A 57,671-nucleotide genomic window follows, 5' to 3' on the forward strand; every position below is an offset into this window, starting at 1 on the left:
GTGGACAGTCTCAGGCTCAGGAAACTCCACGACCGTGTACAGTCCGTGAAGGGAAACGAAGGAATTGAGGTGAAATATATGCAGCTGTGGGAAGAGAAAGCCATGGAACGGTTGGAAGGGCGCCAAGAAGGAGAAGACTACTTTGCGGCCCTGACGGAAAGACTGTTAAAAGATTCCAGAACTGAGGATCTGATCAAGGCAACAAGTGACAAAGGATTCCGGGAAGTGCTTTATAAGGAATATGGAATTAAAAACCAGATTTGATAAGATTTTCAGTGTCCTCCGTGTATAAAACGGAGGATTTTTTTCAATGTAAATATTATAATGACATCTCAATATGAGATGGGTTTCAAAAACCTTCCCTTTTTATAAATCTCCTTCCCTATAAAAATGCTGTATTTTTGTCTGTAACATTCCAATAGCACCGGCGCAAGAACATAAGGAGGATTTAGAATTAAAAATGCTTGCTTCACCGGATTCCTGGCAGTATGATAATCATATCTTAAAAAATCATAGGGCATTCGCCCGATCGGCATATCGCCGGGATTTTCCAAAGAAACCTTAACAAGGAAATCATTGTATGTTAAAATGAAGGGAGAAGGAAGTATGAAACAAAAGACAAGAAAGCCGCTGGGGGAACTGAACCTGCTGAACCGATTTCTGTTTGGCGAGGTGATGGAGGATTCCGAGACATACCAAAGTGTTTTGGAGATTATCCTGGGCCATGAGGTTAATTTACGGGATAACACCCAAAGCGAGAAGGAGATACGCACCCTGCCCACGTTCCGTGGGATCCGTCTGGATGTGTGGGGACAGGAGGAGGACGGAACGATCTACAATTCTGAGATGCAGGCATTCAACACAAAGAACCTGCCCAGACGCAGCAGATATTACCAGTCCGTACTGGACGCAGGGCTCCTGGAGCCGGGAACCATTGATTTTAACCATCTGGCCAATGTGTACCTGATAACCATAGCGCCCTTTGATCTGTTTGGGAAAAGACTCTGCCGATACACATTTAAAATGAGGTGCGAGGAGGATGATTCGTTGCGTCTGGAAGATGGGGCGGTGAGGATATTCCTGAATACCAGGGGAGAGGGGGATGACCGCATCTCCCCGGAGCTTATGGCGTTTTTACGGTATGTGGAACACTCTACAAAGGAGAATGCCGCGGCAGTGGACAGTCTCAGGCTCAGGAAACTCCACGACCGTGTACAGTCCGTGAAGGGAAACGAAGGAATTGAGGTGAAATATATGCAGCTGTGGGAAGAAAAAGCCATGGAACGGTTGGAAGGGCGAAAGGAAGGACGAAAGGAAGGACGCCAAGAAGGAGAGGAGTACTTTGCGGCCCTGACCGAAAGACTGTTAAAAGATTCCAGAACTGAGGATCTGATCAAGGCAACAAGTGACAAAGGATTCCGGGAAGTGCTTTATAAGGAATATGGAATTAAAAACCAGATTTGATAAGATTTTCAGTGTCCTCCGTGTATAAAACGGAGGATTTTTTTCAGGATAAATGCTATAATGGCGTCATATGGGCTGCGGGGCTGCCGGACGGACGAGGCAGTGCCGCACTGGAATACAGAGAACAAGGGAGCGGATACAATGGAAAAAACAATCTTATTGCTGGGAAATCCGGATTTATATCAGGTCTGTGAGGAAGTAAAACAGGAAGAACTGGAACAGATGAAATCCTTAAAAAAAGACTTAAGGGATACACTGCTAGGTTTCCGCACACGGTATGGAGCGGGACGTGCCATTGCCGCGCCCCAGATCGGAGTGAGAAAACGCGTTATATACAGACATTTGGATACAGAGATCCTTTTTATTAATCCATGGCTGGAGTTTCCCGATGAGGAGGAAATGGAAGTATTGGATGACTGTATGTCATTTCCTGATTTGCTGGTAAAGGTGAGAAGACGCAGGCGCTGCATTATCCATTACAGGGATGAACAGTGGAACGAATGTGCCATGAAGCTGGAGGGGGACATGTCGGAACTGCTCCAGCATGAGTACGACCACCTGGACGGAATACTGGCCACCATGAGGGCAGTGGATCAGCGGGCGTTTGTAATGAAAACACATTAAGCGCGCCAAACCAAACATAAGGAATATACCGGGCAGGATATGCTGGCGGAAGCGCATGGGTAGAAAGCATGGGCAGGAAACGCCTATAGATGCATCAGCAGAATGCGCCCGATTACATACAGATAGGAGAACTGGGGATTTTATGACCATTGACAGAGATTCATTTTTAAAAAAATTTAATATAGAACTGGAAGACTTCCAGGCGGCCGGCATGCCATGGGAGGAACTGGCAGCTATCTATGAGGACTATCAGGCAAACGAGGGTAAGCTTCGCAATATAGGTAAGGATTTTGTGTATGACTACCTCTATGATATTGAAAAGGCGGGAATCCATTCCTATCGCTACAGAACAAAGGATCCGGGACATCTTCTGGAGAAGATCATACGCAAAAGAAATGAACAGTTTGACCGGTTCGAGACGATCAACAGGGATAATTACTACAAATATGTGACGGACCTGATCGGCATCCGTGTGTTTTTCCTGTACCGGGAGGATTGGATCCATTTCCATAGTTATATTACAACTGTGTTTGAAAATGATCCGGACCTTTATGTGGTGGACCGGATCCACGATTTTGATGAGAATCCCAGACATTACTATATTGCGGAACGCCCTAAGGTTTACCGCAGGAATGGGGACACCAGGATCTATGATGATAATCTGATCGAAATAAAATCTGACGGGATTTACAGATCCCTCCACTATATCATCAAGTACAAGGGATATTATGTTGAGATCCAGGGAAGGACCCTGTTTGAGGAGGGCTGGAGCGAGATCGACCACGATATCGTGTACCCGTACTTTAAGGATGATGAGATGCTGAAGGATTTCTCCACGTTATTGAACCGCTTGTCCGGAATGGCGGATGAGATGAGTTCTTATTTCCGCAGGATGAAGAATGCCAAGGAGGCATGGGAGCGCAAACTGGAGGAAGACGGAAGGCCGGGGGAATGGGAGGATGGGGAATAGGGCAGAGGAAAATAGTGTAGTGGAAAATAGTGTAGTGGAAAATAGTGTGGAGGAAAATAGTGTGGAGGAAAATAGCACAGAGGGGAAATTGTCTTTGTTGTCTCTTGACGAACTGTGGGAACTTTTTCCCATTTTCCTCACAGAGCATAAAGATGAGTGGTCCGGCTGGTTTGAGGAAGAAAAGCTGGCGTTAGAGTGTGTACTTCCCATGGAACGCACTGCAAGGATCGCCCATGTGGGAAGTACGGCCATTAGGTCCATCTGGGCAAAACCGATCGTGGATATACTGGTGGAAATGACGCCGGAAGGAGGGATGGAGGAATTCAGATCCTCAATCTTACAGGCAGGCTATACCCTTATGTCTAAAAATGAGAGCAGGATGTCCTTTAACAAGGGGTATACCGGAGCGGGGTTTGCCGAGAGGGTATTTCATCTGCACCTGAGAAAAAGCGGGGATCACCACGAACTGTATTTCAGGGATTACATGAGGGAACATCCCGAGGCAGCCGGGGAATATGAGGCCTTAAAGCTGAAGCTGTGGAGACAGTATGAACACGACCGGGATGCCTATACGGAAAACAAGTCCGAGCTGGTGAACAAATATACTGCTATAGCCAGGACGGAATATAAGGGCAGATATGATGGGGAATAGGAGGGGGATATATGGTTTTTGAACCTGCTGTGATGAAAGAGACGGACAGGCTGAGGATAATTGCCAGGGAATCAGAGGCCCACTGGGGATATGATAAGGCATTTATGGATACATTTGACAGGACGTTTAACATTACCGGGGAATTTATAGCCAGGTACCCTGTTTTTTGTGTCAGGGAACATGGGGAGATCACAGCCTTCTGGGGCGGTATGCCTGAGGAGAATGTTTTTCATCTGGAGTATTTTTACATAGGCAGGCAGGTGATAAAACGGGGATATGGAAGACGCATGTGGGAGCATATGACTGCCTGGTGCAGGGGAGAGGGGATGGAGAGGGTCATCTTTGTCACCAGCTGGCAGGCGGTTGGATTTTATGAAAAAATGGGTGCGTTACAGGATGGGGTATCCCGGTCATTGATCGATGGCAGGGATATTCCTCGTTTTATATATTGCATAAAGCAGGGAACCTGTCTGGATCTAAAGTCCTGCCCATAATTTCAGCCTGGCAAAAAAAGTCGAGTGCCTTTTGGCAATAACCGGTACAATCATATACGAAAGGCGGTGAAGAGCAGATATGGAGGAACAGATCGAAGCCGTGCAGAGAATGCAGGATTATATCCAGGCACATTTGAATGAGAGCATCACTCAGGCGGATCTGGCCAGGGTATCCCTGTATTCCCCTTGGTATTCCTACCGGCTGTTTGTGCGGCATGTGGGGATGACGCCATCGGATTACATCCGCAGGTTCAGGCTGTCACGGTCCGCCATGCAGCTCAGAGATGGGAGGGCCAGGGTGACGGACACTGCATTTGAAATGGGGTTTGGCAGTGTGGACGGATACCAGCGGGCATTCTTTAAGGAGTTTGGCTGCAATCCGGGCAAGTATGCAGTGAACCCTGTTCCCATCAGCCTTTTTACACCGTATGGAGTCAAGTACCGGCATATCAGAAGGGAGAAAAACATGGAACAGGTAAAAAATGTGTTTATTCAGGTGATGGAGAAACCGGAGCGCAAGGCCCTGATCAAAAGGGGGATCAAAGCAGAGGAATATTTCTCCTATTGCCAGGAAGTGGGATGCGATGTATGGGGATTGCTTACCAGTATCCGATCCCTGTGCGGGGAGCCGGTATGTATGTGGCTGCCCAGGCGCTTCATAAAGCCGGGAACCTCACCCTATGTCCAGGGGGTTGAGGTCCCCGCGGACTATGAGGGCGAGATCCCGGAGGGATTTGACGTGATGGCGCTTCCCGCCTGCAGGTATCTTATGTTCCAGGGGGAGCCTTTTGCTGAGGAGGATTACTGTCAGGCAATTGAGCAGGTCCAGGAAGGGATTAAAAAATATGACCCATCGGTGATTGGTTATCAGTGGGATAAGGATAATCCGCGCATTCAGCTGGAGCCTGTGGGGACCAGGGGATACATTGAGCTTTTGCCTGTGAAGCCCGTTTAGGGGAATCACAGGTGTGCCAATGCTTTAAATTGGAAACAATGGTTAAAAAGCAGTTAATTTGCTTGCAATTGCTTTCTTATCATATATAATCGGTACTGTATTACTGAGATGTGTGAATGAGGATATAATAGTACGGGAAACCATACCCTCAGTGGACAAGGGGACGCACGGTTTTGCACCACAGATTTGTGATTCCGGGGCGTATGTGCCATTGTCCACTGAGGGTAGGACCGATAGATATCATAAGGAGGCGCGCATGAGAGGCGTAGAGACACGTATACAGGAAATCAGACACAGGATATTCACGGAAGTGGCGCGTATGGCTTACCATACGGAGTGGCCGGTGGACAAGAGGATTGAAGAACTTCCCTATAAGATCATACCGGGGGAGGTGGGAAAATTCCGCAATGATGTTTTTTTGGAGCGTGCCATTGTGGGGGAAAGGCTGAGGCTGGCCATGGGACTCCCCTACCGCAGCGCGGCCGAGTCTGCTCCGATATCGGATAATATCGGAGCGGCGGACCAGTCTGAGACATACTATACCCCGCCGCTGATCAATGTGATCAAGTTTGCCTGCAATGCCTGCCATGAGAAGCGGGTGGTTGTGACAGACGGCTGCCAGGGCTGCCTGGCCCACCCCTGCGTGGAGGTATGTCCAAAGGATGCGGTTAGTATTGACCGTTCCAATGGCCGTTCCCATATTGACCAGGATAAATGCATCAGGTGCGGCCGGTGCGCTGAGGTGTGCTCCTACCATGCCGTTATCGTGCAGGAACGGCCATGTGCGGCTGCCTGCGGAATGGACTGTATCCATTCAGATGAAAACGGTAAGGCGGACATTGATTATGATAAATGCGTATCCTGCGGTATGTGCCTTGTAAACTGCCCCTTTGGAGCCATTGCGGATAAGTCCCAGATATTCCAGGTGATCCGGGCCATCCAGTCGGGAGAGCGCGTGTATGCTGCGGTGGCGCCTGCATTTGTGGGACAGTTTGGCCCAAAGGTAACGCCGGGAAAGCTGCGTGCAGCCATGAAGGCCCTTGGGTTTGCGGACGTTTTTGAGGTGGCGGTGGGGGCTGACCTGTGTGCCACCCAGGAAGCCATTGATTTTATGCAGGAGGTACCGGAAAAGCTGCCATTTATGGCTACATCCTGCTGCCCTGCCTGGTCCATGATGGCAAAGAAGCTGTTCCCTGAACAGGCGGACTGTATTTCCATGGCGCTGACCCCCATGACCCTGACCGCGCGGCTGATCAAGCGCCACCACAAAAATGCAAAGGTGGTTTTTATTGGCCCGTGTGCGGCTAAAAAGCTGGAGGCCATGAGGACGGATATACGAAGCGATGTGGACTTTGTCCTGACATTTGAGGAAATGACAGGAATATTTGACGCTAAGCATTTGGAAGTGGAAAAAATGGAGGAGGATCCGGACGGCGTTAACGATGCGTCTATGGATGGACGTAACTTTGCCGTGTCCGGCGGTGTGGCCAGATCTGTGGTGGATGTGATCCATAAGCGTTTTCCGGACAGGGAGATCAAGATTGCCAACGCAGAGGGTTTAAAAGAGTGCAGGAAACTTCTGACCATGGCTAAGGCGGGGAAATACAACGGATACCTGCTGGAAGGCATGGCCTGTCCGGGCGGATGCGTGGCAGGGGCAGGAACCATGCAGCCCATTAAGAAATCCCAGGCAGCGGTCAATCTATACGCTTCCAAGGCAAAACACAAAAACTCCAATGAGACGGAGCATGTAAAAGAGCTGGATAAGCTGGTGGATTAAAACCCCTTAGCGGCGGGCGGGGCCGGGAGATACCAGATAGACGACCCACCACAGGGAAACTGCCAGCAGCCATCCGATGCCGGTGGCCAGGGCCACGGCGTTTAACCCGGCGGATCGGACAAACAGCCATGAAAGGATAACTCTCAGGGTGATGTGCATGGTGGCTCCGATGATGGGGACCGTGACCCGTCCGTTCCCCTCAAAGTATCCCACCAGGCCATTGCCTATAAAACAAAGGACATAAAAGCAGGAGATGACTTTTAAATAGCCGGTCCCCTCTGAGAACGCTGTTCCCTGACCCGTACCCAGCATAAAGGACATGGCCAAGGATGCGGTGAGATACATGATCAGGGAGCAGAGTACGCCCATGCCTGACAGCATGGAAACGCCGGTTAGAAATCCCTTTCTGGCCCTTCCTTTGTCCCTGTTCCCTATATTCTGGGCAATGAATACCGAGACAGAGGCAGAACCGCTGTCGCCAAAGGAATTGGCAAATCCCTCGATCCTTCCTGCGGCAGTATAGGCAGCGATCACATCAGTGCCCAGGGTATTGACAGAACCCTGTACCAGCATTTTTCCGATATAAACACTGGACTGGTGGATGGCCGTCACGGAGCAGTAGGCCCATGTCCGTTTGAGAAGTGACGGGTCCACGGCGGCATCCTCACGGCAGAACATCAGGCCCGGGGCTTTGCACTTTATATAGAGAAGGCAGAGGACCACGGAAATACCCTGGGACAGGATGGTGGCCCAGGCAGCACCGGGAATCCCTGTGCCAAGTACTGCCACAAACAGCAGATCCAGTGCCAGGTTGGAGCAGACTGCAATTGCCAGAAACAGGAGGGCGGCCTTGGTATCGCCTGCCGCGCGGAGCACCGCACTGCAGAAATTATAGAGAAATGTGGCGGCCAGCCCGCCGAATATGACCATCAGGTATGTACGGGCCAGCACGGCCACTTCGCCGGGAGTACGGATCATGCGGAGTATGGGGGAAAGAAGCAGGATGCCGGACAGGCTGAGGGCAGCTGTAAACGCTGCTCCGGATACAAGGGAGGTAAAATACTCCCTTCGGAAACTCCTCTGATCCCCGCATCCGTAAAACTGGGCAAGGATAATGGATATGCCGGTGCAGAATCCATTGATGACAAACACAAACAGATTCATCACGGTACCGGACACTCCGATGGCTGCAAAGGCAGCCGGACCCGCATATCGTCCCACTACCAGGGCATCAATGGTGTTGTAAAACTGCTGCAGGATATTTCCCATAATAAGGGGAAGCGCAAGTGAAACCAGCTGTCTTTGAATGTTACCTGAGGTCAGATTCTTCATGGAAATGATTCCTTTCACCAGTTATTTTCCTTTCTTTAAGGATAAAAGGAAAATGAATGATTGTAAAATGCCTAATTTGTGGTTAAAATATAAACAAGTATTTATATTTTAACCATAAACTAGGAGGTTGGGATGACAGAACTGGAGATCGAGGCTTTTTTAGCTATTGTAAGGACCGGAAGTATTTCGGCGGCAGCCCAGAAGCTCTATGTGACCCAGCCGGCCCTCAGCCGCCGCATCCATGCCCTGGAGCAGGAGCTGGGGTACAGTCTTATGGTCCGCAAAAAGGGAGTGAGGAGCATAGAACTTACATCCCAGGGAAAGGCGTTTATTTCCCTTGCTGAAAAATGGAAAACAGTTTGGAATGAAAGCAGGGAACTGGGCAATCCGGACCGGAGCAGGACCTTTCATATCGCATCCGTGGGAAGTGTGAGCACATACCTGCTTCCAAACGTGTTGGAGCGCTTTATGGAGCTGAGACCGGACTGCTCCCTGAATTTTCATCACTGTCATTCCCTGGAGAGTTACGGTTATGTGGAGAGCGGGGAGATGGATCTGGCCCTGATCTCCGATGATATGTTTTCACACACTGTGGAGACAGTGCCTGCATTTAAGGGAAAAATGGTGTTGGCAACCCGGCAGAGCTTTGAGCACAGTCCCGGTCCCCTAAGCCTTGATCCAAAAAAAGAGATACGGCTTCCCTGGGATCCTGAATATGACTTGTGGCATGATTACTGGTTTGGTCCCCGCGTGCGCCCCAGGGTGATGCTGGACCAGATGTCACTGATGGAGTATTTTCTCCGCGAAAAAGAATGCTGGGTCATTGTTCCGGAGTACATTGCCAGGATCCTGACGGATCAGGCAAAGGACAGAGGGGGGCTGAACCTGTATGAGATGGAAGACGGTCCGCCGGAGTCTGTGATCTATTATCTGATAAAAAAGGGCCGGAGCCCTGCCCATGCGGCGGGATTCCTGGAGGTGATGAGACAGGTGCTGGAGCATCAGGAGGGAGTCACGGTTCTGATGTAAAATAGGATGTGTATGGAGAAATCCGGATGGAATAAAGTGTAATATCCGAAAGTGGAGGATGCAGATTGAAGATACGGATCGTAGTGGATAATAACACGCTCATTGACCGCTATTATGTGGGGGAACCAGCTGTTTGCTATTATATTGAGATGAATGGGAAACGGATCCTGTTTGATACGGGATACTCGGATGTGTTCCTTGCAAACGCCAAAGCCATGGATATCGATCTGAGAAGCCTGACCCATATTGTGCTGTCCCATGGCCATAATGACCACACAGGCGGACTGGCTTATTTGTTGAAATCAGACCTTCCGCCCTGGGTACGGCTGGTGGCCCATCCGGGGTGCTTTGAGGCCAAGGCAGTGGAACATGAGCCGGTGGGTGCTCCCGTCTCCCTTGGGGATATTGAGAACAGGTTTCAATACATACCTGCCGTTCGGCCATGGGATCTGTCAGAAGGCGGCCAGGACTGCGTGTTCCTGGGACAGATACCCAGGAAGCTTGAATTTGAGGGCCGGGACGAGATCGGATTGCGCAGGTGCGCGAATGGATGGCAGGGGGACCGGCTGGAGGATGATTCGGCCCTGGTGTGCAGGCTGAAGGACGGGCTGTTTATTGTCACAGGGTGTTCCCACAGCGGGGTATGCAATATTGTTGATTACGCAAGGAACGTGTGCAGAGAATCCAGGATTGTGGGGATACTGGGCGGATTTCATCTCTTTGATGTGGATAACCGGCTGGATAAGACCATTGAATTCATGAAAAAGGCACGGGTGGGAACCGTGTATCCCTGCCACTGCGTGTCCCTAAAGGCAAAGGCCAGGATGATGGAGCGGCTTTTGGTGGAGGAAGTGGGGGTTGGAACGGAAATTTGTCTGGAAGAAATTACTGCTTGACCTTTTTGCCATGATCTGATATTATCTGTACCATAAAGAGTTTGAAAGCGAGGCGTTTTTTTGTTAATTGTGTCTGTTTGTGGAAGATAATGAATCTATGGTGTACAAAGCAGGCTACGGTCCCATTGTGGATACGGGCATTGTTTTTGTACCTTTATCCATGACAGATGACCATATAGAGTGGCGGCGTGTCTGACAGCAATGTTTGGACATGCCTTAGAACGTACCTATGTGACACAGCCTGTTGGTGGATGTCCATGGGTTTTTTATTTTCCATTTTTATTCTGTAATTGTTTAGGACATCTGATGTGAAAATAGGTGCAAAAACGGACTTATAAGCAAGCTTGGCGCCGCCTTTGCACTCATTTTTCCGCTGTCCTGAACTGTTACTTTATTCTCTTGAACCGTATAACTGAAAGAATAGAAGGGAAAGACAGATACAATGACAGCTGTAATCAATCAAACATTTGAAGCATTAGCATTCACAGAGATATTAAAACAATTGGAGGAATATGCCAACTCTCCCATGGCAAAGGAGCGCATAAGGGCTTTGAGCCCATACCTGGAGGAGGGGGAGCTTCGCAGACAGATGAGGGATACCACCCAGGCCAGACAGATGCTGGATCTGCTGGGAAATCCGCCCCTTCCCATGATGGAGCAGGCAGAACATTTACTGGAAAAGGCGGTTCTTGGCGAACTGCTGCTGGCAGAGGAGATGGAGGAGATCGGGCTGTTCCTCACCGCGGTGGGCAGAATGCAGTCATATCTGGAACGGGGCAGGGAGCACCGCATCCCGGCTGCCTATTACAGCGATAACCTGATGCCTTTGACGGAACTCAGGGAGGAGATCCAGAGATCCATCCGCGGCGGAAGGATTGACGACCATGCTTCAGGCACTCTCAGGGATATCCGCAGGGAACTGTCGGTCCTGGAGGAAAAGATAAAGGAAAAGGCAGAGTCCTTGCTGAAATCACAGAAAAAATACATGACGGAAGGGTTTGTGGTTACAAGAAACCACAGGCTGTGTCTGCCGGTAAAGCGGGAATATAAATCCATGATCCCGGGCAGCGTGGTGGACAGTTCCTCCACCGGTGCAACTGTGTTCATTGAGCCACAGGCCGTGGCCAGGCTCCAGGACGAATATGATACGCTGAAGATAGAGGAGGACTGTGAAGAGCGGAAAATCCTCTATACCCTCATGGACCTGATCGCAAATGAGGAGGAAGCCCTAAAAGGCAACCTGGACACCTTGGCTAAACTGGATTTTATCTTTGCAAAGGGCAAGCTCAGCGCGCAGATGGACGCCAGGGAACCGCTGGTCAACACAGAGGGGCGTATCTGCCTGAGGGACGCCAGGCATCCCCTTCTCCCGCCGGAAACCAACGTGCCCCTGCAGTTTGAGATGGGCGGGGAAAGCCGTGGAATGATCATAACCGGACCCAATACGGGGGGGAAGACGGTTGCCATTAAAACAGTAGGGCTTTTTACGCTGATGGCGGGGTGCGGCCTGCACCTGCCTTGTTCCTATGGGGATGTGGCCATGAGGAATCAGATCCTGTGTGACATTGGCGATGGGCAGAACATGGAGGACAATCTTTCCACGTTTTCGGCCCATATAACCAATGTGCTGGACATACTGCGCCGGGCCACCGGAGACAGCCTTGTGATCCTGGATGAACTGGGGTCCGGCACCGACCCGGCAGAGGGCATGGGGATTGCCATTGCCATATTGGAGGAACTGCGCCATCGGGGCTGCCTGTACCTGGTAACCACCCATTATCCCGAGGTGAAATCCTATGCCAGGAGACATGGGGAGATCATCAGCGCCAGGATGGCATTTGACAGGGAAAATCTGAAGCCGCTTTATGGGCTGGAGATGGGAAAATCGGGGGACAGCTGTGCTCTTTATATTGCAAAACGTCTTGGAATGCCGGCCCATATGCTGAAAGTGGCGGCGGGAGAGGCGTACGGCCAGGTAAAGGAGAGCCTGAACAAAGAATTGGACCTGGAACACCCGGGCGGGGAAGAACTGGAGAGGATCTATGTGCCCGGGATTACACCCATTAAAAGAAAGACGGAATCAAAGGATGTGTCCGGTGTTTTTTCACGGGGAGACAGCGTAAGCGTGGAATCCACCGGGGAACCGGGAATCGTGGTAAAGCCGGCAGATGTGATGGGAAATGTTCTGGTACAGGTCAAGGGAGAAAAGCGTATGGTGAACTATAAGCGTTTAAAACTCAGGGTAAAGGCTTCCCAGCTGTATCCTGAGGACTATGATTTCTCCATTATCTTTGACAGTGTTAAGACCAGGAAAGCCAGACATGATATGGACAGGAAGTACCAGAAGGATCTGGAGATACAGGTGGAGGATTATAAAACCGGTAAGCAGTGAGGGACAGCGGAGACGGGACTTCACTAAAGGAGGCTGGAAGTACGTATGATATGGATAGGGATTCTCATTGGGGTGCTGGCAGTGATCGGCGTGTATTTTTATGTTTATTTCAGGCGTATGATCGGCTGGCTGAGGAAAAAGAAAGGGGATACGGCCACACGACTGCTGTCAGGCTTCTGCGCAGGCGGGGCAGCGCTTCTAACCCTTAATATGCGCAGTATCTGGGCAATCGTGATGCTGCATTTGTTTGGTTTTGCCCTTTGCATGGAGCTGGTGCATGCTGTTATCCGATGGCTGACAGGCCGTCATATGGGAGAACGCAGGCCGGCGGGCCGTTATATGGGAGAACGCAGGCCGGCGGGCCGTCATAGGGGAAGACGCAGGACGGCAGACCGGCAGATGAGCGGCCGCCGGAAGACTGCCTTAGGGGAAGAAAACAGTCCGGACAGATGGGACGGTCTTTACCGCTGCGGGATTATTCCGATCCTGTGCACTGCCCTGACGGTGGGATACGGGTACTGGAATATGAACCATGTGATCCGGACCGATTACCGCATAAAAACAGAGAAAGACATCAGAGACCAGGGATATGTGATCGCCCTGGTTTCCGACCTGCATTACGGCACCACTATGGGAGCAAAAAAGCTTCGGGAGTATGCGGATATCATTCAGGACGCTTCAGCGGATATGGTGGTTCTGTGCGGGGATATGGTGGATGAGGGGACCACCAGGGAGCAGATGGAGGAAGCCATGGGAATCCTTGGTTCCATCCAAAGTCCCATGGGTACATTTTTTGTTCATGGAAACCATGACAAAACACGCTATGCAGGCAATCCGAATTTTACCGCAGAGCAGTTGGAGGACGCGGTCAGGAACGCCGGGATCCGGATCCTGGCCGACCAGAAGGCGGAACTTCCCGGCGGACTTCAGGTGGTTGGGCGGGATGACCGTTCATTCCCAAGGGGAGGGAGGAGAAAGAGCATAGAGGAACTGACAGAAGATATGAATCAGGACAAGTTCATCCTTTTGCTGGATCACCAGCCCTGTGAACTGGAGGCAGCAGACCGTGCCGGCTGCGACCTGATGCTGTCCGGCCATACCCATGCGGGGCAGATCTGGCCATCCGGCCTTATCAGCCAGGGGACGGGGATGGTGGAGTTGAACTATGGATACCGCATGATGAACCATCTGCAGGTAATCGTATCCTCGGGGATTGCTGGCTGGGCATATCCTGTGCGTACCAGCAAACACTGTGAGTATGTGATTGTCACGGTGGAAAGGGCTGAGTAACGAACACGCAGCATTTGGTGAAGATGTACAAAAACATACAAGGATTTTGTTGCACAATTCTCATTGACATTTTGATAGGATATTGTTTATACTAAATGCGCAATTAAAAAGAGAGCGTGTTACTGGTAATGCAGGCATTAACTATGAAAGAACATTGGAAGCAGTGTTCTTTATGGTTAATGCCTTTTTTGCATGTGCGGATCATGTGATGTGTATGGGTAATGCTTTGTGTGGTCAATACTGTACATATCGGGTGCCGCCCATACTGCCGGCAGCAGGAAGGTTATGGCTGATGCCTGTATGATCAGGACACGGAATAAAGAAAGAATGAAAAAAGACAGGAGAATGGAAAATGAAAGACAGGATATTTGGTGTACTTCAGCGGGTGGGCCGCAGCTTTATGCTTCCCATTGCAGTACTGCCCGTGGCCGGGCTGCTTTTGGGGATCGGCAGTTCTTTTACCAATGAGACAACCATTGCAACCTATGGACTGCAGGGAATCTTGGGAAGCGGAACCATGTTAAACGCTCTTTTGGTTATTATGAGCAAGGCCGGAAGCGTTATTTTTGACAACCTGCCCATTATCTTTGCGGTGGGAGTTGCCATTGGTATGGCAAAGGCGGAGAAAGAGGTGGCAGCCCTTTCAGCCATGATCGCATTTCTGGTTATGCACGTATCCATCAATGGGGTGCTTACCATCACGGGCAAGGTATTGCCGGACGGAAGTGTTGCGGCGGATGTGCTGGAGGGAACGGTTGCCAGCGTGTTTGGGATGCAGACGCTCCAGATGGGGGTGTTCGGAGGCATTATCGTGGGCCTGGGTGTGGCGGCGCTTCACAACAGGTATCACAAGATCGTGCTCCCAAATGCACTTTCCTTCTTTGGCGGTTCCAGGTTCATACCCATTATCTCCACCGTGGTATATGTGGGAGTGGGAATCCTTATGTATTTTATATGGCCGGCCGTACAGAACGGGATCTATGCCCTGGGAGGCCTGGTAACGGGGACCGGTTATCTGGGAACCCTGATCTTCGGAATCGTCAAGCGCTCCCTGATCCCCTTTGGACTGCACCATGTGTTCTATATGCCCTTCTGGCAGACCGCCGTGGGGGGTACCATGGTGGTGGACGGGAATCTGATCCAGGGCGGGCAGAATATATTCTTTGCCCAGCTGGCATCCCCGGATGTGGTACATTTCAGTGCGGACGCAACACGGTACTTTTCCGGTGAGTTTATTTTTATGATATTCGGCCTGCCGGGCGCTGCCCTTGCCATGTACAGATGCGCAAAGCCGGAGCGGAAAAAGGCAGCGGGCGGGCTTCTGCTCTCAGCGGCCCTGACCTGTATGCTCACCGGTATCACGGAGCCCATTGAATTTTCTTTCCTGTTTGTAGCGCCCATGCTGTTTGTAGTGCAGGTGATCCTGGCCGGAAGCGCGTATATGATCGCCCATATCCTGAACATCGCGGTGGGGCTGACATTTTCAGGAGGCTTCCTGGACCTGCTCATATTCGGCATCCTTCAGGGAAATGCAAAGACCAGCTGGATAAGGATCCTGCCTGTGGGCGTGATCTATTTCCTTTTATATTATTTTATCTTCAGTTTCCTGATCAAGAAGTTTGACCTGAAGACACCGGGCAGGGAGGAAGAAGATGAGGAGACAAAGCTGTACACCAAAGCGGACGTCAATGCCAGAAAGTCTGCAGGTGCAGGGGATGGCGGCGAAGCCGGAGAGGATGAGGACCAGGCCAGCGCAGCCATTGCAAGAGGTCTGGGAGGAGCCGGTAATATCACTTCTGTGGACTGCTGTGCCACCCGTCTGCGGTGCTCTGTGGATACCCCGGAGCTGGTGAATGAGAAGCTGTTAAAGGCCACCGGAGCGGTGGGAGTAATTAAAAAGGGCCAGGGCATACAGGTGATCTACGGGCCTAACGTGACGGTGATCAAAGCCAATCTGGAGCATTATCTGGAGCATGCGCCAAAGATAAAGGAGACGGCTCTTTACGGCGGCAGTGAAAACAATGGCGGTAAGGACAGCGTGAAGCATGACGGGGAAGGCGGCAGCCCGGACCGGACGCCGGATGCAGGCCCTGATCAGGACAACATTCCACACACAGGCCGCCGCATTCTTCTTTCTCCATTTAACGGAACAGCGGCCCCCATTACGGAGGCTCCGGATGAGGCATTTGCCAGCAGGGCCATGGGGGATGGATACATGGTCATTCCCTCGGACGGCCAGGTGGTAGCCCCCGAGGACTGTGAGGTGGTGTTTGTGTTCCCGTCCAAGCATGCCATTGGCCTTAGGAATGCCCAGGGCATGGAGTATCTGATCCATGTGGGCGTGGATACGGTAAAACTTGACGGCAAGGGATTTGAAACCTTTGTCACGGACGGACAAAAGGTGGAAAAGGGCCATAAGCTGATGGAGTTTGACCTGGAATTTATCAGGAAACACGCGGCTTCAGACGCATGTATGACAGTGTTTACCGGCCTGAAGGAAGGGCAGGAGATCCACATGGAAAAAACTGGAGATGTAAAGGCACTGGAAGAAATCGCCTGGTACTGATGGCCAGATCATAAAAATCCTTCCTGCAAGTAGATGTTTTCATGGATTTTATGTATAATGGAAGCTGAGATGAGTACGAAATAAAAGGATCGGTCCTGTCAGGGAGGATTTTTATGTACCGAGTAATAAAGGTTTTAAATAATAATGGATTATTGGTTCTGGACGGGGAATCCGGCCGGGAAGTCATTCTTCTGGGAAACGGCATTGGATTTGGGCATAAGACCGGTGAGCGGATGGAATCTCCCGGGGAGGCGAAGCGGTATGAGCTGGTGAGCAGACAGGCATCGGCCCTGCAGCAGGTGAACAGCATAGACCCTGTGTTCATTGAGGCTGCGGGCAGGATCATTGAGGCGGCCGAGTCTGCCATGGGTCCTTTAAGCCACGATATCCTGATCCCCATGGCGGACCATATTGCCCTGGCCGTAAGCCGGGCAAGGGAGAACAGGGAGCTGCCCAATCCCTTTAAGTATGATATAAAGGCGCTCTTTGCCGGGGAATACCAGGCCGCCACGGAGGGAATCGGGATCATAAAGGAACTGGCAGGAGTCAGTATATCCGAGGATGAGGTGGGGTATATTACCCTGCACATCCACGCCGGGCTTTCCAGGGAGAATGTGGCAGCAGCCATGGAGGTCGCCAGGCTGGTGCAGGACAGCATCCGTTTGATTGAGAAAGAGATGGACTTCGGCCTGGCTTCGGACACCCTGGGATATAACCGGCTTGTGAGCCATATCCGCTATATGATAGCCCGGACAAGAAAAGGGGAGCGGGCCAATCTGGATATGGAGGACTATGCAAAGAAAAGTTTCCCCAGGACCTATGAGGCGGCAGACCATGTCTGCCAAAATATGGAACAGCGTCTGGGCGTTAAAGTGGCGCCGGAGGAGAGGGGATTTCTGGCCATACATATCCAGCGGGTCATGCAGGCGTAGAAGCTGACTGCGCGCTCTAGGACCTGCGCTCCGACAAAAAGAGTCCTGCCAGCGTGAGCAGGATGCCGCAGACAGCGGTTATGGTCACGGGCTCTTTTAATATGATGGCGGAGCTGACCGTGGTAATGACCGGAACCATGTAGATATACACGCTGGTCCTTACGGAACCCAGCAGCTTTACGGCCAGGTTCCAGGTGACAAAGCACAGGGCGGATGCGCCCAGCCCCAGGAACAAAAGGTTGCAGAGGTTCAGGGGATTTATGATCCGGTCCAGGGTAACATGAAAGTCCATGATTAGGATTGCGGGAACCATGAATAAAATTCCATAAAAGAATGTGCGCCTTGTGGTCTGTATCGTGCCGTAGCCAAGGGCGCTTATTTTTTTTGTCAGGGTGGAATAGACGGCCCATATGACAGCGGCAGCCACTGCCAGGACATCACCCACGGGGTTGATGGACAGGGCCGCGCTGCTTCCGAAGCTGATGAAGCAGATGCCTGCCATGGCCAGAAGAAAGCCTGTAAAAAAGCGCTTTCCCGGCCTGGATCCGCCCAGGAACAGGCAGTTGAGGATCGCTGTAAAAAAGGGTGCAATGCTGATGATGACGCCCACGTTGGATGCCAGTGTAAAGGTGAGGGCGATATTTTCCAGAAGATAGTACATGGTGATGCCGCAGAGGCCTGCTGCTGCAAAGAGATATTCCTGTTTCCGGGAATCCAGGACAAGGTTTCCGGGACATACCATCCACAGGGCCAGGTATCCGATGATAAAACGGATAAACAGGATCTCCACAGGGGAAAAGGATCTTAAAAGCACCTTGGTGGAAATAAAGGTGGTCCCCCAGATCAGGATGGTGACAAATGCGGCCAGATGGCCGGCGGGTGTTTTTTCATAGTTCATGACGCGGCTCCTTTTCCGGCTTGGCCGGTTCTGATGGATCTGAAAATATTTTTTGATATTGTCTGGGTGTCAGCCCGATGAATTCCTTAAAAAAGTTGGTAAAGTGGCTCTGGTCCGAAAAGCCTGCCATGGCAGCAGCGTCCACGGGCGGGATCCCCTGCTCCAGGAAATGCTTGGCCTTGTCCAGGCGTATGGTCTGGAGATAACGGTAGGGGGAGACGCCCACCTGTTTGGTAAAAGACCGCAGCAGGTAGGATTTGCCGAAGGTAGTCATCTCAGTAAGCTCATCCAGGGAGATATTTTCTGAGAAATGCTCCTCCATATAAGTACACAGGGACTGGATCTGCGGGTTGGGACGGGATACGGCTTCCTCATCAAAGGGGGAGGCGTATTCCTGAAGGACCTGTTCCAGAAGAAAGAACATGGTCTCTTCCTTTTCAAACCTGGCCGCATGCCTGAGAATGGAATCATAAAGAGTGGCCACGGACCGGGCGATCTCGCTTCGGTAAACCACATTTTGTGTGAAATAAGGTTTAAAGTCTTTTCCGGTGATCTCCTTAACAAACCGCTCCATCACCTGGGGATTGATGTTCACGGCACGGTAATCCAGGGGCTCCCCGTCCAGCGGTCCGCAGCAGTGGTTGTCCCTGGGATTAAACAGAAGCAGATCCCCGGTACTCACATCATATTCCTGGTTCTTGCACCAGAGATGACGCTTTCCTCCCTCAATAAACCCAATGACGTAGAAATCATGAAAATGGTTGGGGAATTTCTGTACGATTCCGCTCAGCTGATAGGCTTCTATTTCCAAGTCGCGGTCATAGTGCACATGGCGCTGTTCTTGTTCCTGTAACATTTGATGTTCCTCCTGACGTAATCTGATCTGCTGTGAATACCGGCGCTATGGGCTATGATGAGTGTCCCGCAGCTTCAGGCAGTGTCCCGCGGCTATGACGGGGGGTATCATGGCTATGGCGGGCGTATCACGGCTACGGGTAAGTGTATCACGGTTTGGACGGGATTTCTTGTATGATATGACACTTGTATGTTGAATCCGCCTTGGCCGATGGGGGACAGCCCAGGCCGTTGGATTGTATAAAAAAGGGATGCCCGGGGCATCCGGGAATCCCTTTTTGTGGCTGCTGTTATGTTGACGATACCGTAGATCATGCACCAGAGCGTGGCTGAACATTGGGTTCTGACAGCTGTACCTTCCGCCATTGTTCCATTGTACCAGAATTTTCTGTATTATGCCAGCTTGGTCCCGGGCGGCGAAACTATCTTCAGGCCGATGTCGCTGTCTCCGTGCCCAGGCAGTTTCGATACAGCTCATAAAAGGATCCGGCGGTCAGGGTTTCCAGGAAGCCGGGAGAGGGAAGGCGCAGGAGACCTGAATCAGACATCCAGATATCCTTGGGACTTTGGGGACTGCAGCTGATCAGGCGGCCGTTATTCACATAGAAATGACTGATCTGCGGAGCCCGGAGCGCATTGATCACAGTTAAGGCGGCATCCTCCGGTATGGTCTTCCTGGCGCATATGTATGAGGGCACGGCCACGGCTCCGTCTGCGGGCCAGAATGCCTTTTTCTGCCTGCCGTCCGCACGGAGCGCATACACGGAGGGGACCAGTGCCAGGGCGGCTTCCCCTGTCCGCACACTCTGAAATGCCTGTATGGGCATGTGGGTCACGGTGCAGTTGGACAGAAAACGTCTGGCATTGTCCGGTCCGCAGGATTCCCAGATGGTCTTTACCACGGTCTTGGCCGCGGAATTTTCCACACCCCCAAAGGTCAGAGGGTATCCCTCCTTTACCAGCTGGTCCAGGCAGATGGAATCGCTGCCTCCGAATTTACGGCTGTCCGCAAAAAACACCAGAGGGATTGCCAAATAGGGCAGGAGGCAGTCACTGCGGTGCAGCCGGCGGACACATTCCGCCTGTTTTACAGGCAGGCAGTTCGCCAGGGGGTGCAGGCCTGACTCTGCGAGACGGATGTAGATCCTCTGGTCCTCAAAGACCTCCAAATCAGCGGACACCACAATATCGGGAAGGATTGCTTCCGGCTCCATCAGGTATTCGGACATATGGTGGGAATATCCCAGACCAAAACAGCGGACATTGAGGTCAATCCCCTTTTGTCTGAGATCGGACCGGATCCGGTCTAAAAAAACAAGCTCCTGCCTGTGCAGGATACAGATATTATTCCAGTAGAGTTGGATCTTGATCATATAAGGGTTTCTCCTTTCCGCAGTCTGGACTGCAGGAGCATCTGCTCCTCATACACCTGGTCCAGACGGGCAAACAGCCGGGTCTCCTCAGGGGTGCGTGCAAGCACGGCCCGGACAGCCCCGTTGTCCATAATGATCCTTTTGCGGGCCATCAGGGCCGTGTGCGGGTCATGGGTGACGATGAGCACCAGCTTTTTACTGTTTGTGAGCAGGTGCAGGGCTTTTTTCTTGTCGATCCCGGCATTTTCTATTTCATCGATCAGTATTACCGGACTGTCACACACCAGCGCAATGTCGGCAATCATCAGTGCCCGGCTCTGCCCCCCGCTGAGCAGGTTCAGGTGGTCAGAGGAAAACACAGGTTCCGGTGTGATGGTATTGGCCATGTCCAGAATTTGTTTGGGCATCAGGCCGGTTTGATCCCGGCAGCGGCAGTGAAGAGCCAGAAAGTCCATCACCGTCAGGTCCAGCACAAACCGCATACTTTGGGAGAGATGGGCCACAAGCCGGCCGGAGACGGACTGGCGGCTTCCAAATGGCACGGCTTTGCCGTCTAAGAGGATACGCCTTCCGGTTGGGGATTCCCCGTTTACCAGCTGTTCGATATCCTTGATCAGTCTGCTTTTGCCTGACCCCGTGTTGCCTGCCACCGCGCACAGATCTCCGGGTCCCAGGACCAAAGGGGCAAATGCTTCCGGCCTTTGATCCTTTCCGCGGCCGGGATGGATGGTTAACTGGTTCATCACAATACCTCCTGAAAGTCGATTTTCCCCACCACACCCTGCTGGAAGGAGCTGCCCACCCTCTGTTCCCCTACGCAGTAGGAGCAGACACCGGCCGGCATGGTGTGGCGCAGGCAGTCATGTTCAAAGCCCGCGCTGTCAGGAAGGGACAGCAGCCAGTCCCCCAGGAATTCTACACCGTAGCCTGCCAGTGCATCCACGGGAAAGATCCTGGCGCCTGGATTCAGCTCCTTCAGGTTCCAGTGTATGATCTCCAGTTCAGCCTGGGATACCATATCGGTTTTGGTTGGGACGATAAAATCCGCCTGAAGCAGCATGGGACCCAGCTGCCCGGGAGCGCGGCAGCTGGCCGTGCAGTCCAGGATGCAGCCTGCAATGGAATGAACCGTGGCAGGGGAGCACCGGTGGCAGAGACCGGCTGTCTCAATAAAGAGAAGACTGCAGTTTTGCCGGTCGGCATAATCCCACAGTTCCGGCAGATTGGACACCAGAAAGTGGTCGGGACAGATGTCCCGGCTGATTCCTGAGACTGCCGGGATCCCCATGCTTTGATAGAGCGCTGCATCCTCTGTCATCAGGCAGTCGATCTTGCAGACCATGGGGGATTCCCCTTTCTCCCGCATATAGGGAAGGAGGGTGCGGAGCACGGACGTCTTTCCCACAGCAGATGAGCCGGAGAAAAGAATGGTTTTCTGGGGCATGTCAGGTACCTTCTTTCATTTTTAATTGGAAAACAGCATACCAGAAGGCATGGATTCCGTCAGTATCAGGTGAGACCTTATAGAGAATTTTTTTTCTTGATATTTAAATGGCGGTATGTTACTATTTTGGTTAGTTTAAACTAATTAGAGTAAAACATAACTAACCCATATCGCACTCTATAAGGAGGGGAGGACCAATGTGCCAGGAAGAAATCCAGGAGGCGGTTTGTGCCTCTTCCCTGCTCCGTGACAGCGGGCTTTCCGCTGACTGTATGAAGGTGAGGAAATGTCACAAAGGGCAGATCATCAGTGACAGGCAGAAAGGGCAGGAAATTCTGGGACTCGTTGTTTCGGGCCGGGTGGATGTGTACAGCATTGCCCTGGACGGGCGCGAGATCCTGCTTTCACAGTTAAAAAGAGGGGATTGCTTCGGGATCATCAACCTGTTTACGGATACGGAGCTTCCCACGGTCTTAAGATGCCGCAGCGACACCACGCTTTTGATGATCCCAAAATCAAAGCTGATCGAGGCAATGGAAGCCAACGGATCCCTGGCGATCCGCTATGCGGGCGTCTGTAATCGGAAAATGCAGTTCTTGATCCGCCGCATTGAATTTCTTACAATGCAGTCGGGCAGGAAAAAGCTGATCCAATACCTGCTGATGCAGCCGGAATGCCATGGGGAAGTATGTCTGGAGGAATCCAGGGAGGAACTGGCATCCGTACTGGGAATCAGCCGCGCTTCCTTGTTCAGGGAGCTGGCCCTGCTCCAGAACCGGGAACTGATCAGCCAGGAGCACGGGAGGATCAGGATATTGGACCGGAAGGAACTGGAAGACATACTGTATTGCTGCAGCTGACCTGCAAAGATGTTTCTATAACAATGAAGGGACAATGAGGAAAACCATGAAGAAGATAGCAATTTACGGAAAAGGCGGAATTGGAAAATCCACCACCACATCCAATCTGTCCGCGGCTCTGGCAGCCCGGGGCCTGCGCGTTATGCAGATCGGGTGTGATCCCAAGGCTGATTCCACGAAAAACCTGATGGCGGGAAAAAAGATACCCACCGTACTTGACCAGATACGTCAGAAAGAAGAGGCGGTGAGCCTGGAGGATATTGCATTTCGGGGATATGGAAATATTGTGTGCGTGGAATCAGGGGGGCCCACCCCCGGGATCGGATGTGCGGGAAGAGGCATCATTACTGCCTTTGAAAAACTGGAGGAATTGGAAGCATATGAGGTGTTCCAGCCGGATGTTGTTTTTTATGATGTGCTGGGGGATGTGGTCTGCGGAGGATTTGCCATGCCCATACGGGGCGGGTATGCGGACCATGTGATGATCGTCACATCCGGGGAGATGATGGCTCTGTTTGCGGCTGACAATATTGCCCACGCCATCCGCAATTTCGGAAAAAGGGGTTACGCAAAGTTGGCAGGCTTTATCCAGAACTCCAGAAATGTGGAGGGGGAGGACGAGCGGGTGCGCCTGGCGGCGGAGGAGAACGGAACAGGGATCCTCCACATCGTGCCCCGGGACCGGTCGGTACAGCTGGCGGAAAACCAGGGCATGACAGTGATAGAGGCATATCCGGACAGCCCTATGGCAGCTTGCTACCAGGCGCTGGCCGATAAGGTACTGGAGGTGACGGGAGTATGAGCTGCTGCTTTGAAAATACCCTTCACTATTCTTCCCCGGGTCACGGAGACTGGGGCGTTGTGAGGATCGGGATGCTGGCGCCGGAAAGCGTACAGCTGTTTGTATGTCCCAGTGCCTGCGGAAGGCATGGGGCAATAGGAGCCATGAAACAGGGGCTGAAGGACCGCCTTTTTTACCTGTATGTCAGCCAGAGCGATATTGTGGATGGATATGACCCGCTGATACCGGAGGCTGTAAAGAATGTGCTGGAGGCCCTGAAAAAACAGCCAAAGGTATTTTTTATCTTTGTGAGCTGCCTGGACGATCTCATCGGGACAGACCACGAGGCACTGCTGGAGGAGCTGGGAAACAGTTATCCCGGCATACAGTTTCGGGTCTGCCACATGAATCCCATTTCCCTGGGGTCCAAAACACCGCCTCCCGTATCCATCCAGAATAATCTGTACAGCCTTCTGGAGCCGGCACAGGACCGGGACAGCGGAGTAAACGCAGTGGGAAACCTGGAGCCGGTTGCCCTGTCCAGTGAACTTTACCCCTTCCTTAATACATACGGAGCTGGAGAACTGCGCCACATTTCCAGGTACACTGTATATGAACAGTACCAGGAGATGAGCAGAAGCAGGGCCAACCTTGTGATTGGGCCGCCCGGAAGGCAGGCCGCCGGGCAGATGGAGGAACGCCTGGGGATTCCCTGGGTCTTTATTCCGGTATCCTATGATATGGAAGAGATTGAGGGGGGCTATGCCAGGCTGAAGCAATTGCTTGCCCCGGATGCGGAGGACTGCTTTGACTTTGCCCCGGCCAGGGAACGGGCTTTAAAAGCAGTAGAGAGGGCGCGGCGGAGGGTGGGGGATATTCCTGTCATCATTGATGCCTCCGCCACGGTCCAGCCCTTTGGCATGGCAAAAGCGCTCCTTACTTACGGATTTCAGGTGACACGGGTGGAAGCCCAGGATTGTATGCCCTTTGACAGGGAACATATGGAATGGCTGGTACGGAATCATCCCAAGGTGGAGATCTGCCAGCCTGAACATCACCGCGCCGTGCTGTTTTCCCGCAGGCTGGAGTACAGCCTGGGAATCGGTGTGGAAGGGGCGTACCTGGCCGGCTCCAGGCATGTGGCGGATCTGTTTAATGACGCAGGCATGTTTGGCTATGACGGGATCGTCAGGCTCATGGGGCTAATGGAAGGCGCAATGGAGGCTGAGGTGGATTTGGAACAGATGATTAATGGATACGGATTGGTGGTGTGATATGGCTAAATTATCAATATGGCTTCCTCCCTTTTCCCCGGATTATTCCGGAGTTTCAGCGGTTCTCTTTGACCTGGACACGGTGACGGCAATGCATGATGCCTCGGGCTGTACGGGAAATTACACGGGGTATGATGATCCCAGGTGGTATGGCTCCCGATCCGGAATTTTCTGTTCCGGGCTCAGGCAGATGGATGCGGTGCTGGGGGATGATGAAAAACTTATGGAAAAGATGGAGGCGGCCGCAAAGGACTTAAAGCCGGATCTCCTGGCCCTGGTGGGAAGCCCGGTGCCCATGGTGATCGGGGCGGATCTGAAAGGGATCGCATATGAACTGGAGGAACGGACCGGGATTCCCGGTTTTGGCTTTGACACTACAGGCACGGCGTATTATGACAGGGGAGCCTTCCTGGCAGCCAGGGAATTGCTGGACCGGTTTGCGCAACCCGGGGAAATGCAGCAGGGCCGGGTGAATATTCTGGGCGCCCTTCCCATGGATTTTGGGGACGGAGAAAATATCAGCTGCCTTAAGACTTGTCTTAAACAGAATGGGTACGAGACAGGCCTGTGCCTGGCAATGGATTACAGCCTGGAGGATCTAAAAAAGGCCGCTAATGCCCAGGTCAATCTGGCGGTATCCAGATTTGGTTACCTGACTGCCCTGTATATGGAGCGAAGGTTCCACATCCCCTATCTTTGCGGTTTTCCGGTGGGGGAAAAGGGACAGGAGGATTGGCTGTCCGCTGTAAAAAGGGTGGCACAGACCGGCAGGACGGAAATGCTCTGGGAGGCGGATACATCCGTGGCTGACGCTGCATCCGCGACCGGCAGTTCCGCCCGCGTTCTGATCATAGGGGAACAGGTGATGTCGGACTCCATCAGGTATGCCCTGAACAGGGACTTTGGATTCACGTCCGTGACAGTGGGGTGTCTGTATGGAATGGAGCAGGCGCTGGCATCCCCCGGAGATATGGACCTTGGGGACGAGGGCCGGATCAGGGCGGCGGTTAACAGCCCGGACTATGAGATGATCATAGCTGACCCTTTCATCCAGCCTCTTTTGGAGGAGGGCTCAGACAAACAGTTTTTACCCATTGCCCAGTACGCGATATCCAGCAAACTGGGAGTGGAATACAGTGCCTGCGTTGCAGGCGTACATTTTAACCAATGGATGTGCGCTCGGAGTCTCCCCGGAACCCGTCTTTGGGGCTGATGTTCCGCCGGCCCCACACAGATCGGTCTGGGTGCCGGGAGATTCCAAGAGTACACATAGTTTCAAGGGAGGATAAACAAATGATCAAACGAAATGCAGTGACAGCCGCCTTGCTGGCGGCAGGTATGGCAATATCTCTCATTGGCTGTGGTTCGGGTGCGGCAGGAACCGCTTCCGTCCAGGACACCCAGGCCCGGGAAACGGTCCTGGACCATTCTCCGGACCAGTCCCCGGAGGGAGAGACGCGTATTGTGGTGGACCACACGGGAAGGGAGATTGAGATTCCGGCAGAGATCAACCGCATTGTCATCTCGTCCCTCCTGCCCCTTCCCTCCGTGTACAGCCTGTTTGAGGGCTCGGCGGAGAAGCTGGTGGGCATCCATCCGTCTTCCATGGCAGCGGCGGAGAATTCGATCCTGCCCAAGGTGGTGCCTGACATACTGGATGTAAACACGGATTTCCTTCAGGGAGGGGAGCTGAATATTGAGGAACTGCTGAACCTGAAGCCGGATGTGGTGTTCTACAGTGCCAACAATACGGAAGAATACGAAAAACTGGCGGCGGCAGGCATACCTGCGGTTGGGTTTTCCACCTCCAACTGGGACTTTGACTGTGTGGCAACCTTTGAAAACTGGGTAAAGCTCCTGGGTGAGGTACTGGGCCAGGAAGATAAGGCGGCCGGGATCGCGGATTATGGGCACCAGGTATATGACGAGGTACAGGCTGTGCTAAATGGAGCAGGGGACATAGAAAAGCCAAGGGTATTGATCCTGTTTAATTACGCAAACGGGGTGATCAAAACCTCGGGCAGCAATTTCTTTGGACAGTACTGGATCGAGTCCACCGGCGGCATCAATGTGGCCGCGGACCTGACCGGAACGCCTGAGATCAACATGGAACAAATCTATGAGTGGGATCCCGATATCATATATATTACAAATTTCAGCCCCTATCTTCCTGAGGACCTGTATGACAACACCATTGAAGGCCATGACTGGAGCAGTGTGAAGGCGGTAAAAGAAGGAAAGGTCTACAAGTTCCCTCTGGGCATGTACCGCTGGTTCCCGCCTGCATCAGACACACCGCTGGTATTAAGGTGGCTGGCACAGAAAAACCAGCCCCAGCTGTTTGCGGATGTGGACATGGAACAGGAAGTGCGCACATACTATGAGCGTTTTTACAATGTGGCGCTGTCGGACGAGGACATCACACAGATCTTTAACCCGGCCAGGGAAGCGGCAGGGAACTAAATGCAGGAGCCTGGTATGGAGAAAATAAAAAAGAAACACAACCTGATGAGCCTTGTCATATTCCTTTTGCCCATTGCGGTAACTATTATCTGTATTGGAATCGGAAGGTATCATATATCGCCTCTGGAATCCCTGCAGATATTAGTGTCGCCCCTCACCGGGCAGGAGGTGGATCCCCAGGGCTGGTCCGTGGTTTATCATGTAAGGCTGCCCAGAATCATGCTGGCCCTTGTGGCCGGCATGGGCCTGTCTATATCAGGCGCGTCCTTCCAGGCACTGTTTTCCAATCCCTTAGCTACCCCGGATACGCTGGGGGTGGCCACGGGCGCATCCTTTGGCGCGGTGCTGGCCCTTTTGTTTACCAGAAATGTGTTCGTGGTGCAGCTGGCAGCCCTGGCCATGGGATTGGCAGCCCTGGCAGGAACCTGCATGATCAGCAGGCTCAATGGAAAAAGCAGTATCCTTATGGTGGTTTTGGGAGGAATGGTGGTGTCATCCCTGTTCCAGGCCCTGGTATCCCTGGTAAAGTATGTGGCTGATCCGGACGAGGACCTGCCTGCCATCACATACTGGCTGATGGGAAGCATGTCCAGGGCCACCTATCAGGGGCTGGCAGTGGGGATCCCGCTGATCTTACTGGGCGTGGCGCTTTTGTTCCTGCTGCGGTGGAGGCTTAACATCCTGTCCCTTCAGGAGGATGAAACCAGGGCCCTGGGAATCGATGTCAGAAAACTGCGGATAATGGTCATGGCAGCTTCCACCCTGGTGACCGCATCCTGCGTTTCACTGTGCGGGCAGGTGGGATGGGTGGGACTTCTGATCCCCCATGTGGCCAGAATGCTCTACGGAAGCGATAACCGCAAGATCATTCCGGTGAGCATGGGTCTGGGCTCTGCCTTTATGGTGGTGATCGACACAGCGTCCAGGGCGGCCACGGCCGCGGAGATACCGGTGTCCATACTGACGGCCATTATAGGCGCGCCCTTTTTTATCATACTTTTACGCAGGACAGGAGGTGCCAGACTGTGAGATTTGAGGTAAGGAACGGAAATTTCGGATACGGGGCATCCCAGGTCCTTCACCAGGTGTCCTTTGACCTGGAGGGGAATCAGGTCCTGGCAGTGCTGGGGCCCAACGGCGTGGGAAAGACCACCCTTTTAAAATGTATGATGGGTCTGCTGAAGTGGGACTCCGGGGAAAGCCGGATCGATGGCGTTCCCATGAATACACTGAAACATTCTGAAATATGGAAACGGATCGCCTATGTTCCCCAGTCAAAGGGAATATCCTTGTCCTACACGGCCCTGGAAATGGTGGTCATGGGACGGTCGGCCCGCCTGGGGCTTTTTGCCCAGCCCTCAAGGGAGGATATGGAGGTGGCAAAAGCATCCATGGAGGAGGTGGGCATTACCTTTCTTATGGATAAACCCTGCAGCCAGATGAGCGGAGGAGAGCTTCAGATGGTCCTTATTGCCAGGGCACTCTGTACACAGCCGGAAATGCTCATCTTGGATGAGCCTGAATCCAATCTGGATTTTAAGAACCAGCTGGTCATTCTGGATATGATCAGGCAGCTGTCCTCCAACCGGGGCATAGGAGCCATTATCAACACCCATTATCCGGCCCATGCCTTAAAAATCGCGGACAAAGCGCTGATATTAAACCGGGACAAAAGCAGCTTTTACGGGGGAGCGGGGGAGACGATTACGGAGGACAATATGAAGAAAGCGTTTGCAGTGGAGGTAAAAATCGCGGATTACTACTATGAAGATGTGAATTACCCCAATGTGATACCCATCCGGGCCTTCAGCCCCATGAGCTCCCATTCATTGTAAAAGCCCTTGATTTTTACAGAAAAAGATGTTACTCTTAGTTTAACATTTCACACACAACCGGCTCCTGAACCACACACATCCAGGAGGGTAAAAGAATGAATTTATTTGATCTTACAGGCAGGAAAGCAATTGTAACAGGCGGAACCAGAGGGCTGGGCCACGGCATGGCCGAGGGTCTGATGGAGGCTGGAGCCGAAGTGGTTATATTCGGCAGTTCCGAGAAAGTACATGATGTGGCCACACAGTTCTGTGACCGCGGATTTAAGTGCCATGGCATTGCGGTGGATCTGGGGGACAGTCAGGCCAGGGCAGATGCATTTGCTGAAGCAGTGAGCGCCATGGGCGGCCTTGACATCCTGGTGAACTGTGCCGGCATCCAGAGACGTCATAAGAGTGAGGAATTCCCGCTTTCAGATTGGGAAGCAGTTATGAATGTGAACCTGACAGCACCCTTTGAACTGTGCCAGATGGCGGCCAGGGAATTTATGGCCAAGGAGAAACCGGGAAAGATCATTAACATTTCCTCCATGCTGGCATTTTTCGGCGGCTTTACCGTGCCTGCATATGCTGCATCCAAGGGAGCTGTTACCCAGATGACCAAGGCGTTCTGTAATGAGTGGGCAAGCAGGAATATCAATGTAAACTGCATTGCACCCGGCTATATGGACACGGAGATGAACACAGCGCTGACAGACCCGTCCAATCCAAGATATGCGGAGATCACAAACCGCATACCTGCACACCGCTGGGGAACCCCGGAGGATATGAAGGGGGCTGTTATTTTCCTTGCATCCCCTGCATCCGACTATCTGAACGGAGCCGTGATCCCGGTGGACGGAGGATATCTGGTTAAGTAAGAAGTTTACAGTTTTATACATATTATGGAATAGTATACCAACACCGCATCTGGTTTATCCGGATGCGGTGTATTTTTTTGCTAAAGCAGCAGGAATTATATTGACATCATAGGTAAAATGTGGTTAAATTAATTCATAAGATAAAAAATAGGAACATTGTTCCGAATAACGGAACAAAAGCCGGTTGTAAAGTGTGAATGTGTGAAATGTGTGAGTTAAGCCAAGAAAGGCCAAAGTAAAAATTAAGCAAAGCCAAAGTGAAAACAAAGCAAAGCCAAAGTGAAAACCAAGTAAAAACATGTGCAGCGGAGTAAGGAGGATTACAGATTATGAAGACATTAGTATATGCAGCGCCAGAGAAAGTGGAAGTCCGTGATATGCCGGTACCGGAGCCAAAGGAAGGGCAGGTAAGGATCCGGGTATCATACTGCGGTATCTGCGGGTCTGATATTGGTATTTTTGCAGGCAAGCATCCCCGGGCAAAGGCTCCCCTGGTGCTGGGCCATGAATTTATCGGAACCATTGAATCCATCAATGGAGGAAGCGGCCGGTTTAAGGTGGGCGACAGGGTATCCCCATACCCCCTTCTCTCCTGCGGACACTGTTTTGCATGTAAGACAGGCATTCCCCATGTATGCCAGACCTTAAAGCTGATCGGCATTGATGTTGACGGGGGTATTGCGGAGTACGTGACCTGTGACGAGAATGTATTGTTTAAGATCGATGATGAAGTTTCCGACAAGGCAGCTGCAGTGATCGAGCCTCTGGCAGTGATCGTCCGCACCATGCACCAGGCGCGTTTCCAGACCAGGGATACAACAGCCATCATCGGAGCAGGCCCCATCGGCATTCTGACAGGTATCGTGTTAAAGCACGCAGGCGCTTCCAGGATCATTATCTCCGATGTGGATGAGGCAAGGCTGGCCATGTGCAGGGAATTTGGTTTTGAGACAGTGAATGTAAAGAACGAGAGCATGGTCGATTATGTGAATAAGGCCACAGACCATGTGGGTGTGGATGTGGTGTTCGAGTGCAGCGGTTCCGAACCATCAGCCCTGGAGGTCACAAAGCTCTGCCGCATTGGCGGCATGATCTGTCTCACCGGTGTACATAAGGTTCCCCATGCAGTTAATCTGCAGGATGTGAACTTCAAGGAGCAGACCCTGGTGGGAAGCCGTGTTTACACACTGCGTGAGTTCGGCCAGGCCGTGGAGTACGCAAAGGAGATCGCTCCTGAGCTGGAGAAGATCGTTACACACATAGTTCCGCTGGCAGAGTCTGAGAAGGTATTTGATCTGATCAAAGATCCTTCAGAGATGACAGTGAAGGTTTTGGTTGACTGCAGATAAGGATTCATAACTAGGAGGAAAGACCATGAAGATCATTGTAACCGATTGTGATCACGACAATATGATCCAGGAGGAGGAAGTGTTCGGCAAAGCCGGAATGACCTATACTCATCTTGCGTGTAAGACAGAGGATGACCTGATCGAACAGGCCAAGGGCGGGGAGATCATGATGACCCAGTATGGTCCCTTCAGCCGCCGGGTGATGGAGGCCTTAAGGCCGGAACTGAAGCTGATCCTCAGATACGGTGTCGGAGTGAATACCATTGACCTGGAGGCGGCGACCCAGCTGGGTGTGCAGGTATGTAATGTGCCTGACTACGGCATGAACGAAGTGGCCGACCAGGCCATGGGTATGATGCTGGGCCTGGCGCGCAAGATCTGCGAGATGAATGACTGCACCAAGCACAAGACCTGGAATTATACGGAGGCTATTCCGGTGCACAGGATCCCCGGGTCTACCGTGGGGATTGTGGGCTTTGGAAGGATCGGCCGCACCTTTGCAAAGAGGATGATGGGCTTTGACTGCAGGCGGATCGCATGTGATCCCGTATACGAGGAGGGAAGCGTCCATGAGGGAGTGGAGATCGTGACACTGGATACCCTGCTTAAGGAATCGGACATGATCTCCGTTCACTGCCCCCTGCTTCCTGAGACCATGAACATGATCAACATGGAGGCGTTTAAGAAAATGAAGCCCACGGCATACCTGGTCAACACAGCCAGGGGAGGGATCGTCAACGAGGGGGACCTGTTGACCGCCCTTCAGGAAAAGATGATCGCAGGGGCTGCCCTGGACGTGGTTTCAGAGGAACCCATGGAAGTGGGAGCCGCCCTGTTTGAGTTTGATAATTTCCTGTGCAGTCCTCACATGGCATGGTATTCCCAGGAATCAGCCCTGGAATTAAAGCGCAAGATCGCAGAGGAAGCAGTTCGCTTTGCAAAGGGAGAGCCTGTGATGTATCCGGTGAATCATCTGTAGCAGGCCGCGGTACACCAGACCGCAATGCTGCAGTCTGCAATGCAGCAGGCCGCGGTACACCGGTCCATAGTATAATAAAACAAAACCAAATGGCCCGTGCATGGGCCGCATCAAAAAGGGTGCCGCGCCAGCGGTGCCCTTTTTTAACGGAGCGTGTTTGAATTGCACCGGAATCGGAACTGTGTTATGATACTGAATGAATATCAAATACCGGGCCGCCCAGGCAGGGCCGGGACAGAATACGGAGCGGGACAGAATATGGCAAGGGAAACAATACAGTCCGTTGAGCGGACATTTCAGGTAATAGAGCTTTTGGCGGAAAAGGGTGCCATGGGGGTGCGGGAGATCGGCCATGAGACAGGCCTTCATTCCACTGTGGTGCACCGGGTGCTGGGTACCCTGGTGGATATGGGGTATGCAGACCAGGAAGCTGAGACCGGGAGATACCTTCTCACCTACAAAATGCTGGCAGTGGGCAACTGTATCCAGGAGCGCAACAGCGCGGTAAAGCTGGCCCATCCATATCTGGCCGCATTGTCGGAGGAGTGCAGGGAGACCGTACACTTTGTGGAGCGGGCGGGAACCAACATCAGGTACATTGATAAGATTACACCCACGGCCAACATGTTTGCCACCGGTTCCCATGTGGGCCTGGAATTTCCGCTGGCCGGAACAGCGGTGGGCAAGGCCATACTGGCGGAACTGTCTGAGGAGGAAGTAAAGGCAGTATGGCAGGACAGCCATATTGTGCAGTACACGGCCCATACCATCTGCGACCTGGACCGGCTTCTGAGCGAACTTAAGGATACCAGGAAAACAGGGTTTGCCTATGACAGGGAAGAGCGGGAAGCAGGACTGTTCTGCGTGGGCGTCAGTGTGCCGGACTACAGGGGGATGTACAATTATGGGATCAGCATCTCCGCTCCCCTCGCCAGGATGCAGGACGAGCGTCTGGAGGAAGTAAAGCAAAAGCTTTGGGATACAAGGGAAAGAATCACCAGTATCATAGGCGCCAGAAGAAAGGGATGAGCATTAAAAGGGGAAAGAGGATGGGGCGGCTGAAACATAGATCAAAAATAGAAGTATAGGAGTCAGGAAAGATGAAATCACTTGTAATCGCGGAAAAACCATCCGTTGCCCGGGATATTGCCCGGGTATTGAAATGCGGTAAGAACCAGAACGGAGCTATTGAGGGGGACCGCTATATCGTCACATGGGGACTGGGCCATCTGGTCACCCTGGCGGATCCGGAGGATTATGACAAAAAATATAAGGAGTGGAAGATGGAGGACCTGCCCATGCTTCCGGATGTGTTTAAGCTGGAGGTGATCGGGCAGACCGCCAAGCAGTACCATGCGGTGAAAACCCAGATCCACAGAAAGGATGTGGGGCTCATCATCATTGCCACAGACGCAGGGAGGGAGGGGGAACTGGTTGCCCGGCTGATCCTGAAAAAAGCGGGCAGCAATAAGCCCATAAAGCGGCTGTGGATCTCATCTGTCACGGACAAGGCCATCAGGGAGGGATTCGCCAACCTGAAGGACGGAAAGGAGTATGACAGCCTCTATGATGCGGCCATGTGCAGGGCCGAGGCGGACTGGATGGTGGGGATCAACGCCACCAGGGCATTGACCTGCAAGTACAACGCCCAGCTTTCCTGCGGGCGTGTCCAGACCCCTACCCTGGCCATGATCGCAAAGCGGGAGGCGGATATCCGCAGCTTTGTGCCCAAACCCTTCTACGGCCTGCAGGCAAAGGGGGATGGGCTGACCCTCACATGGCAGAACCAGGCATCGGGAAGCTTCTGTACCTTTGACAGGGACCTGGCCCAAAACATTTTGGAGAACCTGAAAGGGGAGACGGGAGTGGTGTCCCAGGTGAAGCGAACCCCGAAAAAGACATTTGCCCCCCTGCTCTACGACCTGACGGAGCTTCAGCGGGATGCCAACAGACGGTTCGATTATTCCGCCAAGGAGACATTAAATATCATGCAGCGCCTGTATGAGAACCATAAGGTGCTGACTTATCCCAGAACGGATTCCAGGTACCTGAGCAGCGATATCATCCCCACGCTGAAGGAGCGGCTTAAGGCCTGCGCCGTAGGACCATACCGCGCCCTTGCAGGCAGGCTTGCCATGCAGGCTTTGCCGGCCAAGCCCTTTTTTGTGGACAACTCAAAGGTATCTGACCACCATGCCATCATTCCCACGGAACAGTTTGTACAGCTGGACCACATGACCATTGATGAGCGCCGTATTTATGATCTGGTGGTGCGCAGGTTCCTGGCAGTGATGTATCCGCCCTTTGAGTATGAGCAGACCAGTGTGAGTGTGCAGATTGGCGGGGAGAGTTTTATTGCCAGGGGTAAGATTGTGAAGGAGCAGGGCTGGAAGGCGGCCTATGACAATGGGGCCGAGGGGGAGTCCCAGGATGATGAGGAGACGGCGGAAGGGGTGCCGGTAAAGGAACAGCAGCTTCCCGACCTGAAAAAGGGGGACAGGGTCGCGGTCCTTTCCCTGTCCATGACAGAGGGAAAGACAAAACCTCCGGCACCGTTTAACGAGGCCACTCTGCTCTCGGCAATGGAGAATCCGGTGGCCTACATGGAGTCCAGGGACAAGGCCATGGCAAAGACACTGGGGGAGACTGGGGGATTGGGAACCGTTGCCACCAGGGCGGATATTATTGAAAAATTGTTTTCCAGTTTTCTCCTTGAAAAGAGGGGAAAGGACATTTATCTCACATCCAAGGCCAAGCAGCTGCTGGAGTTGGTGCCCGAGGATCTGAAAAAGCCGGAGCTTACCGCCGACTGGGAGATGAAGCTGTCAAGGATTGCCAAAGGGAATCTGAAGCGCGGGGCCTTTATGTCTGATATCCGTGTCTATTCCCAGGCGCTGATCGGTCAGATCAGGGCAGGGGAGGGCAGCTTCCGCCACGATAATCTGACCAACACAAAATGTCCGGTGTGCGGAAAGCGGATGCTGGCCGTGAAAGGAAAGAACAGTGAGATGCTGGTGTGCCAGGACCGGGAGTGCGGCCACAGGGAAACAATCTCCCGCACCTCCAATGCACGCTGCCCGGTATGCCATAAGAAGATGGAATTAAGAGGCAAGGGGGAGGGACAGATTTTTGTGTGCAGATGCGGGCACAAGGAAAAGCTTTCCGCCTTCCAGGACAGGAGAAAAAAGGAAGGGGCAGGTGTGTCCAAACGGGATGTGGCAAACTATTTGAACCAGCAGAATAAAGAGGCCAAAGAACCGGTTAATAATGCATTTGCCCAGGCATTGTCAGGGATCAAGCTGGATTAGAAACTGAAAAAATTTCTTGACAATTCAGTTAGCAGATGCTAATCTATATATGCAGTTAGGAGAACCTAATTTCTCCTGCTGCATATTTTAGCATATATGTTCGTTTATATGGTTAGCTTCAGGTACGCCCCGGCGTATGTGTGCCCGGCGCACGTCATGCTTAGCATGACATACTGCATACGCGCGCCTTAAGCAGTCTGCCGGAGGTAGGGATGAACTTACTGAGCAAAGGAGTGATCATGATGCCTTTAACAATGGCCAGTGTTGGCGAGGTCGTATCGATCATACGGATTGGCGGCAAAGAGGAAGTAAAGCGTCATCTGGAGTCCATGGGATTTGTACCCGGTACCCACATTACAGTGATATCTGTAAACAACGGCAATGTGATCGTGGGAATCAAGGAATCCCGGGTTGCGATCAGTAAGGAGATGGCCAATAAGATCATGGTTTAGATCCGCGCGGTACATATGAAAGAACATTTTTTATTACATATGAGTTAGTTGAAACTAATACATAGTCCGAAGGAGAGTATGGAAATGTCGATAAAGATAGCGCTGGCCGGCAACCCCAACTGCGGAAAGACCACACTGTTTAACGCCTTGACGGGTTCCAACCAGTTTGTGGGAAACTGGCCCGGAGTTACGGTGGAGAAAAAGGAGGGAAGGTTAAAGGGAAACAAAGATGTGACCATTGTAGACCTTCCGGGAATCTATTCCCTGTCACCCTACACCCTGGAGGAAGTGGTGGCACGGAATTACCTGATCAATGAACGGCCGGACGCCATACTGAACATTGTGGACGGGACCAACCTGGAGCGAAACCTGTACCTTTCCACCCAGCTGATCGAGCTGGGGATCGGAATGGTCATAGCTGTGAATATGATGGATATCCTGGAAAAGAAGGGCGATACCATTGATGTGAAAGCCCTGGAACGGAACCTGGGATGTCCGGTTGTGGAGATTTCAGCCCTGAAAGGCGCAGGTGTGTCCAGGGCCGCGGCAAAGGTAGTGGAGATTGCCAAGTCAGGGGAACCTGAACCGGAGGAAGTATTTTCAGGTGCAGGAATCCCCTTTATGCCGGTCCGCCGCTTCAGCGAGGATATGGAAGCCGTGCTGGAGGAGATTGAGCGTTACCTGGATGATGAGATTCCGGAAAACCAGAAACGTTTCTATGCGGTGAAGCTGTTTGAGAGGGATGAGAAGATCGCTGTCCAGATGCACCGGGTACCCAATGTGGAGGCCATTATCAAACGGGCTGAGGACGCCATGGATGATGATGCACAGAGTATCATGACCAATGAGCGCTATACGTATATCGCGTCCATGATCGGACAATGTCACAGTACAAAAAGAGGACGGGAACTAAGTGTTTCCGACCGGATCGACCACATTGTGACCAACCGCTGGCTGGCTCTTCCCATCTTTGCTGCGGTGATGTGGCTTGTCTACTACGTGTCGGTTACCACGGTTGGAACCTGGGCCACGGACTGGGCCAATGACGGGGTGTTTGGAGAAGGATTCGCGCTGTTTGGTCTGGAAGTGCCCGGCATACCGGTGGTGGTGGGGAATTTCCTGGAGACAGTGGGCTGCGCTCCCTGGCTTTCCAGCCTGATACTGGACGGGATTGTGGCAGGCGTTGGCGCTGTGCTGGGATTTGTGCCCCAGATGCTGGTGCTCTTTATCTTTTTGGCATTCCTGGAATCCTGCGGATACATGGCCAGGGTCGCCTTTATCATGGACCGTATTTTCCGGAAGTTCGGTCTTTCCGGTAAGTCCTTTATCCCCATGCTTATCGGCACGGGATGCGGTGTGCCGGGCATTATGGCAAGCCGCACCATTGAAAATGACAGGGACAGGAAGATGACCATCATGACCACCACGTTCATCCCGTGCGGCGCAAAGCTTCCCATCATCGCGCTGTTTGCAGGCGCATTGTTTGGCGGCGCTTCCTGGGTGGCGCCAAGCGCGTATTTTGTGGGGATTGCGGCCGTCATCTGTACCGGTATTATCCTGAAAAAGACAAGAATGTTCGCAGGGGACCCGGCCCCATTTGTCATGGAACTTCCGGCCTACCATCTGCCCACGGTTTCCAATGTGCTCAGAAGCATGTGGGAACGGGGGTGGTCCTTTATCAAAAAAGCCGGTACGGTTATTCTTTTATCCACCATGTTTATCTGGTTCACGTCCAGCTTCGGCATTGTGGAGGGACGGTTTGGGATGGCGGAGGACCTATCCCAGGGATTTCTGGCTAATATCGGAAGCGCCATTGCCTGGATTTTCACGCCTCTGGGATGGGGGAACTGGCAGGCGGCAGTGGCAGCCATCACAGGCCTTGTGGCAAAGGAAAATGTGGTGGGGACCCTGGGGATCCTTTACGGGTTTGCCGAGGTGTCCGAGGACGGGGCTGAGATATGGAGTACACTGGCCGGCAGCTTTACAACAGTGAGCGCCTACTCGTTCCTGGTGTTTAACCTTTTATGCGCTCCCTGCTTTGCGGCGATGGGAGCCATCAAACGAGAGATGAACAATCCAAAATGGACCTGGTTTGCAATTGGTTATCAAACCGGTCTGGCATATGTTTCATCCCTGTGTATCTACCAGCTGGGTACATTCATTACCACGGGTGACTTTGGGATCGGAACAGCGGCGGCACTGGCAATGCTGGTATTATTCATATATCTGCTGGTCCGTCCTCACAGGGAAAGCAAGATGTTAATTGTTAACGCAGGTGCAAATGCCTGACAGCCGGGACCGGACCCCGGGTATGTCCCGGGCATATGCTCCGGGGCCCGGAACCGGCAGAATTCAGAAGGAGGTAATTCTTATATGTGGCAGAAGGAACAGGTCATCCATGAACTTCAGAAAAGCGGCAGACGGGTAACGAAACAGCGGGAGATACTTCTGGAAATTATTCTGGATGGTACATGGAACTGCTGCAAGGAGATATACTATGAAGCGATCAAGAAGGACCCATCCATCGGACTGGCAACCGTGTACCGGATGGTAGGGACTCTGGAGGAGATCGGTGTGCTCACCAGGAGTTACCGCTACTGCCTTCCCGCAAGGGAACCGGAGAGCGGTCAGCTGGGAGCTTAGAAAAGGAATATGGCAGGAGGGACAATGGCCGGAAACGGGCTGTCCCTCTTTTTTATTTCATAAGAAATTCATCTGGGATCCCCGGTGATACCAAAAACGTTCTCCGGGGGTCGCACTGCGGCGGAAGGGAAGATGCCGCTGAAGCGGCCCGCCGCAGGCGGAGAATCCTGCGGGCAGAATTCTTTATTCTAAGGACCAGAGGGTTAGGGAGATTGAGCAGGAGGCGGCAGCCCTGGTCCTGGTACGGGAACTGTGCGGCGAAATCAGGGACCGGGAATGGAAGTTTGATACACTGGACCCGGGATTCCTGGATCTCAGGTTCAGGGAAATGAAGATGACAGGAGGTTCTTTTATGAAGAAAGACAGAATTGATAAATGGTGCAGGATCAGGGATCTGGCATTCCTGTTCTGTTTTGTGTGTATTGTATCCATGATCATGTTTCCCATCAACAGCATTTTGGGGTTACATGTGCCCAAGGGGATACTCACCGTATGGACGGCGGTCATAGGGATTTCACCCTTTCCGGCACTGATCCTGCGGGCCGTCACGGCCAGAAGAGCCAGATGGGATGTGCCGGATCTAAACCGGATCCTGCCAGACAGCGGAAGCATGTTAAAGGAGGTGGAGCGGGGTAAGGGGAAGGGGTATGAAACCGCAAAACAGTTTAACCAGGTGTGCCTGCTATCCCTCCTTGTGCTGCCCATAAACCGTATGCTGGGTATCACGCTGCCGGTATGGGTCATGGGAATCTGGACGGCGGTGGCGGCAGGATCCGCGGTCACACTGATGGTCATGAAAAACAGAGCCCCCCGGTGAACCGGGAAAAAGAATCGAAAAACCACAGTTGCGCCGGGATGGAAAAGAATGGTATACTTACAGCATACATGGCTGTACAGGTATCATCATACCGGTAAATTAAATGAAGCGAGAGGATTTTGTTATGGAGCGCAATGTCAGTCTGGAAGAGATATCAGACGGAAAACGATATGAGGGCAATGATCTGGTAAAAGCAGACTGCGGTGACTGTGAGGGATGTTCGGCCTGCTGCCAAGGCATGGGAAGTTCCATTCTTTTGGATCCCTATGACATAAAGCGTATGGAGGAAGGGCTGTGCATGGATTTTAACCAGTTGATGGCGGGCCATATTGAGCTGAATGTGGTGGATCATGTTATTCTCCCCAACCTGAAGATGACTGGAAGCGGGGAGAGGTGCAGTTTTCTGGACGGACATGGCAGGTGCAGCATCCATCCGTACCGTCCCGGCTTTTGCAGGCTGTTTCCACTGGGAAGGGTATACGAGGACCGTTCCTTCCGGTATTTTCTGCAGATCCACGAATGTCCCAGGGAGAACCGGACCAAGGTCAAGGTACGCAAGTGGGTGGATACACCGGACTTCAAGTCCTATGAACGGTTTGTGGCGGACTGGCATTATTTCCTCAAGGACCTGGGAGAGCGGCTGAAGGAAAGTGGAAACCAGGAAACTATAAAAGCCGTGAACATGTATGTGCTGAACCAGTTTTATGTCACGCCTTACAAGGCAGGGGAAGATTTTTATCCCCAGTTTTACCGGCGGCTGGAAGCAGCCGCAGCCATTGCAGCTGTTTGATGTTCAGCATTGGAACGCTGCTTCTGAGGGCCGCACCCTGTTGGGGCGGGCATGGATCAAAACAAGGAGGATGGATAAATGGATCTGGATATGATATTAAAAGAGAGAAGAAGTATACGCAAATTCAGGGAAGGGGCCGCGGTGGACCCGGCCCTGGTGAAGGAGATGCTGCAGGCCGCTGTCCAGGCACCGTCCTGGAAAAATTCTCAGACAGCCAGATATTATGTGGTCATGTCCAAAGAGATGTTAGGCAAGGTAAAGGCATCCTGCCTTCCGGAATTTAATCAGAAAAACTGCAAGGATGCCCCTGTGCTGATCGTCACTGCATTTGTAAAAAACCATTCCGGCCATGACAACCAGGGGAACCCGGTCAATGAAGTGGGCAATGGATGGGGCTGCTATGACCTGGGCCTCCACGACAGCCATCTGATACTGAAGGCAAAGGATCTGGGACTGGATACCCTGATCATGGGAATACGTGACGCGGATGCCCTGAGGGAGCTTCTGGACATAGGCCAGGACCAGGAGGTGGTGTCTGTCATTGCCGTGGGATACAGGGATATTGACCCGGCAGGGCCTGGCAGGAAGGGTCTGGACGAGACCGCACGCTTCTATTAAAGGATGGAGGATTGATTTATATGGACAGGATCAGGCGGGTATCCATTGTGGGAATGGGAGCCCTGGGTATTTTATACGGGGATTTTTTTGCAGGGACCCTGGGGCAGGAGCAGGTGACGTTCCTGGCTGACAGTGACAGGGTGAAGAATTATAAGGATCATCCGGTATACTGTAATGACAGGGAATGGAAGTTTCAGGTTCAGGACGGGGCGGTGCCGGATTCCAGGGGAGCGGCGCAGCTGATACTATTTGCCGTTAAGGCCACGGCATTGGAGGCAGCGGCCCGGGCTGTTAAAAACCAGGTGGGGAAGGATACGATCATACTGTCCGTGCTCAACGGCATCAGCAGCGAGGAAGTTATTGGCCACATCCTTGGGAGGGAGCATATGCTGTACTGCGTGGCCCAGGGCATGGATGCGGTGAAGCTGGGAAACCGGCTTACATACTCCCATATGGGAGAGATCTGCATCGGCATACCTGAGTCCGAGGCGGAAAAGGAGCCCCTTTTGAAAAAGGTCACAGACCTGTTTGATGAGACAGGGCTGCCCTACACAAGGGAAGCCGATATTCTGCGCCGTCTCTGGTGTAAATGGATGCTTAACGTGGGGGTGAACCAGGCTGTTATGGTGGCTGAGGGAACCTATGGGACCGTGCAGAAGCCGGGCAAAGAGCGGCATATGATGATGGATGCAATGGCAGAGGTAGTGGCCCTGGCGGAAAAGGAGAACATACAGGTGACAGGAGAGGATCTGCAAAGCTATGTGGACCTGGTGGATACCCTGAATCCGGAGGGAATGCCCTCCATGCGTCAGGATGGTCTGGCGCACAGGCGGTCCGAGGTGGAGTTTTTTGCAGGCACAGTGATCCGGAAAGCAGAAAAGCACGGACTGGATGTGCCGGTGAACCGGGAACTGTACCAAAGGATCACAGAGATGGAGAAGGCATATTAGGCTTCAGGAATGGTTTATATCATAAAAGGGACAGGAGCATGGGAAATGCCGCCGTATGGGCAGTGGTTCCCGGCCCCCTGTCCCTGATCATTTTGGGGTGATTGATTCCACCTATATGCATCCATCTGGGCGTTACAGTGGACGCATCTAAGAACATACAGCCCTGAACTTTGGCAACCTCCTCATACAGTGGGGAAAGGCTGCGGGATTTGGCCGGAGCCGTGAGGCCAAAGCTGGCATATGGGCAGTGGACCATGTCCTCGCCGATATAGACCGGTGAAACGATCAGGACCTGGGGGATCTTGTATCCCGGGCCGTAGTCCATATGCTGCATCATGCAGCAAAGGCGTTCCATCCCACGCCGTGGTGCGTGAGCCCATTCCCTCCTGGATGACATAGTATTCGGGACCTGACAGGACCTGCAGGCGTCCGGGCCACCGGGTATTCCAGGCATGGCGGCCTCCCTTGGGATTGGTGCCGAAGGTATTGGAATCCCCAAAACAGAGAAGATTGATCATGAACAATGCCTCCTTATTTTTTGCTGATTCCTATGATATTACAAGTGATAGTAAAATGCAGGGATTTATGATAAAATATACAAAATATCAACTCCCGGAGTCTCCCAGGCACCCATCTTTACGGCTGATTTCCCGCCAGCCGCACACAAATTTATTCAACGTACACACCGTGTACGCCTCATAAATTTATGCACAGCTGACAAAAAATCATCTCGCAAATCTGAGTACCAGGAGACTCCGAGAGTACACAAAACTGTAACAGGAGGAAACAATGAAAAATCTGCCTAAGGAGTTTTTTGGGAGGACGGCGCGGGCTATACTGTTTATCGGCCTTGTGGTTGTATTTTGTACCACTGTGTCAAGCGCAGGCATGTTCCTGGCATCCAGGTTCGGACTTACCCAGTCCAGGGAGCAGGTTCCCCTGACCGCTCTATCCATTGGACGGGACGGGGAGGTTAAACTGCCCCAGAGAGGGAAGATGGTAGAGGGAAATGGATGGAAGCTGAGAAATTCCAGGGACATATACACGCTGACACTGGATAATGCAGTGATCGAGGAAGCGGAGGAGGGGGAAGCACGGGCGGCTGTCTGCATTTCCGGGGATCTGATCATGGAACTGAGGGAAGGCAGCGGAAACTGGATACACTCTGAGGGGGTGGGGATATTGGCGGACTCCGGAACCCTGGTCATCCGGGGAAACGGCAGCCTGGAGATCAGCGCGGGACAGACCGGCATTGACGCAGCGGATCTGGAGCTGGCCGGAAAGGAGAGCGTGATCCGGGCTGAGGCTGAGGATGGGATCGGAATACGGGCCGCATCACTGGCTGTGGATGAAGGTCTGGGACAGCTGAAGGTCAGTGGAAATTCAGGGGCGGTGATCACGGCAAAGCCGGAACCGGCGTCTCCGGATCTCCGGATCCATAAGGATGTGCAGATCACCCCTCAGTCCACAGGAATCAGGGAGTTTAAGAGCACTTTTATAGGCGGCAAAAGCGGCAAAGATGGTAAGGATGGCAGAGATGTCAGGGATGGAGCCGGTGAGAAGGAAGCTGAAGGGGAAAAGATCCGCTATAATGTGAAGACCTTTTCCTCGGAAGCCTCGGTGGCCTATGATGAGGGGACAGGCTGCTTTGCGGGGGCAAAAAAGGAGATCACCCTTACGGGAAAATAATAAAAATAAAAGTAAATGCAAGAAAGGAACATGAGATCATGAATATGACCGTATTATGCTATAAGAAATGCAGTACATGCCAGAAGGCGTTAAAATGGCTGGATGCCAACGGGATCCAATACCAGGAGCGCCCCATCAAGGAAGAGCATCCAAGTGAGGCTGAGCTGAAAGCATGGTATGAGAAGAGCGGGCTGCCACTGAAGAAGTTCTTTAATACAAGCGGCAATCTTTATAAGGAAATGGCGCTTAAGGACAAACTTCCCCAGATGAGCGAGGAAGAGCAGCTGGCACTTCTGGCAACCGATGGAATGCTGGTCAAACGCCCTCTGGTGGTGGCGGATGATTTTGTACTCACCGGGTTTAAGGAAGGCGAGTGGAAGGAAAAGATGATGTAGGGACCAAAAACGGGCCGTCAAAGGAAGAGAAGATCCTTCCTCTGGCGGCTCTTTTTTGGAGAGTGTTTATTGTAATCAGTTTGAATGCGGAAATATCTGGGAAATCTGCGCCTGAGGCGCAAAGGTAATACTATTGGGCCGCCACCAGGTCATCCAGGGAACCGAAGCGGTAACCCATTTTCTCCCATTTGGTCAGAAGTTCATCCAGGATCTGGGCGTTGGTCTTGGAAGTACTGTGCAAAAGGACAACAGCGCCGGGGTGAATGCGTCCTAACAGCTTTTTAAATGCTTCCTCCTTGGAGGGCTGCTTATCTTCATACCAGTCAACATAGGCAAGACTCCAGAAAAATGTCCTGTATCCCATGTCGTTTGCCATTTTCAGGTTGCTCTCACTGTACTTGCCCTGGGGCGGGCGGTAGTATTTTTTCATGGGCTGGCCTGTGGTCTGCTGGAACAGGGTTTCCAGGTCATTTAACTCTTTTTCAAAGCTCTCCTTGGTGGAGATCTTAGACATATCCGGGTGGTGGAAGGTGTGGTTTCCCACGGTGTGGCCTTCCGCTACCATGCGCTTTACCAGATCCGGGCTGGTTTCCAAATAGTTGCCCACCAGGAAAAAGGTGGCGGGTACATTGTGCTTTTTTAACGCATCCAGGATCGTGGCAGTGTTGCCGTTTTCATAACCCGCATCAAAGGTGAGGTAGATCACCTTATCCTGGGTATTCTGGCAATAGTATGAATTAAACTGCTTCAGGTAATCTGCAGTGGCATTTCCCACAGGCGTCTGGCCCTCAACCGGAAAGCTTAAGCCCCAGTTCCCATCGGCCGATGCCGCCTCCGCCTCCGGGGTATTGGCATAGTTTGCGGTCTGGAGCCCCCTGTTGTACTCCACCACCTGGGCGGTGAGACGTCCGGCGCAGAATGCCAGGACAAATAGCAGGGTGGTCCGCAGCAGTTTTTTCATAGGGAGTCTTCTGAGTTTGTTTTTCATTCTGATCGGTTTCCATTTCAGAAGTGTTTAGTTAAGTATATCGGAATAGGGGATGTATCATTCCTGGAAAGGGAAATTAATATTTGGAAACCGTTACCCTCAGTGGGCAAGGGCGTGTGTGCCCTTGTCCACTGAGGGGATGATCCGTTTGTACATGATGCTGCGGGGAAGGGAGCCGTACTTCTGCGTGGTGGTTACAACCTTATAGCCCAGGTTCAGGAAATTGTTAAGACTGTAGGTGTTGTCCGGGTGAACAGTCCCCATGAGATGGCAGAAGGAGGTGGCGGACAGGTAAGTCTCGCCGTGGGCCATCAGGCCATACTGAAGGCGGCGGCCCCGAAACCGGGGCAGCACGGCCAGGGAATCCATGTAAGCCACGTTCAGGAGTTCCTTTTCATCCAGGTCCATATAGTGCCCCAGGCTGGTATCCGTAAGACCGGGATAATGAATAATAAAAAATGCGCCCACCTGTCCGTCCTCCACTGCCTTAAAGACAATGCCCTTGGCGGGATCCTCTATGTGTTCCCTCACATACTCTTCGGTATCAATGCAATACCAATCCTTGTGTTCCAGAAGGGAATAGGCAAGGTTCATGATGCGAAAAATCTCCCCTGTATCCTCCGGTCCTGCTTTTAAAAATTCCACTGTGCGTACCTCCCTGGCGTTGATTATAATAAAAATATAGTATCATGCCACGCTGGATTTGTCATCTCAGCAGGGGAAGATTGCCGGTCAGTTTGTTTACCAGTTTCTTGCTTCCGCAGATTCCAATACCCAGATACTGGAATTCCTTTTCCTCTGCAAGGGAAGCCTTGCGGATAAATTCGTCATAGGTCTTACAGCTCTGGGCCACATCGGAAAAATCCACCACCATTAAATCAGAAAAATCCGGTTCATAAAGCTGCTCCCGGATCGTGCGGATCCGGTCCCTGTCCGCTTTCAGGATAGGTACGGGAAATTCAATGATCCCAAGATGTTCGTACCCGCTTTTATCCAGGACATCAGGTCCCACTGTTTCCGGCATATATTTTCCCAATGTAATGCCCATGATCCCCGCTGTATTTGCAATGATGCCAAGGGGAAGGTCCTGATCCATTACCATAACGCATTTTCTGTTCTGCATGTCCATGTGTGATTGCTCCTTTTTACTTTCAATAATAATGGTTTGTAATACGTAATGCTTCAAGGCATATGTTACCATGGGAACGAAAATGTTTCTTGCAGGATATGACACCTGGATGAGCGGCGAGATTTCTAGTAAGGCTCTTTCGTAGGGTTCTTTAGTAGGGTTCCAAGTAACTGGTCGACTTATTGATCGTCAGCCGGGCCTGAAGGATCTGACGCTTTTTTTCAGAACTGTCGGGAGCATCGATCCGCTGGAGAAGAATCTGAGATGCCGCCAGGCCCAGCTCATGGCAAGGCTGATAGATGGCGGTAATGCCGGGGGAGATGAGCTTGCACCATTCCCAATAAGAATCAACGACACATAATCCCATATCCTGGGGCATGTTGATGGATTGGGCGCGCAGTTCATAGAGGGTCTTCCATATCAGCCGGGAACCGCCTCCTATAAAGATTCCTTTCCGGTTACCCGGATCAGAATGAATGTCATATAGGATCTGACTCAGATCATCTAAATGTTGTTCATCAATGATATGCAGATACGTTTGCGGATCATCATGGAGGCGCCTGTTTACAAAGGCGGCAAAGGCATCCAAGCGGTCGCGTTTGGAATCCAACTCCGTATAGGGGGTGGAGAAAAAATGTATTGTTTGATACCCGCTCATCCACATGTGTTCCAACGCATCATTGACAATACTGCGCTGATCAATATAGACAGAGTCATACTCCCAGGAATCGCTGCAGCGGTCCATGAGCACAATGGGGGTTCCCTGCTGGCAGAGCTTATGAGCCAGTCCAAAATTGTCAGAAGAACATGCTCTCCATATGATGCCATCGACTTGCTGTGACCAGCAGGCCTGGAGGTATTTACGTTCAGTCTGCGGATCATTGTAGGTGTTGTATAAAACGGTCGTGCAGTCGGCGCGCCGGCATTCGTCATAGATTCCCTGCAGGTAGACCGAGATATCTGCACCATTGAGATGAGAAAAAATGATGGCAATGGTCTTGCTTTTTTTATTTTTTAGATTGCGGGCATGATAACTAGGCTGGTAATCTGTCTCCTGAATGGCAGCCTCAATACGCAGACGGGTGGATTCTGACATGGTTTTATAATTCCCGTTCAGATAATGGGAGATGGTTGCTTTGGAGACACCCACCAGCTTTGAAAGTTCTGTAATCGTTATTTTTTTATTTATCATTTTTAATCCTGCCTTAACTTTAACTTCAATCGAAACAAGTGAACTGATTCACTGACCAACAGATCGCATTTCATTCAGTATATCGTTTAAAGCTGTAAACCGCAATGGGTATACGAAAAAACATAAAAATCAGTTGACATATGAAAATGGCCAGTGTATAGTCATGATAGTGAACCGGTTAACTAATCGAAAAATGATAAATTTAGCGATAAAATAAAGAAATGGTGGATTTATAAGATGGTTATTCGGTTTATGTACGGCCGGAGTGTGGCCGCCTATTAGTAGAGTATACTCTTGGAGACTCCGGGAGTACACTGGATGTGGAGGAGGAGATTAGGATGAAAGGCGAAAATAAACATCCAATCCAGATTAGGGCAAAAGAGATGTCTAGGAGAGAGAACTCTTTTGCATCAGAAGAGATTTACGGCAGCGGGGGATTTTCCTACAGGTTCCTATGGGACTGGGCAAAGCTGCCGCCTGAGATCAAAGGCTTTGAAATCTGCGGAGTCTGCTGTGATAAGGACGGATATGTGTACATAGCAACCCGGGCGCCGGGCTATCCGGTCGCTGTTTTTTCTCCTGGAGGAGAGTGGGTCAGATACATCGGACAGGAGGTGGAGACAGGTTCCCCCCATGGTATTTATATTGATGAGGAATTTCACATCTGGCTGACAGACCGCGACCGCCATGTGGCATATGAATGGGATCAGGACGGAAGGCTTTTGAGGATGCTGGGCAAATATGGGTGTCCTTCTGATACAGGGGTCAATGATACGGTAAGAGATACCAGACTTATCTTTTATACAGAAAAAAGACTTGGTGAACCGTTTAACCAACCTACAAGGATCGTCAGGGCGCCTAATGGAGATCTGTATGCATCGGACGGATATGCCAATACGGCGGTCCACCACTTTTCGCAGGAGGGAAAGCTTCTGAACTCCTGGGGAGGATTGGGAACGGAACCGGGAAAGTTTGGCATTGTGCACAGCGTTTGGGCCGACCGTCTTGGCAGAGTATGGATTGCGGACAGAGAATTTGACCGTGTACAGGTATTTGACGGAGAGGGACATCTGATCAAGGTCATTGACAACCTTCTGTATCCCACAGATGTCACGGCGGATGACCACTATATTTATATAGCGGAGCGGGAAGGGCGCATTTCCATTTATAATTATGACCTGCAATTAACTGCACAGATCGGATATTGGCTGAGTTCGATCATTCCGCACAGCATGGCAGTGGACCACAATGGAAATTTATTTTTAGGACAGCTTTGGGGTAATTATAATCTGGTCAAGCTGGAGAGGCAATAGGGGGCTAAAAGGATGGTTAAGCATTTGCATATGTTTAAGGATGTGCGTTCAAAGGCGGAGCACGGTAATCAGATTAACTGTGAGTGTGTTCTGCAGTGCGGTCAGTTCCGCTACCGCTATTATTGGGACTGGGCAAAATTTCCAATGGAACTGCAGGGGTGTACGGTAGCGGGCGTGGCCTGCGATTCTCATAATAATGTATACGCGGCCGTGCGTGCACCGGGATGCCCGGGCATTGCTAAATTTGCTCCGGACGGAACGTTCCTGGGATATTATGGGAAAGGGATTCAAAAAGGAAGGCCGCATGGGATCTATATTGATAAAGAAGACCATATCTGGCTTACAGATGATACTTGTCATGTGGTATATAAATTTGATCAGGAAGACCAGGTCATGCTCACTTTGGGAATGTGGGGACTGGGTTCAGATACCGGTGTAGACACCACCATAGACAGTCATCTGCGGTATCTGACGATCCGGCGCATGGCCGGGCCGTTTAATATGCCCACCGGCATTACAGAAGGGGCCGAGGGAGACATATACATATCAGACGGATATGGGAACGCCGCGGTCCACAGATTTGATCATCAGGGGGAGCTGATCAGTTCCTGGGGTGGTCCTGGAAATGGAGAGGGAGAGTTTAACATCCCCCATGGGGTGTGTGCAGACCGCATGGGACGGGTCTGGACCGCAGACCGGGACAATGACCGCGTGCAGATATTTGACCCCAAGGGAGAACTGCTCCATATCATAGACGGTCTGCTGTATCCGGCAGGCCTATGGAACGATGGAACATATACGTATATAGCGGAGATGGATGGCCGCATTTCTGTTTACGATATGGGAGTTCAGCTGAGCGCACAGCTTGGCTATTGTGCGTCCATATTCAAGGCGCACAGCATAGGCGGGGATGGCGATGGAAATCTGTATCTGGGCCAATTTTCCAGTTACCGGCTGCCGAAGCTGGAACGCATACAATAAGGTTTACTCAAAAATTCTAGGAGGTAATTTATTATGTCAGTGGGAAATCGTGTTTATTTGAAGAGAGATCTTCCGTCCAAGGAGCTGATCCAGGCATTCCGTAAAATTCCGGCAGCTGTGATCGGGGACTGTATGGGCCGTAACTGTGCACTGCACTGCTCGATCCGCCTCATGTCCAAACCTGTTAAAAACATGTGCGGACCTGCGTTGACTGTTCAGAGCCGGGGAGGGGATAACCTGTTTTTCCATAAAGCCTTGGATATGGCGCAAGAAGGGGATGTCATTGTAATGGCTACCAGTTTTTGTGACACAAATTCCGTTGCAGGTGAAAATATTGCGGCAAACGCCACCTTTAAAAAGCTGGGAGGCCTGGTCTTTGATGCGCCTATCCGCGATATCAAGGGGATTTCTAAAATGGAACTTCCTGTATATGCAACCGGCACGACACCGGGAGGACCGCATAAAAGTGCGCCGGGAGAGATCAATGTCCCCATTTCCTGCGGCAGCTGCTTTATCTATCCGGGGGATATCATTGTTGGAGATATGGACGGCGTAGTGGTCGTTCCGTTAGGAGATGCAGAGGCAGTACTGGAAGCGGCGCAGAAGTATTATGTGGCGGATATGCATTCCCAGGAAGAAGCGGCAGCAGGTTCCTGGAACCGTGAGTGGATCGACAGGGATCTGAAAGCCGCAGGTGTGGAGATCATAGACGGTTGCTGCCGCAGATAAGCGTCTTTTTATCTGCAAAGAGACGGCAGCGTGGTTTCATGCTTAAGATCTGGATCAGGTCTGGATCAGCGGATATCTTTTGACATATGCCGGTGATGAGTAGTATGATAGTACATATTGGAATCGGGGGCAAGTATATGAAGCGGCATTGGCAGGGCTCTATTAAATTTAAGCTGGCAATGATACTGATGGGGATTTTGATCCCGTTGGTGGCGTATTTGATATTCTATAACTTTTTTATGATCCGGGCCATGAATGAAAAGATCACGGATTCCAACAGGGAGACCTTGCAGCTATACTGTATGAATATAGAAGACGATCTGTCCGTCATTGAAAAGAGGATGCTGAATCTGGTCACCGGCAATGTGGATTTTGCTTCCCTGCGGTATCAGGTGGATGATCTCAAAGCGTATCTTTCCGCTTATGAGGTCATGCAGCAGTATAATGGGTGGTTCTCGGAACATTCCTCCATTGGAGCCCTGTATCTTGTCAGTAAGGATAATCATATATACCGGGCTGCGTATCATCAGGATGGATATGGGTTAGAGACAAAGGAACAGATCAAACAGTGGATCACGGAAGTTACAGATAATGGCCGGTATGACCCAGACTGGTTTACGGAGCGCTTTGATGAGGAAGAGTTTCTGTGCCGGATATTTCGGGCAGGCGGAGCGTATACGATCTGCATGATCGATCTGGATAACATAAAATTGCAGAAAAGCGGTAATGCCTATATTGAAAACGGACAGATTGTCTTTTATAAGGACGGTATGCCCATGACACAGAGAGATATGGTGGCCAGGGAACGGATCGCATTGGGTAAGGACAGAGATGAGAGATCTTATATTGCAGGTGAAAAGAACAGGTATCTGGTTGTGGAGTCCCAACTGGAAAAAACCGATCTGATCGCGGCACTGCTGATCCCATATAACGGGATGCTCTACACCTTAAACAGAACCCAGATCCTGCTCTTTTTCCTGGCGCTTTCAACCGCACTGCTGATCCCGCTGGCCTATTATCTCCTTCACCGCACCTTTATACGCCCCATGTCCGTACTCCTGGAAACGATCCACAAAATTTCCCATGGAAATATGGAAGCGAAGATAGACGAAGACTACCATAATGCGGAATTTAACTATGTGGCGGAGTCTTTTAATGATATGATGGATCAGATCCATATGTGGAAGACCAGCTATTATGAAAAAGAACTTGCAGAGCGTCAGATCCATCTGCAGTATCTCCAGCGTCAGATAAGGCCTCACTTTTATCTCAACTGTCTGAAAAACTTATATGGGATGGTACAGGAAAAGAAATATAAGGAGACCCAGGAAACGATTCTGGAGCTTTCCAAATATCTGCGGTCCATGATGCAGGATCAGGTCTCCAATATCCCGCTGGGCAAGGAGATGGAGCACGTGCGGAGCTTTTTGGCAATCTATCAGCTCAGTTCCGCATACAGCATCGGGTATCAGGAAAATATTGCACCGGAACATCGCTGCTGTCTGATTCCACCCATCAGCATCCTCACCTTTGTGGAAAATTCCATCAAATACGGGATCAGGGATGATAGAAATCTACTGATCTCAATACGCACAAAGGTGCTGGCATTTGAAGAAAAACAGATCCTGAATATTGTGATCGCAGATAATGGCCATGGGTTTTCAAAGGACCTGATGGACAGGATCAATTCTTTTTGTGACTACGAGCCCAATGAAGGGCATATTGGCATTTATAACGTTATTCAGAGACTGCATTATCTGTATGAAGATGAAGCGGGACTGGTTGTCTCAGGAAAAGACGGCGCGGTCATCGAATTATTTATACCCGTATGCGTGCGGAAAGAGGGGGAAGAACATGACGCTGATGATATTAGATGACCAGACCAATGTGGTCAGGGGGATCATGTCAGGTGTTGACTGGGAAAAACTGGGGTTTGAAAAGGTGATACCAACCTATCATGTGGCAGAGGCGAGAGCGATCATGGAAATACAACCGGTGGATGTGCTGCTGTGCGACATTGAGATGCCGGTTGAAAACGGCCTGTCCTTTTTGCATTGGATACGGAGTAAAAATTTGCAGACAGAGTGTATATTTTTGACGGCGCATGCAGAGTTCCAATACGCACAGGAGGCAGTGCGCCTGGATAGCTGTGACTATATTATCCAGCCTGCGCCTTATGAAGAGATACAGAGCGCCGTGGAGCGGGCCATTATAAAGATAAAAGAGCGGCATGAAGAGAGGGGACACAGCGATATCGGGCGTGCGGTGAGCAAGTCCAAGAGCGCCATAGAAGGCGGGATGCTCAGGGATTTTTTGCTGGGCTATGATACGAATAATTATCATGAATTTGAAAAGCTGGGAGTGGTCCCTTCCTTATCCAGGAGCGCATATCTGGCATTGATCAATATCGTGGATGCAGAGGATGATAAGCTGGATGAATTATATCTGGTGCAGTACGCCTTTGGCAACATCCTCACAGAACTGTTTGCCCCCTATGAACAGCAGATATATCTGGCTGTTTTAGATGAACGTAATATTGCGTTAGTTATCAGTCCGATGAAGGATTATCAGATCGATCAGGGCGGGGTGGAGCGATTGCTGACTATTTTTTGTAATGTAAGCAAACAATATTTCGGCCCGCGTTTGGCGTGTTATGTGAAGTTGTGCCAGAAGCTGGAATATGCCGGTTTGGCTGTAAAGGAACTTATGAACAGGAGAGAATATAATGTTTCCATGAAGGACGGCATCTTTTTTTCTGATGCAAATGAAAAAAAGGTCCGGCAGATCACGCATGTGACATACAGCAGTACTTTAAGGACGCTCTTTGATGATAAGCTATATGTATCCGTGATGGAAAGTACTGAAAAATATTTGGACGACCTGGCCGAGAAGGGGCAGCTGTCAAAACAAACATTGGAGGAATTTTACCAGGAATTTTTGATGGTATGCTATTCATTGAAAGAATGGGAGTCTGTACGAAAGAGCCTGAGCGATAGCCCGGGAGCGGAATTATTTCACCAGGCGGACCGGTCGATTATGGATATGAAGCAGTTTGTGAGATATATTGTGGGAAAGCTGAGCGAATGTGCGGATGGCGGGGGAAATGAAGTGGAGAAAGCGATTTCGTATATACATGATAATATAGAGCAGGAGTTAAAGGTCTCGGAATTGGCAGAATATGTACACTTAAGCCCCAATTACCTCAATAAGAAATTTAAGAATGAGACCGGAATTTCCATCAAAGAATATATCATCCAGGAAAAACTGAATTTGGCACATACTCTTCTCACGACCACAAATCTGCCGGTCAATATTGTATCCTCCAAGGTCGGCTACAGTAATTTTGCGTATTTTTCCAAGATTTATAAGCAGGTAAAGGGAAAAACACCGTCAGAGGAGAGACTGAAGGATTAAAAAGTAATAGGAATAGAGTGATTTGTGATAAAGGCAGCCGTTTGTTTGTATAGGACGGCTGCTTTTTGTTTGAAAAGTGATAGTAAGAAATTCATAAATTATAGAAAGATAAGAACTGATAATTTATAATAAAGTCACATTCAGATCTGATAAAAGGAAGGGAGAACAAAAAGGTATGCGAAAACTCAAACTATTTCTAGCGGTATGTTTGATGACAGCGGCATTGACAGCCTGCTCGGGAAATACATCATCACAGACAGACACATCATCTTCTGCAGGGGAAACAACAGAAGACACAGTCACGCTGAAGCTTGTATTTCAGGGAGATGCAGATTCAGCAGAGCTTAAAAAAGTGCAGGAGGCCATGAATGCCGTTACGGTCCCGGCCATCAACGCCAAGGTAGAACTGACCAGGATCAGCCACGGCACATTCAACGATCAGCTGAACCTGATCTTATCCTCCGGCGAGGAGGTAGACCTTGTAAACCTGCGTCAGTTAAACACCATAACATTGACTAGCAACGGAACGATCCGTCCTCTGACACAGCTGCTGCAGGAGTACGGCAAAGAGACCTACGAAGCGATCAGTGAGAGTGACTGGGAGTGCTGCTATATCGATGGGGAGATCATGGTAGTGCCGTCCAATAAGGACAAAGCGTTCCAGATGTGCATCCTGATGGATAAGGCAATCTGTGATGAACTGGATATCCCATATGGAACCAACGCAACGCTGGACGAGATCCACGACTATCTGGTACGTGTCAAGGAAGCATATCCGGATATGTATCCGTTGGTCACAGAAGCCGGCGGAAGTTTGCACAACCATCTTGGAAACGATGAGCTGGGTGATAACTTTGGCGTCATTGTTGACATTTACAATGATGACCTGGTTGTTGAAAACCTGTTTACATCTGACTTATTTATAAATCTCTGCCAGCAGATGTGGGATTGGGCCCAGGAGGGGCTGATCATGCCGGACGGTGCTTCCAATACGGATACGGCCAACAGCCTGATGGCAGCCGGAAAGGCATTTGCCCGCATTAATACCAGGAAACCCGGCTATGAGAATGAGCGCAGTGTGCAGATTGGAAAGGAAGTTGTTTCCTTAAGCTTTATGGAGCCCTTTACAATGACGGATGCGGTTTCCACTACATACGGATGGGCAATCCCGTATTCCTCCAAGCATCCTGAAAAAGCAATGCAGTTATTGAACATGCTCTATACCAATCCGGAATTAGCAAACATCATGTGCAACGGTGTGGAGAACGAGCACTGGGTTTATACAGATGAGAATAAAACAAATATCAAATATCCGGACGGAAAGACATCTGCAAACGTAGGTTACGGCCGTGTTACTTATGTACAGCCGAATCAGCAGATCACGATCCCGTGGGATGGCGATCCGGTTGATATCTGGGATCAGATGGATGAATTCAACCGCACGGCCCATGCTTCACCGGCAAAGGGCTTTGTATATGATAACAGCAATGTCCTGAATGAAGTGACTGCCTGTATGAATGTCAAGAATAAGTATTGGAATGGCCTGCTCTGCGGTTCCATGGATCCTTCTGTGGCGATCCCGGAGATGAATACAGAACTGGAGGCAAACGGTATTGACAGGATCATCGCAGAAAAACAACGTCAGTTAGACGAGTGGGCTGCGGGGCGTGATCAGTGATCATAGGGACAAGGTCAGGAGTGGCGGATCAAACGCTGCTCCTGCTATAGGAGAAAATATATGGAAGCAGGTGCAAAAACAAAAAGGGAAACAGCGGTGTTTTCGGACTTACGGAGAAAATATGGCCGGTATATGCCGCTTTACGTGATGATGCTCCCTGGAATACTGTATCTGGTCATTAATAATTATCTTCCAATGGCAGGTATCACCTTGGCGTTTAAACAGGTGGATTATCGGGTAGGGATCCTTAAAAGCCCGTGGGTAGGATTTTCTAACTTTGAATTCCTCTTTCGTTCCACAGATGCCTTTGTCATTACCAGAAATACCCTGTTATATAACGGAGTGTTCCTGCTGTTAGGACCAGTTTTAGGCATTACAGTGGCCATTGTTTTAAGTGAGATCAGATCGAAAATGGCTAAGAAAGCATATCAGACCATTGTTCTTATCCCCTATTTGATCTCAATCGTTGTAGTCAGCTACCTGGTGTATGCGTTTTTGGCTACAGACGCGGGATTTATCAATAACAGCATTTTGAAACCCCTTGGCATAGAAGGCGTCCGATGGTATTCGACAAAAAAATATTGGCCGTTTATCCTTGTTATCGTTCATTTTTGGCAGGATATCGGGTACAGCACCATTATTTATTATTCCACGGTAGTTGGTCTGGATCCCACTCTGTATGAGGCGGCCGCCATAGACGGTGCGGGAAGATGGAAGCAGATCCTTTGTGTTACACTGCCGGGATTAAAATCTACGATCATTACTTTAACATTGCTCCGCGTGGGAAAGATATTCTATTCGGACTTTGGATTATTCTATCAAGTCCCTATGAATTCAGGACCGCTGTATGATGTCACGAATACCATTGATACATATGTATACCGGGGACTTATGCAGCTCTCTAATATTGGAATGTCTTCCGCTGCAGGATTCTATCAGTCGGTTGTTGGATTTTTGTTTGTGCTGACAGCGAATCTGATCGTTCGGAAGATCAGTAAAGAAGATGCCTTATTTTAGAAAAGAGGAATTGCGATATGGTAAAAAAAGACCGGGTATTCCAGACCGCTGCCAATGTGTTTATGATTCTGCTGTGTGCGTGCTGTGTACTTCCTTTTCTGTTATTGATCGTATCATCCTTAACAGATGAAAACACGCTGATACGAAATGGATACTCATTTTTTCCTGAAAAATGGAGCTTATATGCTTATAAATATATGTTTACACGATCCGGGTCCATTATCCGGGGATATGCCATCACTGTCGGCGTGACAGTCATAGGTACGGTATGTAATTTGATGCTGACCGTGCTGATGGCGTGGCCCTTATCCAGAAAGGATCTGCCGCACCGAAATAAACTGGGGTTCTTTGTTTATTTCACCATGCTGTTTAACGGAGGCGTGGTTCCCGCGTACATCATGTGGACACAGGTGTTCCATATAAAAAATACATATTTGGCATTGATATTGCCGAATCTTTTGATGAGTGCTTTTTATATTATGATGACGCGGACCTATTTTTCATCCAATATCCCGGATGCAGTTGTGGAAGCCGCCAGGATTGACGGCGCCGGAGAATTTCGCATTTTAACCCAGGTGGTACTGCCGATGTCCCGGCCGATCATGGCAACGCTGACGCTTTTGGTAGGACTGAAATATTGGAATGACTGGGTCAATGGACTGTATTATGTCACGAAGCCGGAATATTACAGTGTCCAGGTACTGCTGAACCGAATGCTGAAAGACGCGCAGGCAATGATGGAATTTTCCGCGGATCCGACAGCGGTTTTGCCGTCTACCAGCTATAAGATGGCCATAGCAGTGGCAGGCGCGCTTCCTGTCCTGGCAATCTATCCGTTTTTCCAGCGCTATTTTGTGAAAGGCATTGCGATCGGTGCAGTAAAAGGTTAATCGATAAATGGAATTTATAGGAGGAGAGAATATATGTCTGATCAGGTATTATCAAAGTTTACGCCGGATACACAGGAAGAGACGGATTACAGTAAGGCAAAGGTACTGAAATTTGGTATTATAGGCACGGGATGGATTGCAGAAGCTTATATTGAATCGATCCAGAAATGCCCGGATATTGAAATCACAGCAGCGGCAGAAGTGATTCCTGGAAAAGCGGAGAGATTCTTTGAGAAATTTGGTATGGAAGGCGTTCATTTATACGGGGATCACAGGGCGATGCTGGAAACGGAGAAGGATCTGGATGCAGTCTGCGTCTGCACCTATAATACCC

54 protein-coding genes and 1 pseudogene (1 of these 55 running past the window's edge) are annotated in these 57,671 nt (G+C 51.1%); 44 read left to right on the top strand and 11 right to left on the bottom strand.

The genetic code is table 11. The features are described 5' to 3' along the window. The 8 genes and pseudogenes from ABID13_RS24720 to ABID13_RS24755 all read left to right on the top strand — a co-directional run. Positions 1 to 264, top strand: a pseudogene (locus tag ABID13_RS24720) (Rpn family recombination-promoting nuclease/putative transposase); the annotation flags it as partial. A 342-nt stretch (positions 265 to 606) separates the two neighbouring features. Continuing rightward, the gene (locus ABID13_RS24725) at positions 607 to 1,464 is read left to right on the top strand and encodes an Rpn family recombination-promoting nuclease/putative transposase (protein ID WP_354021284.1); all 858 of its coding nucleotides are present in this window, start codon (positions 607 to 609) and stop codon (positions 1,462 to 1,464) included. Positions 1,465 to 1,605: 141 nt separating this feature from the next. Further along, a complete protein-coding gene (locus ABID13_RS24730; protein WP_040415778.1) occupies positions 1,606 to 2,088 on the top strand; it encodes a peptide deformylase in 483 nt (160 codons plus the stop codon). A 142-nt stretch (positions 2,089 to 2,230) separates the two neighbouring features. After that, entirely contained in the window at positions 2,231 to 3,058 is an 828-nt protein-coding gene (locus tag ABID13_RS24735) for a RelA/SpoT-related domain-containing protein (RefSeq protein ID WP_048929731.1), read from the top strand. Then, entirely contained in the window at positions 3,048 to 3,710 is a 663-nt protein-coding gene (locus tag ABID13_RS24740) for a GrpB family protein (protein WP_227161786.1), read from the top strand. The genes ABID13_RS24735 and ABID13_RS24740 overlap by 11 nt, the downstream gene beginning before the upstream one ends. An 11-nt stretch (positions 3,711 to 3,721) precedes the next feature. After that, the gene (locus tag ABID13_RS24745) at positions 3,722 to 4,204 is read left to right on the top strand and encodes a GNAT family N-acetyltransferase (RefSeq protein WP_007861019.1); all 483 of its coding nucleotides are present in this window, start codon (positions 3,722 to 3,724) and stop codon (positions 4,202 to 4,204) included. A 79-nt stretch (positions 4,205 to 4,283) separates the two neighbouring features. Beyond that, on the top strand, positions 4,284 to 5,159 hold the full coding sequence (locus ABID13_RS24750) for a helix-turn-helix transcriptional regulator (protein WP_007861017.1): 876 nt from the start codon (positions 4,284 to 4,286) through the stop codon (positions 5,157 to 5,159). Positions 5,160 to 5,415: 256 nt separating this feature from the next. Then, the gene (locus ABID13_RS24755; RefSeq protein ID WP_007861015.1) at positions 5,416 to 6,939 is read left to right on the top strand and encodes a 4Fe-4S dicluster domain-containing protein; all 1,524 of its coding nucleotides are present in this window, start codon (positions 5,416 to 5,418) and stop codon (positions 6,937 to 6,939) included. A gap of 6 nt (positions 6,940 to 6,945) precedes the next feature. On the opposite strand, the gene ABID13_RS24760 is transcribed toward ABID13_RS24755, so the two are convergent. Next, entirely contained in the window at positions 6,946 to 8,289 is a 1,344-nt protein-coding gene (locus tag ABID13_RS24760; protein WP_242849247.1) for an MATE family efflux transporter, read from the bottom strand. Between the two features lie 114 nt (positions 8,290 to 8,403). Between ABID13_RS24760 and ABID13_RS24765 the strand changes: the two genes are divergently transcribed. From ABID13_RS24765 to ABID13_RS24790, 6 genes are all read left to right on the top strand, one after another. Continuing rightward, positions 8,404 to 9,300 carry a LysR family transcriptional regulator gene (locus ABID13_RS24765; RefSeq protein ID WP_007861011.1) on the top strand — a complete coding sequence of 299 codons (897 nt, stop codon included), beginning with the start codon at positions 8,404 to 8,406 and terminating at the stop codon, positions 9,298 to 9,300. 65 nt (positions 9,301 to 9,365) lie between these two features. Further along, entirely contained in the window at positions 9,366 to 10,196 is an 831-nt protein-coding gene (locus ABID13_RS24770) for an MBL fold metallo-hydrolase (RefSeq protein WP_007861009.1), read from the top strand. A 454-nt stretch (positions 10,197 to 10,650) separates the two neighbouring features. After that, the gene (locus ABID13_RS24775; protein WP_048929899.1) at positions 10,651 to 12,588 is read left to right on the top strand and encodes an endonuclease MutS2; all 1,938 of its coding nucleotides are present in this window, start codon (positions 10,651 to 10,653) and stop codon (positions 12,586 to 12,588) included. Between the two features lie 45 nt (positions 12,589 to 12,633). Beyond that, positions 12,634 to 13,878 (top strand): metallophosphoesterase, encoded by a 1,245-nt coding sequence (locus ABID13_RS24780; protein ID WP_048929732.1) that lies wholly within the window; start codon positions 12,634 to 12,636, stop codon positions 13,876 to 13,878. Positions 13,879 to 14,230: 352 nt separating this feature from the next. Beyond that, the gene (locus tag ABID13_RS24785) at positions 14,231 to 16,444 is read left to right on the top strand and encodes a PTS sugar transporter subunit IIABC (RefSeq protein ID WP_048929733.1); all 2,214 of its coding nucleotides are present in this window, start codon (positions 14,231 to 14,233) and stop codon (positions 16,442 to 16,444) included. 113 nt (positions 16,445 to 16,557) lie between these two features. Then, a complete protein-coding gene (locus ABID13_RS24790) occupies positions 16,558 to 17,376 on the top strand; it encodes a PRD domain-containing protein (RefSeq protein ID WP_007861002.1) in 819 nt (272 codons plus the stop codon). Between the two features lie 16 nt (positions 17,377 to 17,392). Here the strand turns inward: ABID13_RS24790 and ABID13_RS24795 are convergent, their stop codons facing one another. The 5 genes from ABID13_RS24795 to ABID13_RS24815 all read right to left on the bottom strand — a co-directional run bounded on the left by ABID13_RS24795 (position 17,393) and on the right by ABID13_RS24815 (position 21,946). Then, positions 17,393 to 18,274 (bottom strand): DMT family transporter, encoded by an 882-nt coding sequence (locus ABID13_RS24795; protein WP_007860999.1) that lies wholly within the window; start codon positions 18,272 to 18,274, stop codon positions 17,393 to 17,395. Beyond that, positions 18,264 to 19,130, bottom strand: a complete 867-nt coding sequence (locus ABID13_RS24800; RefSeq protein ID WP_007860997.1) for an AraC family ligand binding domain-containing protein — start codon at positions 19,128 to 19,130, stop codon at positions 18,264 to 18,266. Before ABID13_RS24800 ends, ABID13_RS24795 begins: the two co-directional genes overlap by 11 nt. A 427-nt stretch (positions 19,131 to 19,557) precedes the next feature. After that, positions 19,558 to 20,502, bottom strand: coding sequence for an ABC transporter substrate-binding protein (locus ABID13_RS24805; RefSeq protein WP_048929734.1), 945 nt, complete (start codon positions 20,500 to 20,502; stop codon positions 19,558 to 19,560). Further along, complete coding sequence (locus ABID13_RS24810; RefSeq protein ID WP_007860993.1) at positions 20,499 to 21,245, bottom strand: ATP-binding cassette domain-containing protein; 747 nt, start codon at positions 21,243 to 21,245, stop codon at positions 20,499 to 20,501. Before ABID13_RS24810 ends, ABID13_RS24805 begins: the two co-directional genes overlap by 4 nt. After that, the gene (locus ABID13_RS24815) at positions 21,245 to 21,946 is read right to left on the bottom strand and encodes a GTP-binding protein (RefSeq protein WP_007860991.1); all 702 of its coding nucleotides are present in this window, start codon (positions 21,944 to 21,946) and stop codon (positions 21,245 to 21,247) included. Before ABID13_RS24815 ends, ABID13_RS24810 begins: the two co-directional genes overlap by 1 nt. Positions 21,947 to 22,143: 197 nt before the next feature. Between ABID13_RS24815 and ABID13_RS24820 the strand changes: the two genes are divergently transcribed. The 19 genes from ABID13_RS24820 to ABID13_RS24910 all read left to right on the top strand — a co-directional run bounded on the left by ABID13_RS24820 (position 22,144) and on the right by ABID13_RS24910 (position 41,922). Further along, positions 22,144 to 22,806: a Crp/Fnr family transcriptional regulator gene (locus ABID13_RS24820; protein WP_007860990.1), complete on the top strand. Its 663-nt coding sequence runs from the start codon at positions 22,144 to 22,146 to the stop codon at positions 22,804 to 22,806. Positions 22,807 to 22,852: 46 nt separating this feature from the next. After that, positions 22,853 to 23,608, top strand: coding sequence for a nucleotide-binding protein (locus ABID13_RS24825; RefSeq protein ID WP_048929735.1), 756 nt, complete (start codon positions 22,853 to 22,855; stop codon positions 23,606 to 23,608). Next, complete coding sequence (locus ABID13_RS24830) at positions 23,605 to 24,861, top strand: nitrogenase component 1 (RefSeq protein ID WP_007860986.1); 1,257 nt, start codon at positions 23,605 to 23,607, stop codon at positions 24,859 to 24,861. Before ABID13_RS24825 ends, ABID13_RS24830 begins: the two co-directional genes overlap by 4 nt. A gap of 1 nt (position 24,862) precedes the next feature. After that, positions 24,863 to 26,074, top strand: coding sequence for a nitrogenase component 1 (locus ABID13_RS24835; protein ID WP_007860985.1), 1,212 nt, complete (start codon positions 24,863 to 24,865; stop codon positions 26,072 to 26,074). A gap of 80 nt (positions 26,075 to 26,154) precedes the next feature. Continuing rightward, the gene (locus tag ABID13_RS24840) at positions 26,155 to 27,324 is read left to right on the top strand and encodes an ABC transporter substrate-binding protein (protein WP_007860984.1); all 1,170 of its coding nucleotides are present in this window, start codon (positions 26,155 to 26,157) and stop codon (positions 27,322 to 27,324) included. Between the two features lie 15 nt (positions 27,325 to 27,339). Next, a complete protein-coding gene (locus ABID13_RS24845; RefSeq protein ID WP_007860983.1) occupies positions 27,340 to 28,353 on the top strand; it encodes a FecCD family ABC transporter permease in 1,014 nt (337 codons plus the stop codon). After that, entirely contained in the window at positions 28,350 to 29,159 is an 810-nt protein-coding gene (locus ABID13_RS24850) for an ABC transporter ATP-binding protein (RefSeq protein WP_007860982.1), read from the top strand. Before ABID13_RS24845 ends, ABID13_RS24850 begins: the two co-directional genes overlap by 4 nt. A 95-nt stretch (positions 29,160 to 29,254) precedes the next feature. Then, a complete protein-coding gene (locus ABID13_RS24855) occupies positions 29,255 to 30,016 on the top strand; it encodes an SDR family NAD(P)-dependent oxidoreductase (RefSeq protein ID WP_045092814.1) in 762 nt (253 codons plus the stop codon). A 329-nt stretch (positions 30,017 to 30,345) separates the two neighbouring features. Next, positions 30,346 to 31,365: a zinc-dependent alcohol dehydrogenase gene (locus tag ABID13_RS24860; RefSeq protein WP_007860980.1), complete on the top strand. Its 1,020-nt coding sequence runs from the start codon at positions 30,346 to 30,348 to the stop codon at positions 31,363 to 31,365. Between the two features lie 25 nt (positions 31,366 to 31,390). Then, on the top strand, positions 31,391 to 32,344 hold the full coding sequence (locus tag ABID13_RS24865; protein WP_007860979.1) for a C-terminal binding protein: 954 nt from the start codon (positions 31,391 to 31,393) through the stop codon (positions 32,342 to 32,344). A 186-nt stretch (positions 32,345 to 32,530) separates the two neighbouring features. Beyond that, on the top strand, positions 32,531 to 33,373 hold the full coding sequence (locus ABID13_RS24870; protein WP_007860977.1) for an IclR family transcriptional regulator: 843 nt from the start codon (positions 32,531 to 32,533) through the stop codon (positions 33,371 to 33,373). A 71-nt stretch (positions 33,374 to 33,444) separates the two neighbouring features. Beyond that, on the top strand, positions 33,445 to 35,652 hold the full coding sequence (locus ABID13_RS24875; RefSeq protein WP_007860969.1) for a DNA topoisomerase III: 2,208 nt from the start codon (positions 33,445 to 33,447) through the stop codon (positions 35,650 to 35,652). A 242-nt stretch (positions 35,653 to 35,894) separates the two neighbouring features. Beyond that, positions 35,895 to 36,104 carry a FeoA family protein gene (locus ABID13_RS24880; RefSeq protein WP_040415764.1) on the top strand — a complete coding sequence of 70 codons (210 nt, stop codon included), beginning with the start codon at positions 35,895 to 35,897 and terminating at the stop codon, positions 36,102 to 36,104. Between the two features lie 84 nt (positions 36,105 to 36,188). After that, positions 36,189 to 38,393: a ferrous iron transport protein B gene (gene feoB / locus ABID13_RS24885; RefSeq protein ID WP_007860965.1), complete on the top strand. Its 2,205-nt coding sequence runs from the start codon at positions 36,189 to 36,191 to the stop codon at positions 38,391 to 38,393. Positions 38,394 to 38,477: 84 nt separating this feature from the next. Then, on the top strand, positions 38,478 to 38,747 hold the full coding sequence (locus ABID13_RS24890; RefSeq protein WP_007860964.1) for a Fur family transcriptional regulator: 270 nt from the start codon (positions 38,478 to 38,480) through the stop codon (positions 38,745 to 38,747). 352 nt (positions 38,748 to 39,099) lie between these two features. After that, positions 39,100 to 39,564, top strand: a complete 465-nt coding sequence (locus ABID13_RS24895; protein WP_007860963.1) for a hypothetical protein — start codon at positions 39,100 to 39,102, stop codon at positions 39,562 to 39,564. A gap of 124 nt (positions 39,565 to 39,688) precedes the next feature. After that, the gene (locus ABID13_RS24900; RefSeq protein WP_045092817.1) at positions 39,689 to 40,354 is read left to right on the top strand and encodes a YkgJ family cysteine cluster protein; all 666 of its coding nucleotides are present in this window, start codon (positions 39,689 to 39,691) and stop codon (positions 40,352 to 40,354) included. Between the two features lie 78 nt (positions 40,355 to 40,432). Next, positions 40,433 to 40,972, top strand: coding sequence for a nitroreductase family protein (locus tag ABID13_RS24905; protein ID WP_045092818.1), 540 nt, complete (start codon positions 40,433 to 40,435; stop codon positions 40,970 to 40,972). A 20-nt stretch (positions 40,973 to 40,992) separates the two neighbouring features. Then, entirely contained in the window at positions 40,993 to 41,922 is a 930-nt protein-coding gene (locus ABID13_RS24910; RefSeq protein WP_048929736.1) for a ketopantoate reductase family protein, read from the top strand. Between the two features lie 19 nt (positions 41,923 to 41,941). On the opposite strand, the gene ABID13_RS24915 is transcribed toward ABID13_RS24910, so the two are convergent. Then, a complete protein-coding gene (locus ABID13_RS24915) occupies positions 41,942 to 42,376 on the bottom strand; it encodes an SGNH/GDSL hydrolase family protein (protein WP_197092175.1) in 435 nt (144 codons plus the stop codon). 335 nt (positions 42,377 to 42,711) lie between these two features. Here ABID13_RS24915 and ABID13_RS24920 point away from each other — a divergent pair, with 335 nt between their 5' ends. Together ABID13_RS24920 and ABID13_RS24925 are read left to right on the top strand one after the other, a co-directional pair. Continuing rightward, positions 42,712 to 43,611, top strand: a complete 900-nt coding sequence (locus tag ABID13_RS24920; protein ID WP_007860949.1) for a hypothetical protein — start codon at positions 42,712 to 42,714, stop codon at positions 43,609 to 43,611. Positions 43,612 to 43,649: 38 nt separating this feature from the next. Further along, positions 43,650 to 44,006, top strand: coding sequence for an arsenate reductase family protein (locus tag ABID13_RS24925; protein ID WP_007860948.1), 357 nt, complete (start codon positions 43,650 to 43,652; stop codon positions 44,004 to 44,006). A gap of 130 nt (positions 44,007 to 44,136) precedes the next feature. Here the strand turns inward: ABID13_RS24925 and pdaA are convergent, their stop codons facing one another. From pdaA to ABID13_RS24945, 4 genes are all read right to left on the bottom strand, one after another. After that, the gene (gene pdaA / locus ABID13_RS24930) at positions 44,137 to 44,994 is read right to left on the bottom strand and encodes a delta-lactam-biosynthetic de-N-acetylase (protein ID WP_048929737.1); all 858 of its coding nucleotides are present in this window, start codon (positions 44,992 to 44,994) and stop codon (positions 44,137 to 44,139) included. A 99-nt stretch (positions 44,995 to 45,093) separates the two neighbouring features. After that, positions 45,094 to 45,639, bottom strand: coding sequence for a GNAT family N-acetyltransferase (locus ABID13_RS24935; protein ID WP_007860946.1), 546 nt, complete (start codon positions 45,637 to 45,639; stop codon positions 45,094 to 45,096). Positions 45,640 to 45,700: 61 nt separating this feature from the next. Beyond that, positions 45,701 to 46,123, bottom strand: coding sequence for a DUF2000 domain-containing protein (locus tag ABID13_RS24940; RefSeq protein ID WP_007860938.1), 423 nt, complete (start codon positions 46,121 to 46,123; stop codon positions 45,701 to 45,703). Between the two features lie 151 nt (positions 46,124 to 46,274). Further along, positions 46,275 to 47,315, bottom strand: coding sequence for a LacI family DNA-binding transcriptional regulator (locus ABID13_RS24945; protein WP_048929738.1), 1,041 nt, complete (start codon positions 47,313 to 47,315; stop codon positions 46,275 to 46,277). A gap of 338 nt (positions 47,316 to 47,653) precedes the next feature. Here ABID13_RS24945 and ABID13_RS24950 point away from each other — a divergent pair, with 338 nt between their 5' ends. The 9 genes from ABID13_RS24950 to ABID13_RS24990 all read left to right on the top strand — a co-directional run. Continuing rightward, positions 47,654 to 48,628, top strand: coding sequence for an NHL repeat-containing protein (locus ABID13_RS24950; RefSeq protein ID WP_048929739.1), 975 nt, complete (start codon positions 47,654 to 47,656; stop codon positions 48,626 to 48,628). 12 nt (positions 48,629 to 48,640) lie between these two features. Beyond that, positions 48,641 to 49,609 carry an NHL repeat-containing protein gene (locus ABID13_RS24955; RefSeq protein WP_048929740.1) on the top strand — a complete coding sequence of 323 codons (969 nt, stop codon included), beginning with the start codon at positions 48,641 to 48,643 and terminating at the stop codon, positions 49,607 to 49,609. Between the two features lie 33 nt (positions 49,610 to 49,642). After that, positions 49,643 to 50,338 (top strand): RraA family protein, encoded by a 696-nt coding sequence (locus ABID13_RS24960; protein WP_048929741.1) that lies wholly within the window; start codon positions 49,643 to 49,645, stop codon positions 50,336 to 50,338. 104 nt (positions 50,339 to 50,442) lie between these two features. Continuing rightward, entirely contained in the window at positions 50,443 to 52,215 is a 1,773-nt protein-coding gene (locus tag ABID13_RS24965; protein WP_197092176.1) for a sensor histidine kinase, read from the top strand. Further along, the gene (locus tag ABID13_RS24970; protein WP_048929743.1) at positions 52,193 to 53,752 is read left to right on the top strand and encodes a response regulator transcription factor; all 1,560 of its coding nucleotides are present in this window, start codon (positions 52,193 to 52,195) and stop codon (positions 53,750 to 53,752) included. The genes ABID13_RS24965 and ABID13_RS24970 overlap by 23 nt, the downstream gene beginning before the upstream one ends. Positions 53,753 to 53,927: 175 nt before the next feature. Further along, positions 53,928 to 55,430 carry an ABC transporter substrate-binding protein gene (locus ABID13_RS24975; protein ID WP_082173854.1) on the top strand — a complete coding sequence of 501 codons (1,503 nt, stop codon included), beginning with the start codon at positions 53,928 to 53,930 and terminating at the stop codon, positions 55,428 to 55,430. 60 nt (positions 55,431 to 55,490) lie between these two features. Beyond that, entirely contained in the window at positions 55,491 to 56,447 is a 957-nt protein-coding gene (locus tag ABID13_RS24980) for an ABC transporter permease (protein ID WP_048929745.1), read from the top strand. Between the two features lie 17 nt (positions 56,448 to 56,464). Then, entirely contained in the window at positions 56,465 to 57,337 is an 873-nt protein-coding gene (locus ABID13_RS24985; RefSeq protein ID WP_048929746.1) for a carbohydrate ABC transporter permease, read from the top strand. A 33-nt stretch (positions 57,338 to 57,370) separates the two neighbouring features. Then, positions 57,371 to 57,671: the start of a Gfo/Idh/MocA family protein gene (locus ABID13_RS24990; RefSeq protein WP_048929747.1), read on the top strand. 854 nt of this gene lie beyond the right edge of the window; only the first 301 of its 1,155 coding nucleotides appear in the window; the start codon lies at positions 57,371 to 57,373; the stop codon falls past the right edge of the window.

This window comes from Enterocloster citroniae (genome assembly GCF_040545455.1).
In the GTDB taxonomy this organism is placed as follows: domain Bacteria; phylum Bacillota; class Clostridia; order Lachnospirales; family Lachnospiraceae; genus Enterocloster; species Enterocloster citroniae.

Bases quoted from the DNA above. Each gene is read 5' to 3' on its own strand.
- ABID13_RS24875 (WP_007860969.1), top strand. From the start codon at position 33,445: ATGAAATCACTTGTAATCGCGGAAAAACCATCCGTTGCCCGGGATATT.
- ABID13_RS24780 (WP_048929732.1), top strand. From the start codon at position 12,634: ATGATATGGATAGGGATTCTCATTGGGGTGCTGGCAGTGATCGGCGTG.
- ABID13_RS24730 (WP_040415778.1), top strand. From the start codon at position 1,606: ATGGAAAAAACAATCTTATTGCTGGGAAATCCGGATTTATATCAGGTC.
- ABID13_RS24900 (WP_045092817.1), top strand. From the start codon at position 39,689: ATGGAGCGCAATGTCAGTCTGGAAGAGATATCAGACGGAAAACGATAT.
- ABID13_RS24810 (WP_007860993.1), bottom strand. From the start codon at position 21,245: ATGAACCAGTTAACCATCCATCCCGGCCGCGGAAAGGATCAAAGGCCG.
- ABID13_RS24955 (WP_048929740.1), top strand. From the start codon at position 48,641: ATGGTTAAGCATTTGCATATGTTTAAGGATGTGCGTTCAAAGGCGGAG.
- ABID13_RS24920 (WP_007860949.1), top strand. From the start codon at position 42,712: ATGAAAAATCTGCCTAAGGAGTTTTTTGGGAGGACGGCGCGGGCTATA.
- ABID13_RS24790 (WP_007861002.1), top strand. From the start codon at position 16,558: ATGTACCGAGTAATAAAGGTTTTAAATAATAATGGATTATTGGTTCTG.
- ABID13_RS24980 (WP_048929745.1), top strand. From the start codon at position 55,491: ATGGAAGCAGGTGCAAAAACAAAAAGGGAAACAGCGGTGTTTTCGGAC.
- ABID13_RS24795 (WP_007860999.1), bottom strand. From the start codon at position 18,274: ATGAACTATGAAAAAACACCCGCCGGCCATCTGGCCGCATTTGTCACC.
- ABID13_RS24855 (WP_045092814.1), top strand. From the start codon at position 29,255: ATGAATTTATTTGATCTTACAGGCAGGAAAGCAATTGTAACAGGCGGA.
- ABID13_RS24830 (WP_007860986.1), top strand. From the start codon at position 23,605: ATGAGCTGCTGCTTTGAAAATACCCTTCACTATTCTTCCCCGGGTCAC.
- ABID13_RS24950 (WP_048929739.1), top strand. From the start codon at position 47,654: ATGAAAGGCGAAAATAAACATCCAATCCAGATTAGGGCAAAAGAGATG.
- ABID13_RS24805 (WP_048929734.1), bottom strand. From the start codon at position 20,502: ATGATCAAGATCCAACTCTACTGGAATAATATCTGTATCCTGCACAGG.
- ABID13_RS24910 (WP_048929736.1), top strand. From the start codon at position 40,993: ATGGACAGGATCAGGCGGGTATCCATTGTGGGAATGGGAGCCCTGGGT.
- ABID13_RS24925 (WP_007860948.1), top strand. From the start codon at position 43,650: ATGAATATGACCGTATTATGCTATAAGAAATGCAGTACATGCCAGAAG.
- ABID13_RS24970 (WP_048929743.1), top strand. From the start codon at position 52,193: ATGACGCTGATGATATTAGATGACCAGACCAATGTGGTCAGGGGGATC.
- ABID13_RS24815 (WP_007860991.1), bottom strand. From the start codon at position 21,946: ATGCCCCAGAAAACCATTCTTTTCTCCGGCTCATCTGCTGTGGGAAAG.
- ABID13_RS24735 (WP_048929731.1), top strand. From the start codon at position 2,231: ATGACCATTGACAGAGATTCATTTTTAAAAAAATTTAATATAGAACTG.
- ABID13_RS24860 (WP_007860980.1), top strand. From the start codon at position 30,346: ATGAAGACATTAGTATATGCAGCGCCAGAGAAAGTGGAAGTCCGTGAT.
- ABID13_RS24975 (WP_082173854.1), top strand. From the start codon at position 53,928: ATGCGAAAACTCAAACTATTTCTAGCGGTATGTTTGATGACAGCGGCA.
- ABID13_RS24905 (WP_045092818.1), top strand. From the start codon at position 40,433: ATGGATCTGGATATGATATTAAAAGAGAGAAGAAGTATACGCAAATTC.
- ABID13_RS24785 (WP_048929733.1), top strand. From the start codon at position 14,231: ATGAAAGACAGGATATTTGGTGTACTTCAGCGGGTGGGCCGCAGCTTT.
- ABID13_RS24845 (WP_007860983.1), top strand. From the start codon at position 27,340: ATGGAGAAAATAAAAAAGAAACACAACCTGATGAGCCTTGTCATATTC.
- ABID13_RS24965 (WP_197092176.1), top strand. From the start codon at position 50,443: ATGATAGTACATATTGGAATCGGGGGCAAGTATATGAAGCGGCATTGG.
- ABID13_RS24765 (WP_007861011.1), top strand. From the start codon at position 8,404: ATGACAGAACTGGAGATCGAGGCTTTTTTAGCTATTGTAAGGACCGGA.
- ABID13_RS24750 (WP_007861017.1), top strand. From the start codon at position 4,284: ATGGAGGAACAGATCGAAGCCGTGCAGAGAATGCAGGATTATATCCAG.
- ABID13_RS24835 (WP_007860985.1), top strand. From the start codon at position 24,863: ATGGCTAAATTATCAATATGGCTTCCTCCCTTTTCCCCGGATTATTCC.
- ABID13_RS24825 (WP_048929735.1), top strand. From the start codon at position 22,853: ATGAAGAAGATAGCAATTTACGGAAAAGGCGGAATTGGAAAATCCACC.
- ABID13_RS24725 (WP_354021284.1), top strand. From the start codon at position 607: ATGAAACAAAAGACAAGAAAGCCGCTGGGGGAACTGAACCTGCTGAAC.
- ABID13_RS24740 (WP_227161786.1), top strand. From the start codon at position 3,048: ATGGGGAATAGGGCAGAGGAAAATAGTGTAGTGGAAAATAGTGTAGTG.
- ABID13_RS24755 (WP_007861015.1), top strand. From the start codon at position 5,416: ATGAGAGGCGTAGAGACACGTATACAGGAAATCAGACACAGGATATTC.
- ABID13_RS24960 (WP_048929741.1), top strand. From the start codon at position 49,643: ATGTCAGTGGGAAATCGTGTTTATTTGAAGAGAGATCTTCCGTCCAAG.
- ABID13_RS24940 (WP_007860938.1), bottom strand. From the start codon at position 46,123: ATGGACATGCAGAACAGAAAATGCGTTATGGTAATGGATCAGGACCTT.
- ABID13_RS24945 (WP_048929738.1), bottom strand. From the start codon at position 47,315: ATGATAAATAAAAAAATAACGATTACAGAACTTTCAAAGCTGGTGGGT.
- feoB (WP_007860965.1), top strand. From the start codon at position 36,189: ATGTCGATAAAGATAGCGCTGGCCGGCAACCCCAACTGCGGAAAGACC.
- ABID13_RS24865 (WP_007860979.1), top strand. From the start codon at position 31,391: ATGAAGATCATTGTAACCGATTGTGATCACGACAATATGATCCAGGAG.
- ABID13_RS24895 (WP_007860963.1), top strand. From the start codon at position 39,100: ATGAAGAAAGACAGAATTGATAAATGGTGCAGGATCAGGGATCTGGCA.
- ABID13_RS24840 (WP_007860984.1), top strand. From the start codon at position 26,155: ATGATCAAACGAAATGCAGTGACAGCCGCCTTGCTGGCGGCAGGTATG.
- pdaA (WP_048929737.1), bottom strand. From the start codon at position 44,994: ATGAAAAACAAACTCAGAAGACTCCCTATGAAAAAACTGCTGCGGACC.
- ABID13_RS24870 (WP_007860977.1), top strand. From the start codon at position 32,531: ATGATACTGAATGAATATCAAATACCGGGCCGCCCAGGCAGGGCCGGG.
- ABID13_RS24890 (WP_007860964.1), top strand. From the start codon at position 38,478: ATGTGGCAGAAGGAACAGGTCATCCATGAACTTCAGAAAAGCGGCAGA.
- ABID13_RS24880 (WP_040415764.1), top strand. From the start codon at position 35,895: ATGCCTTTAACAATGGCCAGTGTTGGCGAGGTCGTATCGATCATACGG.
- ABID13_RS24985 (WP_048929746.1), top strand. From the start codon at position 56,465: ATGGTAAAAAAAGACCGGGTATTCCAGACCGCTGCCAATGTGTTTATG.
- ABID13_RS24915 (WP_197092175.1), bottom strand. From the start codon at position 42,376: ATGCCTGGAATACCCGGTGGCCCGGACGCCTGCAGGTCCTGTCAGGTC.
- ABID13_RS24745 (WP_007861019.1), top strand. From the start codon at position 3,722: ATGGTTTTTGAACCTGCTGTGATGAAAGAGACGGACAGGCTGAGGATA.
- ABID13_RS24800 (WP_007860997.1), bottom strand. From the start codon at position 19,130: ATGTTACAGGAACAAGAACAGCGCCATGTGCACTATGACCGCGACTTG.
- ABID13_RS24820 (WP_007860990.1), top strand. From the start codon at position 22,144: ATGTGCCAGGAAGAAATCCAGGAGGCGGTTTGTGCCTCTTCCCTGCTC.